This window comes from Micromonospora sp. NPDC005305, assembly GCF_040607315.1.
In the GTDB taxonomy this organism is placed as follows: Bacteria; Actinomycetota; Actinomycetes; order Mycobacteriales; family Micromonosporaceae; genus Micromonospora.
This window is the reverse complement of record NZ_JBEXGL010000010.1, coordinates 109,994-164,092: the sequence shown is the minus strand read 5'-3', so window position 1 is coordinate 164,092 and position 54,099 is coordinate 109,994. Positions and strand designations below refer to the sequence as shown.

Here is a 54,099-nt window from a genome sequence, read left to right as displayed (position 1 = left end):
CGGTTGATCAGGTAAGTGCGCTGCCGTTGACGAGCACTGCCTCAGCCGCGCGCGCGAGCGCCGCATCGCACTCGCGCCTGGTAGCGGCCTCCGCCACCACCAGGGCACACCGACAGCGGACGTGGTCCGTCGGCGGCAGCCGCAGCCGGTCGCCCGGCTTCACGAGCACCCGGACGTCGCGGATCCCGGCCGGCAGCCGGTGGCGGTGCACGTCGACCGACTCGACGGTCAGATCCGCCGGCGGGTAGAGGAAGCGCACGGCGGCCACCCTGCTCCTCGTGCGCATGAGCGAGGCAGTGGTGCCCATGGCCAGGTCGCCGGCGGCCCGTCCGACACTGATGCCGGTCGCCAGGCCGCCGAGGTACGGGATGAGGCCGCCACCGATCCGCGCGTTGAGCTCGACGACTCGGGGCCCGGCGGAGGTGAGCCTGAGCTCCATGTGCGTGATCGAGTCGGTGAGACCGACCGCCTCGTGTGCTTCCTCGACCACCCCGCGCAGGTGTGGATCGTCCAGGAGCGGGTCACCGCCGTCGACACAGTGGCCCACCTCCTCGAAGCTCGGCGGGTAGCCCAGCTGCTTCCGGGCGATGAACAGCATCGTCACCTTGCCGTGCTGACACACTGAGTCGACGCTGATCTCCGGCCCGTCCAGGTACTCCTCGATGAGAACGGGCCGGTCGTAGGTCGGCACCTCGTCGAACCAGATCCGTGTGGCCTCGTCGAAGGCTTCGGGCAACTGGTCCGCGGCGGGAACCAGGGTCACGCCGCAACTCGCGGCCAGTGCCCGCGGCTTGACCACCACCGGATAGCCGATCCGCTCCGCCGCTTCCATCGCTGCCGGCAGGTCGGCCACCGCCTCGGACTCGGCCTGCGGCACGCCGGCGGCGCGCAGCGCCCGGCGGCTGGCGAACTTGTCCCGGCAGGCGTGAACCGCGGCGACGGGGCTCGACGGCAGGCCCAACGCCGTCGCGACCGCCGCGGCGGACTCCACCCTCGTCTCCTCGTACGCGACGACCCCGACCACCGTCTCCGGAGAGGCGGCCACGACCCGCAGCATCGCCTCGGTGTCGAGCGTGTCCACCACGGTGCTGGCGACGAGGTACGGGCGTTGCCAGCTGGCTTCGGTGGGGGAGAGAAGGTGGACGCGGTAGTGCCCGGCCATCTCCCGCAGCAGGTATTCGCGCCAGACCTGGCCGCCGCTGCCGATGAGGAACAGGAGCGGTCTGTCGTCGTCCCCGGCCCGTCCGGCGGGGGCGGGGGTGACGTCGATGACGAACCGACCGACGGCGGCGCGGGCCCGTCGCACGGCGCCACCGGCGTCGTCGGCGACGGCGATCACGTGGCCGTACCGGTCCGCCGAACTCGTCGGCGGGCGGGTCGGGTCGCCGGGGCGGGCGGTCAGCACGGCGGCCTGCACGCCCGGGGCGGCGAGCGCCTGCTCCGAGCCGCGGGCGGACGACACGCGCCCCTCGGGAAGAGTGACGAACCAGATGGCCGCAGCGCCGGCGACCGGGTGCGGCGTCAGGTCCACCGGCTTCCCCGCCAGCCAGGCGTAGGTCAACTCGTGCAGGTCGTAGCCGGCGGCGAGGCGGACGAGTTCCACGATGGCGTCACCGGCCGGCCGGGTGTGCGTCTCGATGACACGCGGCCCGCGGCCGGTCAGCTTCACCTCGGTGTGCGCGGGACCTTCCCGCACGCCCAACGCCGTCAGCAGCTCGGAGACTTCCGCGCTGATGGCGGCGTGCTCCTCGGCGGACACCCGCCCCGGGATTACGTGGCCGACCTCGACGAAGTTGGGGGTGACGAACTTCTCCGTCACGGCGAGGACATGGTGCTGCCCGGCGAAGCTCAGGGTCTCGACGCTCAACTCGCGTCCGGCCAGGTACTCCTCGGCCAGCCACAGCACCGGCTGGTCGGCGGTCGAAGGTTCGGGCAGCGGCAGCTGCCTGAACTCCTCCGCGCTGTGGACGAGGCGGATGTCCCGACTTCCGGTGCCCGCCGGTGGCTTGAGGATCATGGGCAGGCCGACCGTCGCGGGGAGGTCGTGCAGATCTGCGGTGGTACGAACGGCAGCGTGCGCGACGGCACCCGCCCCGCCGGCCGCCGCCGTCGAACGCATCAGCCACTTGTCGGTGGCACCGACGACCGCACTCAATGGGTTTCCCGCGAGCCCCAGTTCCTCGTTGATCCGGGCCGTGGCGAGGAGGAACCGCTCGCTCGCGGTGACGGCCAGCCCGAACCGCTCGGACGCATGCAGGGCGACGGCCGCCTCGACGAGCAGTTCATCGGTCACGTCGTCGAGCAGGACCATGCGGTCCACGCACTCGCGGTGACGGTCCGTCACCTTTGCGGTGGCGCCGAGGTAGAGCACCCTCAGGCCGGCACGCCGTGCCGCCGTCAGTGCCTCGGTGCGTTGCCCGCCGACAAATAGCACAGCCGTAATGGCCGGCTTCCTGATCACGTCGCTCCCCCGTGGATTGACTAATCGATAGAACCATCGGGCGTGATCGCCTCGACAACAACCTGCCGGACCAATCGACTCGGTCAACAAGAATGCTGAGCGGGACTCGCCCACCCGAACGAAGAATGGAGTAGGAGTCGGGATCCGACTGCTGCCCCTTTGATCGGGATCCTCTACTCTAGACTGTCGATAGCGGTTAGATCAACATCATTGGAACCCGGGGGACGTACGCAATGCGCACTGCCGAGCATCCGTCCACAGTGTCTAGCACAGGTGAGCCGTCGGAGACTGCCCCGAAGCAGCGACATCTGTCGATCGATGAGCGGCGTGTCGTCCTGTGCAGCATCGCCTCCGACGCGCACAGCTGGAACCTCGTCTACGTCCAGCTGCTGCTCGAAGAGCTCGGTTACCATGTGAACAACCTCGGCCCGTGCACACCCGAGGCGCTCGTCGTCGACGAATGCGTCCGGACGCGACCGGGGTTGCTGGTGGTCAGCACGGTCAACGGCCACGGCCGGATCGAAGGCCAACGGCTCGCCCGCGCCCTCCGCCGCCACCCGCGGCTGCACCACCTGCCCATGGTCATCGGTGGCAAGCTCGGCGTCGACGGGGTATCCACCCCGATGCTCCAACGACTGATCGACGCCGGCTTCGACGCGGTCTTCGACGACTCCCGTACCGACCTGTCGGAGTTCACCGAACTGGTCGCCCGCCTGACCCGGCCGGTCGCTGACGTCCCGCCGCGCGATAACCGGCTCACCCCCGCTGCCACCGGCCGATAGGCGCCTCGACGGTCACGTCACCGGAAGCGGTCCGTCTCCGCCGGCCCTGAGCCTGCCCCGCCCGGGAGGGACATCGAGCTGGTCATAGCGGCGCGCCGTCCACTCCAACGCCTGGATCAGCCCGCCGGAGCTCAGCGTGCCCACGGCGCGGCCCCCCACCGGCACGCGCATCGCCCCCACGTCCGACCAGCGCAGCCGACCGTCGTCGCCGATGATGCCCCGAGCCCGGTTGGCATTGTCCGGGTGCAGGCAGTAAGGCACGTCCAGCAGCCCGCGCGCGAACGCGAGGCGTAACGCCCGTCCGACCCGCTGGTCGAGGTCGAGCACCGATTCGACGAGCGCACAGGCCTCGACGTAGGTCTCCGATTCGTCCTCCGTGACCGGCTCCGCCGGCGGCGTCCGGGCGGCCTCCTCGGCAGCCAGCTCCAGCGCGGCGACGTTCTGCCACACCTGGGGGATCCGGTGCGCCTCGGCGGCGGTCTTCACCATCAACCGGGCGGAGCCGGTCGCGCGCGCAAGTCGTACCGAGTCGCGCAGCACCGCCGCCGCACCCACCGTGGTACGCGGGAAGAGTCCCATGTACGTGTAGATCACCACGTGCCAGTCGTCGGGCCCGAGCAGCTCACCGGCGAGCCGCCGCAGTGCCCGAACCGCTTCGACGTCCTGCGCACGGTTCGTCTGCTGCGCGTAGCTCAACGACACACTCACGATGCCGTGCTGCCGGAAGAACAGGGCCTCGAGCACGCTGAGCGCGACCAGCAGGCTCGGCGGGCACAGCTGACCGAGCATGCAGCCGCCGAACGTCTCGAGGTGCGCGAGGCGCCCGCCCCCGGACGCCTCCGCGAAACGCTCGGTCGCCGTGGTCCACTCGGCGATCGAGTCAGCCAGGGGCCGGCGGCTGTACGGCAGGCAGTAGGACACCGGCCCGCCCTCGCTCGCCCACAGACCCAACTCGGCCAACACGGCGAAGATGGCGGCCGGCGCCGCGGAGCCGTGGCGGACCTGGATCGGGAAGTCGGCGTCGAGCACACCGTCGAGGAGGAAGCGCCGGGTGGTCTCGAGCGGCTGCGCAACGATCGGGTAGCCGTTCAGGGCCGAGCGGCTCACGATGGCACGCCGGGCCGCCGCGTCGTCACCGACCCTGGTGAAGCTGTCGAGGGTGATCGTGCCAACGGTGCTCGCCGCCGCCTGCTTGACGGCGAGCAGCGCCGCCCGCATCTCGGCCGGATCACTGAACCCGAGCCGGGGCTGAACGACGAGCCGCCCCGCCCGTTCCGCCCGGGCAACGGCCCCACCGAACGAACCGCGAATCACCGGAAACACCGACCTGTACGCACCGCGTACCCACCGCCCTCCCCCGTGGATGGCATTGCCGCCGGCGGACGGGCTCGGCGGCGCCGACGGTCCAAACTACCGGACAACCGGCTCCCGGACCGACCCTGCTGAGCCGGGTGCCCCGCTGGGGCCGGATCGTCGTCGCTTGTCAAGATCGTTACCTGCGACCTGCCCATCGAAGCCGTCACAGCCGAGGCGAACCCCGACTCCGAGGTGCGTTGGAGCGTCCCGTAGACGTCGGTGGTCATGGGCCAAACCGCCCTGACCGCGGCGGGCGGATAGTCGATGCTCCCTCCGCCCGCCGCCGCGTGGCGTCAGGTGCAGCGCGTTGTCACGCCGCCGGTCTGGTCGCCCGTCAGATAGATGCCGGAGACGTAGCCGTACCCACCGGCGACCAGCGGGAGCTTGACCCACTTATCGTTGGTGACGCCCTCCGCGGTGACCTTCTCGCCGACCGTCCAGCAGACGGCGGGATAGGTCTGGTTGGCGTAAACCTGGCTCACGACGGCACATGTGGTCGTGGCGCAACTGCGGACGTTCGCCTGCGCCCAGGCGGTCACCGTGACCGTGCCGCCGGACGAGCCGGGGTTGAAGGTGACGTCGACCCAGTCGTTGTTGGTCATGGCGAGCCCGTCCCAGAAGGTGCCGTCGGCCAGGTCGATGCCGGCGGGGTTCGCCACGGTCCGGCCGAACTCGTCCTTGCCGTTGTTGTAACCGTTCTGATACGCAGCCTGCGCCTCCGGTCGGCCCTGCGGCAGATCGCGGAACGTCTCCCGGACACTCGACGGGTTCCAGTAGTCATCGCGGGTGTTCCAGGGCCCGACGTCCCAGACCGGAGCCGTCTCGCAACGTCCCTTGTAACAGACCTTCACCCGGTACTCATTGCCGCCGTTCGAGGCCAACATGCGACGCGACGGCAGGGCGACGAAGTGATCCCGGCTCTTGATGACGTGGCCGTTCGCCGTGGTGTGACCCACCAGTCCCTCGCGGGTGGCGAACAGCCGGACGGGGCCGTACGCGGTGGCGGCCGCCGTCGCAGACTCAGCCGGTGCGGCGGCGGACTGCAACTCCAGGCCGGACACCACCGGCGCGGCACCGTCGGCCGCGCTGGTCAAGATGACGCGCGCTTGCAGTTTCGACACTGGTTCCGGCAGCGACAGGATGCTGTCTGGTTTGGTCGTACGCCACTCTGTCCAGCCGCCGTCGACTCCGCGGCCACGTACGTCAACCTCGACGCGGGTGCCCGCCGGCACCGAAGCGTCCGGTTTGGCGACCACGGCACTGACCCATTGGCCGGCATTCACCTCGGGTGCGGTGTAACTGCCCCGTGCGGTGTCCGGCTGACCCGGCGCCAGGGTGGCGGCAGTCGGCGGATTGTGGTCACCCCGGGGCTGCGAGTCGGCGAGCGTGAGGCCACGGCTCGTGCGTCGGGTGTTGTGCTGCATCGCTGTCAGCCTGCTCAGATCGACCCGCCAGGAGGCGGTCGCGGACGGCGACGACTTGCCGACCCCCGTGGGCTCGGCGGCCTCGGCGGTGCCGGCTACCGCGGTGATGGATGCGCCGACAGCAAGCACCCCGACGGTCATGGCCCTGCAGGCGCGCGATGTTCGGATAGTCATGCGTGATCCCCCGTGTCCTGTCGATGCGAGCTGCGCGATCGCGCCGGGAGTCCAAACAGGAAGCCCCTCGCATCGAGGATCATAGTTGCCCTGCCGCGATTGGGGGGTCCCTCGATCACCGCGCTGCAGAAACGTAGTCGTATGGACCGTTCCGGGCTGTTCCGAGTATTCGTATTGGCCGGTGGAGATCTCATGCGCTTGCGATGAACGACTAGGCTCGATACGATGCGCGCGCCGTAAATGCCCTGTGGTAGGCCGTTCCGGTTGCATCCGGAGCCGCCGTGCGGGGCGAGTCGAGTCAGAATGGCTGGCTTGCGCATCCGGGCAGTTCCGCAGCCGTGTGGGTGAGCTGGTGCGGCGGATGATGTGGTCGAGGGTTGATCGCCCGGTGCCGCAGCCGTTCGATGCCGGTCGACTCCTCGCGAGAATCGCCAAGGGGGTTGCCGCCACTAGCCACTCAGTGGATACTGCTCTACATGGCCGTGCCGGAGACCCTCCTAGCGCTGATGGAACCACGCCCTCTGCATGGCTATGAGCTGCAGCAATGTTATGGCGCCCTGCTCAGTCTGCGCCGGCCGTTGCGGTCCGGGCAGATCTACAGCACGCTGCAGCGGTTGCAGCGCGACGGTCTGGTGACCGTCGTCGGCGTGGAGCGCTCCGGCGGTCCGGACCGAACGCTGTTCCAGGTGACCGAGGCCGGCACGAGTGGAATCGAGCGTTGGTTCTTCGAGCCGGAGGGAGCTCAGCAATACCTCCAGCACGACCTTTATGCCAAAGTGATTCTTGCTCTGTTGACGCAGCGAGATGCCGCTCGGGTACTGGACGTGCAACGAGCTTCGCACCGTGCGCTCATGCGTCAGATGACCAAGATCAAGTCATCGCCGGACTCGGGCCGGCTGGAAGTGGTTGCTGCGGATCTGGCGATCCTCCACCTGGACGCGGACCTTCGTTGGATCGATTCGACCGAGCGCCGGCTGGCCAATATTCGGCAAGACGTCGAGGCCTATGCCGCGCTGATTCAAGACACCAACAAATCGAGGTGAACGTGCACACGGGGGATCGAAGAATGAATACCGCACTCAAGAGTTTCTTCCTGGTCGGCACGGTGCTTCTGGCTGCCGGCTGCTCCTCCTCGGAAAAGCCGGCGACGCCGGATCCGGCCGCGTCGCCAGTCAGCAAGGCGGCGGGCGGGCAGGCCCCGAGTGGTTCGATGGAGGAGATCGTCAGTCTCACCGAAACGCTGAAAGATCGTCTTTCGGCCGACGTGCGGAAGTGTCTTGCCGACGAGGGGTTCCCGCAACAGCAGCAGGCGTTCGAGATGACGGCGCAGCGCACCCCGCAGGCGCGCAGCGAGCCGCTGCGGATCGACCCGCTGGAGATGGGGCCGTACACGGCCGAGCAGGCGCGTCGTTACGGGATGGTCGGGTCCGTGTTGCTGTTCGCCCGCAGTGAGCCCGGCTTGGTCCTGTCCAAGGACCCTTCGTTCGACGCGGCCCTTGATTCGTGCCGGAAGGAGTTCAGTCGGAAGGCAAGCGGTGACGTGAGTGCTCTGCTGTCGCAGAGCGCCGAAGTGCAGGACGAGATCCGGCGGGGCCTCCTCGACGCCACCGCCGAGCCGATTCTCAAGCTGGTGACCGATCGGCTCGATTGCGTTCGCAAGGCCGGCTATCCGCAGCTCGACCCGGAGAACGCTGAGAAGGCCGATGACTTTGCCGCGTTGCTACGCGACGCCGGCGTGCAGACTGCATCGATCAGTCAGTCAAGTCGACCCGAACCCAAGATCAAGAAGGGTGAGGTCGTCGTCGTCCCGCCATCGGATCCGGGTACCTACACTCCGCCGGCAGCCGAGGTCGACTTCGCCTTGGCCTACGTCACCTGTGGTGAGCAGCAGGGCTTCACCAAGAAGCTGGAGCAGCTGCAGGACGAACCGCGCAAGAAGCTCGCGGACCGCTACGCCGTGAAGCTCGCGGGGATCTCCACAACCTTGCGCGACGCCGCTCGCAACGCGTCCTGATCACCCCAACTGAGTCTTTCAGAGGTCTCTCGTGTCTCATCCGAGTTCCGACCCGCCGGGGGTCGATCCACAGCCGCGAAGTCGCCGGCGCTTTGGACTGCTGCTGGCGCTGACGGTCCTCATCAGCGCCAGCAGCTCCGGCGCCACCATCCTCGTCCTCGGTGACCGGGTCAACTCGCAGGCGGAAGTCGTCGCCAACGCCGAGTTTCGGGCCTCGAGTCCGGTGGTCGTTCCGGTCGAACGGAAGGAGCTGAGTGAGGCGTTCACCTTCCGTGCCACCCTGGACACCTCCACGCAGAAGGACCTCCGCCTCACGCCGGGCATCGAGGGCGTCGTCACGAGCGTCCCGCTCAAGGCCAACGACACGGTCCGGGCGGGCAGTGTCGTGCTGGAGGTGCAGGGCCGGCCAGTCATCGCCTTGCCCGGGCGGTTCCGTGCCTACCGCACGATCAGAGATGCCGACACGGGTCCAGACGTGGAGCAACTCCAGGTCGCACTTCGCTCACTCGGTTACCGGAGCGCTGACCGCAAGGGCACGTACGGACCCGGCACCCAGGCCGCACTAGGTAGGTTGTACCGCTCGGTCGGCTGGGAACCGCCTTACCACGAGGAAACAACGGCCGTCGACGAAACGGAAGCGGTCGATGCCACGAAGGCGCCGGCCCGGCGGCGGACCATCGAGGCGCGTCCGGCTGAGCTGTTCGTCGTTTCAGGTCTGCCGAGGCGGGTCGACACGGTGTCGGTGAAGGTCGGCCAGATGGTCAACGGGAGTGAGGCGGTGCTGTCCCGTTACACCGCATCTACCCGCCTGAAGGGTGACGTGCCAAGCGGTAGAGCGGACGTTGCCGTCGAGGGAACCGCCGTACGCGTCGACGTCGGTGGCAAGGCGGTGACCGGTCGGCTCGTAGCCAATACGACAGCGACAGCCGAGTCTTCGGAGGGCGCCTCCAACGGCGCCGACGCGGGGTCGGAAGATTCCGGCCCGGCCGTCACCGTGCTTCTGGACGATCGCCTTTCGATCGATGCCGGTCGGTCCTACAGGGTGACTGTCGAGGGGAAACACACCGACGGGCCCGTGCTGGCGGTGCCGCTCACCGCAGTCAATGAGCGGCCCGACGGGACCGCGTTCGTCAGCACGCAGGAAAAGCAGGGGAAACTCGTCGACGTCGAGGTCACGCCGGGCATCCAAGCAGACGGCTGGGTGGAGATCACGCCCCGGGACGCTGCTGCGCTGACTGCCGGTACGGCTGTGATCGTGGGCGGCAAGGACGTGGGCCAGTGACACTGCTGCAGCGCCTGGCGGGCATCGAGGACTCCGTCGAGACGACCGGGTACGGCGACGGGGAGCCCGCAGCTTTCGAGCTCACCGGAGTCAGCCGCACATACGTGACGGACGGTCCTGCCGTCCACGCCCTACTGCCGTGTGACCTGTTCATCCCCATGGGCTCATACTCGGCGATTGTCGGACCGTCTGGTTCCGGGAAGTCGACCCTGCTGAACCTGCTCGGTCTGCTCGACCAACCGTCTTCCGGGCTCCTCAAGGTCTGTGGAACCGAGACGACGACACTGCGCCATGCCGACCGGAGCGCCCTGCGGGCACAGGAGATCGGCGTTGTCTTCCAGGCGTTCCATCTGCTGTCCGGCCGATCCGTCGCGGAGAACGTGGAGCTGGGTCTGCTCTACACCGGGACGCCTCGACGGATCCGGCGGCGGCTCGTGGCCGAAGTACTCGAACGTGTCGGTCTCCAGCACCGCAGTAACGCGAACGCGCAGACGCTGTCTGGCGGCGAGAAGCAGCGGGTCGCGATCGCCCGGGCCGTGATCACCAACGCACGCATCCTGCTGTGCGATGAACCGACCGGAAGCCTGGACACCGCCAACGGAGTGGCCATCATGGCGTTGCTCAACGAGTTGAACGCGGCCGGCACCACCGTGATCGTGGTGACACATGACCTGACCGTGGCCGCCGGCGCGGACCGGGCGTTGCGTGTTTCCGACGGAAAGGTCACTAACTCGTGGCCGTTCCCGCAGCCGGAACGGGCATGAGCCGGACAGGGGCCGAGCTCCGGCTGGCGGCCCGGCGACGCGTGTTCGTCGGCGACGTACTGCGCGAGGCGGCCGCGTCGATGCGGGCGCAGGGTCTGAAGGCGGTGCTCGTGATCGCGGGCGTGGTGGTCGCCACCGCCACCCTCGTCACGATGTCCGGGTTGTCTTCGACGCTGTCTCGTCAGGTCACCGACGAGTTCGACAGCTTCCGGGCCACCGAGCTCGTGGTGACTCAGGCGGCCGGTGCCACCTCCATCGACTTCACCGAGCCAGGCGACCTGGAGCGGGTACGCGCCATCAGCGGCGTGGTACACGCCGGTGTGATGGATCCGCCCGGAACGTTCCTCGTCGAGCGGCCACCCTCGTCGGGCATGACCGAGGTGGCGATCCAACCCGTTGACGCGGACGCCCTGCGGGCGATCAGACCGCACCTGACGGTCGGCACGCCCTTCAACAGCCTGCACGTCCGGAGCCGAAGTCCGCTGATCATGTTGTCGGAATCGGCCGCGCGCCGGCTCGGTGTCGCTCGTCCGGGCACGGGGGTCCGGATCGACGGCCTGATGCTCACCGTCTCCGCCATCTACTCGGATGTCGACCGGCGCGACGAGGTGCTGGTGGGTGCGTTGGTCCCTCGGGGGGTGTTCACGACGAGTGACGGATCATCCGACGACCGAGCGCGTGTGCTCATCGAGACCCAGTCCGGTGCGGCTGATGCGGTGCGGCAACGGGCCGCCATCGCGCTGGCTCCCGAGGACGGCCGCGTCGTGAGCGTGAGCCGGCCGCTCGATGCGAGCGGCTTCCGCCAAGGGATCGAAGGCAACGTGCGATCGCTGGCCCTCGGCGTGGTGCTCATCGCCCTCGTCATGGGCACCATCTCGATCGCGTCCTCCGCCGTGTCGTCAGTCCACGCTCGGACGGCGGAGCTGGGGTTGCGCACCGTTGTCGGCGCTCTGCGACGGCACATCTTCTTCCAGATCATGGCTGAGACGCTCGCGCTCGGCCTGGCCGGTGCCGTGATCGGGGCATACACCGGCGTGGCCGTCGTCGTGGGGATCTCGACATGGAACGGATGGAGACCGGTCCTCACCCCCGTGGCAATCGCTTCCGCCTTACTGGCCGGGGCTGCCGCGGGCATCGTCGCCGGGCTCCCGCCCGCATGGCGTGCGGTACGGCTTCAACCCGTGGATGCCTTACGACGTCAGTAACGAGCCCTGCCTTCATCTCCGTCTTGACATCGATAGCTGATCGTCAGCCATCGCCCATTGTGAGGAGTTTTGTCCATGCGTCGTTCCACGCGCTTGCTCACTGCCCGCATCGCTCTTGCCACACTCCCGGTGCTGGCGGTCGTCTCATGCTCTGAGGGGCGTGATCCCGGACAGCGGCCGGGGGCCGAAGGCGTCCGCGAAGTCGTTCCGCTGTATGCCAGCGCTCTCGCCGACGGTAACGGGACACGGGCGTGCGCACTGATGAGCAAGGCAGCGCAGGACGCACTCGCGAAGCGCGCCGCCGGCGACAACTGTCCGCAGAGTGTGAAGACGGTTGCCGGCCGTCTGGATCAGGCATCGGCCGCAGCCCTACGCAAGGTGAAGATGAAGGATCCGCAGGTAGACGGCAGCACTGCCACCGTTGAACTACAGCTCGACGGTAGCCAGCAGGGCGCGATCGACGCGCTGGGCTCCACCAAGCTGACCCTCGTGCAGATCGATGAACGCTGGCACATCGACGCGGTGCCGGCAGGATGAGTCAGGCCGTCCAGCCATCCCCGAATGACAAGCAGACCGGGATACCTCTCCTGCGAGCTGAAGGGCTGCGAGTCGCGTACGGGTTGACCCGTGCTCTGGACGGCGTTGACCTGAGCGTGGAGCGCGGCGACAGTATCGCCATCATCGGCTCCAGCGGATCTGGCAAGTCAACGCTGCTGCACTGTCTTTCCGGGCTGGTGATGCCCGGCGAGGGGCGCGTGTGGTTCAGCGGGCGGGACCTGAAGGCGATGCCGGACGCCGAGCGCAGCGCACTTCGTCGCCAGCGGTTCGGTTTCGTCTTCCAGTTCGGGCATCTGGTGCCGGAACTGACGGCGTTGGAAAACGTCTCACTCAACCTGCGTCTCAGCGGTGTCGGCCGGCGCCCTGCGGAGGAAACCGCACGATCCTGGCTGCGCGACCTCGGTGTCGAGGAGTTGGCTCGCCGTCGGCCCGGTGAGATGTCGGGTGGTCAGCAGCAGCGGGTCGCCGTGGCCAGGGCGCTGGCCCCGGACCCGGACGTCATCTTCGCCGACGAGCCGACCGGTGCGCTGGATACGGCAAACGGTGAGCTGGTGCTTGATCTGCTGATTGAACAGGTCAGAAATCGTCGATGCGCTCTGGTCATGGTGACACACGACGACAAGATCGCTGCATACGCCGAGCGTGAGGTGGTGTTACGTGACGGCCGAGTGATTCCGTCGGTAGCGGGAGCGCCGCGGTGAGGCTGGCGGGCGTCGTCGGGCTCGCCGCGCAACTGGCCGTCGGCAGTCCGCAGTCGCGTAAGCGGTTCCTACTGACGGCGGCCGGCATGGCGGTGGCGGCGGTGTTCCTGCTGGCCGGCTCGGTGGCATTGCCATTGACCGAGGCCAAGCGCGACCGCGCGGCGAATCGGTCGGCGACGCTGGAGCGCGGTGCGGTGCGATCGGACGGCACGTTGTTGGTGCGCCGGTGGACCGACGTCTACCGGGATCGGACGTTGGTCGTCACCGAGGTGGCAGCCCTCCGGTCGGATGCGCCGCCTCCGCCGGGGCTGGACCGCTTGCCGCTTCCCGGGGAGATCGTCGCCTCCCCGGACGTCGAGGCCATGCTGCGAGCTGATCCAACACTGCGCGAGCGGTATCCACAGCGGCTCGTGGGGACTGTGGCCGATGCCGGGCTGACCGGGCCACACGAGTGGACAGTGTGGATGGGAGCGGCCCCAGGAGCCTTTCCCGCCGACTACGTCCCCGCGTCCGGATGGGGCGCCAAGCCCGAGGACGTGCCGCCGCTTCCGGGAGGATTGCGACTGGCCGTGCCGATCGGCCTCGCGGCATTGCTGCTTCCGCTGCTGGCGCTAGTCGTCAACGCGGTCCGCTGGGGATCGCAGGAACGGGACCGCCGGCTTGCCGCGCTCCGGTTGTCTGGTATGTCAGCCAAGCAGGTCCGGCAGCTCACCGCGGTCGAGGTCGGGATGGCCGCAGCCGTCGGCTCAATCGGAGGCGGTCTGGCCTTCCAGGTGCTCGCCGCCGTGAGCGCGGCCCGGCTACCAGGTGGGGGTGCCTTCGTCTCCGACGTCCTGCCGCCGATTCCGGCTGCAGCGGCGATCGTCGTGGGTCTACCGGTGTTCGCTACGGCGACTGCCGTGATCGCACTTCGGCGGGTGGTCGTCAACCCGATGGGTGTCGTGCGCCGCTCCACCGTTGTCCGACCGGGCCGATGGCGGCTGCTGCCGCTGGTCGTTGGTCTACTGACGGCGGGCTGGCTGATCGTTACCGATCAGACCGGCAGCGCAGCCGCCGTACCGCTCTTCCTGGCCACCGTTCTGATCATGATTGGTCTGCTGGTCAGCGCGCCGACGCTGTGCCTTGGGGTCGCCGCTCTCATGTTGCGGGCGGACCGCAGTCCGGCCGTCCTCCTCGCAGCCCGGCGTGCTCAGGCATCGGCGGCCACAGCCGCGCGGGTGGTTGGGGTCGTCACCCTTCTGGTATTCGCCTCGGGCTGGTTCCTCGCGGTGCTGCCGCTCGCCGATGGGAGTACCCCCGCGTCGCTGGCTCAGTTGGAGCAACATCTCAAGCCCCACACCTTCCTCGCGAACGTCGAGCGGGCACCGGAACCGGGCGAGCTGGATCTGCCCGGCGTTACCGGTGTGGCGCTTCTGGTCACCGTCGAGTTGGGTCCTTCGGGTGCGGGCCAGGCCGGTGTCAACGCGGTGGCTGGTGACTGCTCCGCATTCTCAACGGTACTGCGTCAGCCGCTGCCGGAGTGCGGACCAGAAAGCACGTACCTGGCTCCGTCCGACGGAGGGGAGAATCTGTTAGCCACCGGGGAGCCGCTGGCGGCCTACCAGTATGCCACCGAGAGTTCCACAGGCGTCGAATACGTCGAGCTTGGACCCGTGCGTATCGGTAGGACCATCCACCACGCACTCGACGGACTTGGCGAACTCGGGATCGGTTCGGGGATCGTTCCGGTGTCCCAGGTGCCCCGGCAGGCACTCCGCGTCGCGTCCGTGCGGCAGATTCTGGTCACCGTGTCGAGTAGCGATCCGATCGTCGTCGAACGGGTACGGACAGCCGTCGAGCGCTTGCAGGAGGGCCGCAATCGAGAGGTCCGCGATGTCGAGACGATGGTGCGGGACTCGCAGTCAGTGAGTCATACCTACCGGCAGGTGGCCTGGGCCGGGCTTGTGCTCGCATTCGTCGTCTCGACACTGTCCCTCGCGGTGGCCCTGCTCGACCGGCTCATTGAGGAGCGCCGCGGAATCGCTGCGTTGCGAGCCCAGGGGGTTACCGTTCGCACGCTACGACTGGTGTTACTGGGGCAGACGGCCGCGAACCTGCTGCCGGGTGCGCTGGTCGGCATGGTGTGCGCGATTCCCATGGCGGAAGCCTTCTTTGTGGTCAGCGAGCATCCCGAGTTGACCATACCCTGGGCTCCGTTGGCAGCGACGACGGCTGGCTGCGGAGTGGCGGTCATCGGTGTCGTTGTGCTGATGCTTCCGGCGCTACGCGAGGCCATCGATACGCGGTTGCTGGTCGTCGATTGATACGGAATGGAGGGCTGTCGGCAATTTCAGGGCCGACAGCGAAGGGCCCGGCGTGGGAGGCTTGCTCCTACGCCGGGCCCGAACGAACTATCAGCAGCGCTCGTGACGGTCGTTCTGGTTCTTGATGTCGCTGTGGAGCACATACCACGTCGAGTTGTTGCTGTACGTCCGGTGGTCGTCCGGCAGGACGCCGTGGTCGTCGACAACCTTCACACTGCACTCGGTGTCACGGTTACGGATCTGGTCGGCGCCATCGCGGACATTGCCCTGGCCGCCGGTACCGTTGCGGACATCGGTGAAGGTGTAGCTGGTGTGCCAGCCCTCGTCCCAGAAGTGCTTCTGGTAGTTGGTGTTGTCGCTGTCCCGGGCGTAGCAGATCTCGCCGGTGTTGCAGGTGAGCTTTCCGTCGCCGACGTCAGCCGAAGCTGGCGCAGCGAAGGCGCCAACCATAAACAGCGCCCCCGCGCCACCTAAGATGATCTTGCGCATGTCTGAACCTCCCGTTTTCAGGCATGCCGAAAGAACGTCAGAATGACCGCTATTCCGGCGGGCCGCCGCGCGACCCGCATAGAAGAATGCCGAAGTTTCGGAGCGCGGTCAAGATTTCAAGTCCGTCGATGCGTGTTGTTGATCTGACAGTGCCGAATTCGGTAGATGTCTGATCCTGTGCAATTGTCGGGTAGCGCGACCGGGTATAGATGAGGTAGGCGCACGTCAATGCCTCAGGTTCCTTCGACGGTCGGGCCCAGAGGACCGGTCAGTTCGCCGAGCCGGGTGAGGAGATCGGCGCCGGCTCGCCGCGGCGGTCTCCGGCCGCTCCAGCATCCGGTTTCATGGTCTCGGCGAGCGCCGCGGCCTCATCTCGGGCGGCCGGCACGGGCACGCGGGCGTGCAGGTCACGCGTGGCAGCCAACTCGATCGACAGCGCCATCCCATCCGGCCGCTCACAGATCGAGGCGACCTGGGCGCGCAGCGGCGCTGCACGGCCCGACCGAAGGCACGGCCCGACCGAAGGCACGGTGACGCTTCCGCGTCACCTCGACTGGTCCGGGCACGCCGAGTACGACCTGACCCGGGCCGCGCGCCTGGCCAGCATGTACAAGGTGGTGCTCACCGAAGCCAGTACCGTCGAGGATCTGCACACCTGGCTCGACGCCGACCTTCTCCGGCGGCTCTGGGCCACCCTCTGGCTGCCACCCCAGCTCCGCCAGCGCTGGGAGGAAGCCTTCCCCGAACTCGCCGCAACCCGTAGCAACGCGGCATAGCGGTGGACCCCTTCCACGAACGCCTCGCCCGTACCGGGCTCGCGGCGGCCGAACGATACGGCTTCGCGCTGGCCGCCGGTTACGCGGTCCAAGCCGCCGGGCTTGTCGAGCGTGCCCAGCGAGGACGTGGACCTGTTCACCGCCTGGGACCGCCGCGACGAGTTCACCGCCGCGGTCACCGCCGTCGTGCACGCCTACCGGGGACGACGGCCTGACCGTCGAGACCGAGCGGCAGTACGACACGTTCGCCCGCCTGGCCGTCACCGACGGTGCGCGGGTTTCCAAGGTCGAACTCGGCGTGGACTGGCGTGCCAACGAACCGATCCTCATGGCGATCGGACCGGTACTGCACCCCGACGACGCGGTCGCGAACAAGATGAGCGCCCTCTACGGGCGAGCGTCGCCCGGACTTCATCGACATCGACGCCACCCTCCGATCCGGCCGCTACACCCGCGACGCCCTTCTCGCCTTCGCGCAGCGCGCCGACCGTGGCTTCGACCCGCGCATCTTCGCCGACGCGCTCGGACAAGCCACCCAGCTCGATCCCGACGACTTCGCCCAGTACGGCGTCACCGGCCGAGCGCTGGACAATCTTCGTAACCGATTCGCCGAATGGCGCCGCGAACTGCTCGACGCGAGGAACGATGACTCGGCTCCCGACTCGCGGCAAGCCTTGTACACGCAGGACCCACAACGTTCCAGCTGATCTTCGGCAAGCGATCGCACCAAGGCCGCGAAGCGGTCGGCACGCAGCGGCGGAACGCAGGAGGTCCCAGGTCATCGGCCTGTGGATAACCGGCGGAGCGTCGGGTTGGGAAACCGATGCTCTATCCCCTGAGCTACGAGGGCGCGAGTTGCCAGTCTCGCGACCGACGGGGTGCCCGCGTCGGCCGGGCGTGACCGCGTTGACCTTCCGACCGACGGCCCCGGATGCACGCTCCTGTCTCTCTGGTCAGCGTCGCCCCGGTGTGTTGGCGGTGCCCGACCGGTCACTCCGGGCACAATCACAGGCATCGACGTGAGCAAGAGTGCTGCGGAGGTGCCCGTTGACGCGGTGTCCAGGCCGACTGGCTCGGTGGGCGCTGCGGGGCGTACTCCTGTGCGGCGGCTTCGTCGGCGCGTGGTCCCTGCACGACGCCGTCGCACCTGACGCGGCTCACGCGGCGGAGCCGGCTCGGCCCGGCGTCCTGGGGGACCTGCTGCACGATGCCCGGGCGCTCGTCGAGGAGTCCGTGATCGCCCCGCTGCGCCTGCCGACGTCGCCGCCGGCCAGGAGCGGTGGAGTTGACAGCGAGGGCGGTCCGGCAGCTGCGGACCCGGGCCGGTCGACGAGGGACGACCGACCGGAGCGTCCGGCAACCGACACGGCGCCCCCGGTGAAGCGGACGACTGTCGCCGAGATGATCACCCCGGTGACCAGACCGGTCGTGGACCTGGCGTCTCCCGTCGTGGAGAAGGTGGCGTCGGCACGGCTGCTGGAGCCGGTCGCCGACATCGCCAGGCCCGTGACCGAGCCGGTCGCCGGCATCGTCCGGCCCGTGACCGACCCGATCGCCGACATCGTCCAGCCCGTTACCGAGCCGATCGGCGACCTGTTGCCGCCCGTCCTGGCCCCGATCCTCGACCTGACCGCGCCGATCCTCGGGCCACCCGCTGCGCCGTCCACTCCTCCCGATGGTCCGATCGCCCGCCCTCCCGCGCCGGGCGGTGACACGCCGACGGCGGGCACGCCCGCAGTGGTCACCCGCCCCGCCACGCCGGCCGTCGTGCGCCCGGCGAAGGCCGCGTCGTCTCGACCGGCGTCCTGGTCCGCAGGTCGAGACACGGTGTCGTCCCTGCCCGCCGAGGTGCGGGTGACGCCGCCCGCCGAGCATGCTCCCGCTCCCGGCGAGACACCCCCCAGCCCCGCCGCGCCCGGCACGCCGGCCACCACGGCCGGCGCCGGCGCCGGCGCCGGGGGACCCGGCGTCCCCGCCGAGGGCTCCGCTCGTGCCTGGGAACCGGAGCTGCGGGTGCTGGGGTACGGCGGTGGTCACCGCGCCGCACTCGCGAACCGGTCGAGTCGGCCCGACCCCCGACCCGCCTGAGGCGCCCGCCGGTCAACGACCCGGGCCACCGCCGGGAACGGCGGGGGTCCTTGCCGGTGCCATCGGGCGGATGAGCCCGGCGGCCCGGCCGGCTCACCGCTCCTCGCCACCGTCCTTCTGACTTCGCGACCCGCCCCGTGACGACGCCCGCCCCCGGGCCGGCGTCGCCTCCCACCGCCACGCCCACCAGGGACTCTCGAAAGGGCCGGGGGCTGGCGAACCACCGCGACCAACCGCATCCGTCACCGGGAGAACTCCGTGAACCACACCCTGCCTGTCTGCCGCGCGAGATGGCGCGACGTCCACGACATCGTCGATCTCGTCGCCGGCCCCTTCGCCGACAGTGCCACCGGCGCCTGGTTGGTCCCCGACGACCGCCGCCGGCGGGCCGTGCTCACCTCCGTCGTCCGCGTCTGGACCGAACACGCTCTCCTCTCCGGCGAGGCGTACCTCCTGCAGGATCATTCCGCTGCCGCCGTCTGGCTCCACCGGTACGGCCCCACCCCCGCGCCCACCGGCTACGGCGAGCGCCTCGCCGTGGCCTGCGCCGACCACCTGGACCGTTTCCTTCAGCTCGACGACGTCCTGGGCGCGCACCGGCCCGCCGACCCCCACAACCACCTGGCGTTCTTCGCGGTCACCGCACAGCCGCACCGGATCCGACGCGCCGGCGCACTGCTGGCCGCCAGCAACGCCCGCATGGGCCAGGCCCGGCTCCCCACCTACACGGAGGCGAACACCCCGGCGGAGCGGGACCTGTACGCCCGCCACGGCTACGTCGCCCACGAGCCCTTCACGCTCCCCGACGGCACCACCACCTGGCCGATGTGGCGGAGCCCGGGGCTGCGCCAGCCCGGGCGCAACCCCGCCCGGCCGGCGATCTGCCCGTACGCGGCGATGTCGGCATAGGTGGCCGGGGACGCGAGGTGCATCGCCCCGGGCGGCGGGTAGCTCGGCTCGCACGCTGAAGCGTGCGGTGTGGCAGGGGCTGGGGCAGCGCCACGCCGGGCTGCGCCGGGGGCGGCGCTCGGACGTGGGCCCGTTGCCCCGGGGCGCGGGCGTCCTCGGACGGTCCTGAGCGCCGAGGCGCCGAGGGCCGGGTGACCCGCGCAACGATCATGTTTTCGCCGTGGGCTGGCGGGTAGCAGGGGGACCCACACGGTCGAGGGTCAAGAAGCGGCCCCGGACGACTCCCCGCAACCCCGCCGCTCCCGCGCCCGACGACGACCGTTCCCCGCTGCACCGCAACGCAGCAGGTCGATGCCGCGCGCGCGGAGCCGAAAGGCCTCGCCGTGACCTCAGCACACCTGGCACCCCGACCCAGCTCCGACCTGCCGGCCGACCGGAACGTCCGGCCGCTGACCGGCCGGACGATGCCGCTGTTCACCGACCGCCTCGACGTTCCCACGTACGACCGTTCCGCCCTCTGTCCACGGTGACCCGGCTCGCCGAGCCGGGGATCGGCGCGCTGCGGCGCGTGCGGGAACTGGTCCGCGCCACCGGTGGGCGGCTGACCGTCCGGCACGCGCCCGACTGCTCGACAAAAAGACCCGTCTGGACGGTTCCGGGCGAAGAGCCCGGGTAGGAGCTGACAAGCGCACCCCGAGGCGAATGGGAGAAACATGTTCAATCCACTGGACCACAAGGGAATCCCCCTGGAGAGCCAGATCCGCAACTGGCGCGAACTGAACGTCGAGCCCATCGACCCCGAGGCGGTCGACCCCTACACCCGCTGCCGCATCATCACGATGAACGGCATCGAGGTCGAGGCCATCAACTTCCAGCACCAGTTCGCCCGCGTCTGCCCGGACCAGGACGTCCGCCGGCAGCTGGCGTACGTGCGGTACGTGGAGAACCAGCAGCAGCGGGTCGTGAACTGGCTGCTGCCCGGTGTGGCGAGCGTGCTGGAGACGACCCTCGGCTACGAGCAGGTGGCCGTCGACCTGACCGCCTGGGTGGCCCGGCACGAGCCCGACCCCTACCTGAAGCAGGCGTACGAGTTCGGTGTGCTGGAGGACTTCGACCACCTGTACCGCTACGCCAACCTCTACGAGATGGTCGAGCGCCGCAAGGCCGAGAAGGTGGTGGACGGCCTCACGGAGGTCATGCCGGGCCGGCCGACCGTGCAGGAGCACCGGCACCCGTTCGACGAGGTGCGCACCCCCTACGACCGCAACTCGGTGGACCCGCGTTCAAAACTGAACGCGTTGACGATCCTCTCCGCCGAGCAGCAGGTGATGTTCTACTACATGAACGTCGGCCCGCAGTACATGGAGCCGATCGCGCGCCAGCTCTACCAGGAGATCAGCCTGATCGAGCAGGAGCACGTCACCCACTACGAGTCGCTGCTGGACCCGGGCGAGAGCTGGTGGGAGCGGCTGCTGACCCACGAATACAACGAGTGCTGGCTCTACTACTCCTTCCTCCAGCAGGAGAGCGACCCGCGCATCAAGGCGGTGTGGGAACTGCACCTGCAGATGGAGCTGGCCCACCTCCAGCAGGCGGCCGACCTGTTGCGCCGGCACGACGGCCGCGAGCCGGAGGAGATCGTCGGCAGCGCCGGCCTGCCCGAGCCGCTGACCTTCGAACCGAACAAGGAGTACCTGCGCCACCTGCTGGCCACCCAGATCGACGTCACCAAGCTCGGCGAGGGCTACGTCCAGGACGCGCACGAGCGCTTCGAGTGGATGCAGCAGCAGTTGCACGACGGCCAGAAGCCGCCCAGCGAGCAGGTCATCGACATGCACCGGGAGCGCCTCGGCGACGAGTACCGCATCGAGACCGAGGGGCCGCACCCGGTGGAGCGGCTGCGCGCCGAGGGAGGCAGCCATGCCTGAGACGGGCGCCCCGGCCACGCCCGGGCCCGAGGAGGACGTGGTCGACCTGCTGCTCGCCCAGCACGCGCGCGTCGAGCAGCTCTTCCTGCTGGTCATCGGCAGCACCGGCGACACCCGCCGGGAGGCCTTCGACGAGCTGGTGCACCTCCTCGCCGTGCACGAGACCGCCGAGGAGGAGCTCATCCATCCGCTGGCCCGGAACCTGCCGGGTGGCGGCGGCGACGCGATGGTCGACGACCGGCTCGCCGAGGAGCGCCAGGCCAAGGAGACGCTGAAGACGTTGATCGCCGGCGGCGTCGACGCGGAGGGCTTCGACACGGGCATCATCCTGCTCCGCGACGCGGTGCTCACCCACGCCCGCTACGAGGAGCGCTACGAGTTCCCCCAGCTACGCCAGCACGTGCCCGGCGACCGGCTGCGCACCCTCGCCGGCGCCGTCCGCGCCGCGGAGGCCGCCGCCCCGACCCGGCCGCACCCGAGTGCCCAGTCGGCCAAGGGCAACCTGGCGGCCGGTCCCGCGCTGGCCGTCGTGGACCGGGTCCGCGACGCGCTCCGTAAGCCGTCCGCCGGCTGACCCCACCACACGCGCTCAGGAGAACAAGGAAGGACAGGACGTTGAGCGGCGACCAGTACCAGCAGCAGGACCCCCAGGAGCAGTACCGGGGACCGGAGGAGCAGACCGGCGGCCAGCAGTCGGCGCCCGGCACGACGCGGGAGATGCCCGACGAGCCCGACCACGGCGAGGAGAGTTACCAGGGCAGCGGCCGGCTCACCGGGAAGCGGGCGGTGATCACCGGCGGCGACTCCGGCATCGGCCGGGCGGTCGCCATCGCCTTCGCCCGCGAGGGCGCCGACGTGCTGATCGCGTACCTGCCGGAGGAGGAGGACGACGCGCGCCGGACCGCGGAACTGGTCGAGAAGGCCGGCCGCAAGGCGGTGACCGTCCCGGGCGACATCCGCGACGAGGCGCACTGCGGCGAGATCATCTCGCGCGCCGTCAGCGAGCTGGGCGGCCTCGACATCCTCGTGAACAACGCGGCGTACCAGATGTCGCAGCCGGGCGGCATCACCGACATCACCACTGAGCAGTTCGACCGGGTCCTCAAGACCAACCTGTACGCGATGTTCTGGCTCTCCAAGGCCGCCGTCCCGCACCTGCGGCCCGGGTCCACGATCATCAACACGGCGTCGATCCAGGGTTACCAGCCCTCGCCCGACCTGCTCGACTACGCCACCACCAAGGCCGGCATCATCGCCTTCACGAAGGGTCTCGGCGAGGGCCTGGCCGACAAGGGGATCCGGGTCAACGCCGTCGCGCCCGGACCGGTCTGGACCCCGCTGATCCCGGCCACCATGCCGGCGGAGAAGGTCGAGTCGTTCGGCAAGGACGTCCCGCTGGGCCGCGCCGGCCAGCCGGCCGAACTCGCCCCGGCGTACGTCTTCTTCGCCTCGCAGGAGTCCAGCTACATCACGGGTGAGGTGCTCGGCGTCACCGGCGGCAAGCCGCTGGCCTGACGTTCGACCGGAGCCTCGATCGGGCCGCCCACGCCTCGCGCGCGGGCGGCCCGGCCGGTTGTGCCGGTCAGGATCGACCGCCGTTCCTGCTCCGCCCCCACAGCCGCGACGCCAGGCGGCGAGCGAGGGCCCCGGAGCCGGACACCGTCCGGGCGAGCTGGCTCCGGTTCTGCCGGACGTACGCGGAGATCAGCGCGACGAGGAAGCTCAGCCCTCCGAGCCAGGCCAACCACTCCGCGACCGAGGCCAGGAGCGGAAGGGTCACGAACAGGCAGACGAGCCCGGACAGCGGGAAGACCAGTTGCAACCCGAACTCGTAGAGCAGGGACCGGGAGCCCCTCTGCTGCGCGTAGAAGTCGTCCCACCGGAAGACCCGGTCGTCGCCGGAGCACTCGAGGGCGACCGGCCGGAGGACCTCCCGGATGTACCTGTTCGCCGCCTCACGATCCTGCCGGCGCCGGAGGATGGTGATCCCGGAGCTCGCCGCGAGCACCGGGACGGCGAGCAGCAGGCGGGGGTCGGCCCGGTTGGCGACCACGAACCCGAGGATCACCGCCACCACGGTCAGGTAGGCGCCGACGAGGGCGTGCGACGCGGCGGACTTCTGCGCCATGACGGCCCGGATGGCGGTGTATTCCGCGACGAGCAGGTTGGTGCGGTTGTCGGCGCGGGCAGCCGCCGTTTCGTCGGCCGGTGGAGCACTTCTGGGAGGGGCCAGGTAGTTCCGTGTCACGCATCGATGATGGCAACCCTCCACAAGGACCCGACCGACCGACCGCGGGTTGCGCTCCGCTTGCCGGTCCTCACCACGTGTGCTCCGTCCCTACCCCGCACGGGAGCCGACGTCGTCCAGGTGGCGCAGCGCCTCCGCCCAGGAGCGACCCAGGCTGGTCTCGTGGTAGTCGAGACCGTGCTCGGCGCAGAACCGGCGGATCAACGGCTGGGCATGACGCAGGTTGGGGCACGGCATGCTCGGAAACAGGTGGTGTTCGATCTGGTAGTTCAGGCCGCCGAGCGCGGTGTCGACGAACCTTCCGCCGCGCACGTTGCGGGAGGTGAGCACCTGCCGCCGCAGGTAGTCGAGGTCGTCCTCGGCGTCGAGGATGGGCATGCCCTTGTGGTTGGGAGCGAACGAGCTGCCGAGGTAGAGGCCGAGCACACCCTGGTTGACCAGGATGAACGCGACGGCCTGCGCCGGGGTCAGGACCAGGAAAACGGTGGTGAGGTAGCCGCCCAGGTGCAGGGCCAGCAGCGCGGCTTCGGCGGGCCGGCGCGGAAGGGGGCGCGGCCGGACGACGGCCCGCACGCTGTTGGCGTGCAGGTGCAGGCCTTCCAGCAGGAGCAGCGGGAAGAAAAGGTACGCCTGGTGCCGCGCGATCAGCGCGGCGACGCCGCGCCGTCGCCGGGCCTGGTCGGCACTGAAGGACAGGGGTGCCACCCCGATGTCAGGGTCTTTGCCCTCGGTGTTCGGATGGGCGTGGTGCCGGTTGTGCTTGTCCACCCACCAGCCATAGCTGATCCCGGTCAGCAGGTTGCCGTGCAGGATGCCGATGAGGTCGTTGGCCCGTCGCGAGCGGGCGATCTGCCGGTGACCGGCGTCGTGGCCGATGAAACCGGCCTGCGCGAAGACCACGGCGAGGGCCACCGCGAGCACGAGCTGCCACCACGACTCGCCCCACCGGACGAACACGGCCCACAGTCCGGCGTAGCAGCCGACGACGAGACCGATCCGTACCGCGTAGTGGCCTCGCCGCCGTTCGAGCAGGCCCGCTGCGCGGATCTGCCGGGACAGGTCGGCGTAGTCGCTGCCCCGCCGTGGCTCGGCACCGATGCTGGTGTCGCTCACGACGGCCTCCCTGCCGGTCCCTGCCCCGATGGTTGAATCAGCGGCGCCGGCCCGATCGGCCGTGCCGGGTGCCGAGGTTGGCCGCCCCGGTCACCTTCAGTTTCAGCAATGGCGAGCCTGCCCGGGGCGGATTGCCGCATTGCGTCGGAGAATGATCGGAACTCATGGCGATGCCGGGAGCGGGTGGTCGTGCACGCCCGGCGGCATGCTCACCGTACGCCGCAGAGGGGGCCACCGCACCCAGCCGATCGAGGTCATCGAGTCATCCGTGGGCGGTTACTGTCCGATTGTTGATCGTCACCCTCGGTGCTCCGCCCCTACCCTGACGCCGGAAGCCGCCGCTTCCCGACCACGGCCAGGAGGCGCGACGGCATGATCCCGACCAGGTCCGCTCCGGACACGAGCACCGAGGACGATCTCGTCCGCGTGGCGATCCGCGCGGTCGCGCCCGAGGAGGAGCACCTGCTGCCCCTCCTCGCCCCCGCCCACCGGCGCCGGCCGGGCCGCTGGCGGCGGGATCCCCGGGCGCTGGTCCGGGTGGGCGGCGGGGAGGCCGGCGGCGGCGGGTTCACCGAGGTCGTCGAACCGGTGCTGCCGTACGTGATGGTGCTGTGCGGCGTCGGCCTCGCGGCGCTGCGGGACGCCGTGCAGGCCGAGGCCACGGACGCCGCCCGGGGTGGCCTTCGGGCGCTCCGCCGGCGGTGGCCGTCCCGCCGCTCGCCGGAGTTGCCGGTGCGGCTGCGGCCGGGCCAGTTGCTGCGGATCGAGGAGGCGGTCACGGCGGCGGCCCGCGACCCGCGCTGGGAGCTCACCGAGGACCAGGTCGCCGTCCTGCGCGACGCCGTACGCGAGGCGTTCGTGGCCCGGTTCGGCACGGATGCCGCCGGTGGCTGAGTCCCGGCCGGGAGCCCGCACCCGCCACTCCCCTCGGCCACCCTGGGCCGGTTCGTCGCCGTGGTGACGGCGGTGGTCGGGACCAGCATGTTCGGCTGGCAGGTCGTCCTCATCGATCCGGCGGTCACCCGGGAGCGCGCCGTCTGCCTCGCCGGGTTGGCCGGCCTGCCGCCGCCGATCGACGTCCGGGCCGGCACGGTCGACGCCGGGTCGGCGGCCGCCGTGCAGCGGTGCCTCGGCACCCTCGGCGCGGACGTGCTGCGGCAGATGCTCATCGGCCTGGCGGTGCTCGTGGCGGTGACCGCGCTGGTCTACCTGGCCGCTCCGTGGGTCGAGCGACGGCTGCGCGGCCTGCGCCGGCTGGACCGGGTGCCGGGCACCGAGGCGCTGCGGGCCGACCTGGCGGCGCTGGTGCGGGAGGCCGGCCTGCGGCGGGCCCCCACCTTCGTGGTGTCCCGCTCGGCCCGGGTCAGCGGGAACACCTTCGGCACCGTCGCCACCCGGTACGTCCGGCTCGACCTGGGCCTGGTGCACGCGCACCGGACGGCCCCGGCGCGGTTCCGGGCCGTCGTGCTGCACGAGCTCGCGCACCTGCGCAACGCGGACGTGGACCTGACCCGGCTGACCGTCGCGCTGGCGTGGGCGTTCCCGCTGGGCGTGGTCGCCCCGGCCGCCGTCACCTTCCTGGGCGCGCTCCGGGCGCCGGACCTGGCCCGGAACCTGTGGCGGCTGGCGCTGTTCGCCGTGGTGGTGCAGGTGTCCGCCTGGTCGGTGCTGCGCGCCCGCGAGTTCGCCGCGGACGCCCGGCTGGGCGGCGAGGACGCGGCGACCGCGCGGGCGCTGCTCGACGTCGGGCTGCGGCCCACCGGGTGGCGAGACCGGCTGGCCGCCCTGTTCCGGTTCCACCCGCTGGCCCGGGCCCGCGCCGACGAGCTGGACCAGCCCCGGCGGCTGGTGTCCGCCCGGCCGGTCGAGGCGCTCGGCGCCGGGCTGGCGGCCGGCATCGCCGCGCCGCCGCTGGTGGACCTGCTGTCCCACCTGCCGCGCCCGCTGGCCGGGCTCGACCCGGTCACCGGCGGCTCGCAGGCGGCGGGGCTGCTGCTCGGGGCCCCGCTGGCGCTGGTGCTGACCGGGGCGCTCTGGCGGTCGGCGTGGTGGGCCCGTCGGCACTGTGGCCGGCCCGTCCGGGGTGCGGTGTTCGGGGCCGCGCTGGTGGTCGGGCTGCTGGTCGGCCGGCGGCTGGCCTGGTCGGCCGGGTACGCCGACGACCGGCCGGTCTGGTGGGTGGAGCTGGTGCTGTCGCTGTGCACGGTGGCCGGCGGCGCCCTGCTGGGTCGATGGGTGGCGCTGGGCGCCGACGCCTGGATGCGCCGGCTCCCCCGGCACGCCGAGGGCCGCGCGGTGCGGCGCGTCTGGGCCGCCGCCGCGCTGGCGACGACCGTGCTGACCGCCGGCTTCCTCGGCGCGCTGCTGGTGCTGGACGCCTGGTTCGCCGACGGCGACCTGAGCATGCTGCGGCTGCTCGCCGCCCGGGAGGGGCACCCGGACCGGGTCACCGTCGTCACGCTGGCCGACACCGTCGCCCTGCACGTGCGGGTCCTCGCCGACCAGGCGCCCTACCTGCTGGCCGCCCCGCTCGCCGCCGCCCTCTTTCCGCTCGTCGCGACCGGCGCCACCGCACGGCGGGCGCTCCGGGTCGGCGCGGTCGCCGGGATCGTGGCCGCCGTCGCGCTGCCGGTGGTGGTGGCCGGCGCGGCGGTGGCCGCCCGCGATCCGGGCCTCGGGCCGGCGGCGCTGCGCGGCCTGGTCGAGGGGCACACCCTGCTGCCCGTGACGCTGGTCGAGGCCACCGCCGCGGTGGCGGTCGTGGCCGGCCGGCGCCTGTCGATCTGGCACGGCACGCTCGCGGCGCTCACCGCCGGGGTGCTGCTGGCGCCGGCGGTGCTGGCCGCGGGCGTGCTGCTCTCCTGCGACCCGGGCGCGGGGTGCGCGGGACCCGACCGGGCCGCGGTGGCCCGGGCGCTGGGCCACGCCCTGCTCGTCGCCCCGGTGTTCGCCACGCTCGCCGCGGCGCTCGGCGCCGCCGCGACGGCCGCGCTGGCCCGGCTGGGCTCCGGGCGCTGGCCGGCCTCGGCGACGGCCGCGGCCGTGCTGCTCGGCCTGGCCGCCGCCGTCGTCACGGCCGACGGACCGGGTAGCCCCACGGTGCCGGTGGACCGGGACAGCTGCCTGGTCGGGGTGTGGCGGCTCGCCGCGGGCCGCTACCACCTGCACGTCGCGACGGACTCGGCGCTGGGACGCCTGGCCGGGCTGACCGCGGCCACGACCGTCGACCTCACCAACGAGGCGTCGACCGGGTTCGCCACCGCCTACCGGGCGGACGGCACGGCGACGGACCTGTACGACCTGACGGTGGCCGAGGGGACGTTGAACGGGCACACCGTCCGGCAGGTACGCCGGGGCACCCAGACCTACCGGTGGACGGCCCGGGCCGGGCGGTACACCCAGCGGAACGTGGTGACCACCGGTGACCTCGCGCTGCTGCGGGTGGACGGGCGGGAGGCCGACGTGACCACGGTGGTGGACGACTCGGCGAGCACGTACCGGTGCGGGCCGGGCGAGCTGGTGATCCGGTTCGACGGCGACGACGGCTCGTGGGGCGAGGAGACCTTCGTCCGCAGCCCGGCGTGACGGGACCACCGGAGCCGGTGGTCCCGTCCGCCCCGCTATGCGGGCAGCATGTCGAGGCGCGGGCCGGCGCCGGCCAGGGCCAGCAGCGTCTGCCCGGTGGCGTCGTCGACCACGGCGACCCGAACCGCGTCGGGCCCGCCGTCGACCAGCGGGACGGCGAAGACCGCCGTGGCGGGCCGGCCCTGGTAGTGCGCGGCGTGGCCGACGAAGCGCCACTCGCCGTCGTCCCAGTGCTCGCGGACGTCGGAGCGGAGCAACGGCGCGACCCGCCGGTAGGGGTCGCTGAGCTGGACCTGCTGCACGGTGGCGAGCAGCGGCAGCCCGGTGCCGCCGCGCAGCGGATTGGTCAGCCGGGCGCGCAGCCGGCGCAGTGGCAGCAGCCAGGCGGCGTCCAGTTCGGGGGACAGCGCCACCACGGCCGCCGCCTCGGCCAGCAGCGCGGCCCCGCCGGCCAGGGGACGGTCGGTCAGCGCGGCCGGCCAGTCGCCGGGGGCCAGGGTGGCCAGACCGGCCGCCGCCACGAGCAGCGCGGCTCGGCCCAGGCTGCGACCGGAGACCGGGGTCGGGCGGCTGCTCAGGCAGCCGCACGACGAGGTGGGTGCGGCCCGGCGGGCGTACGCCAGGTAGCCGAGGAAGCCGACGGCCACGGCGGTCGCGGCGGCGGTCTCCAGCCGCAGGGCGGGCGGCAGCAGGAGGAGCGCGCCGAGGATCAGCTCGACGGCACCGAGCAGCCGGTACGCGGGCAGCGTGCGGTGTTCCCCGACCAGCCGGACGAGCGCGGACCGCCGGGCGACCGTGGCGGCGTGCCGGTTGAGAAGCTTCACGCGGGCGGACCAGATCAGCACCGCGCCGACGACCAGCGGTTGCAGCGCCGCGATCATCTCGATCATGGGTTCTCCCCTCGGGTGGGGCCGACGGGTGACGCCCGGGCGGTCCGGATGTGCGGCCCGCCCTGCGACGGCTCCAGCGCGGCGCGCCGCGACCTGGAGCCGTCGGGCGTACCGGTCAGGCGGCGGCGTAGACGGTGGCGATGTCGATCTCGTTGGTGTCCGGGTGCCAGGCGCCGAGCACCTGGACGTGCCGGCCCACCCGGAGCAGGGACAGGTCGCTGATGGCCGGGGTGCCGTTGTAGACGGCGGCGGAGCGGCCGGGCACGACGTGGGCGACGATGCGCTGGCCCTTGTGGTCGAGGTGGAGCAGGTTGCGACCCACCGCGGCGATGTGCGCGTGCAGGTTGACGATGTTCACCCAGACCGAGTCGGCGGCGAGCGTGCCGTCGGGCAGGCGGACGCCGCGGGCGTAGAGCCCGTCGCCGATGGCCACCTGGTCGAACGTGGTCGGGTGCAGTTTCCAGATGCTCGTGCCGTCGGTGATCCGGATGGAGTGCAGCACGGTGTCGGATCCGGTGACCAGCAGCAGGTGGCCGGAGATCTTGCTGATCCGGCCCTCGACGAAGTTCGGGTCTGGTGCGCCGGGTTCGACGGTCGCCGGCCCGGCGGCGAAGGCCGCGTCGGGGGCCAGCGAGCCGAGTCCGGTGGCGCCCACCACGCCGCCGAGCGCGGCGGTGGCGAGGAGGCGGCGGCGGTCCAGGGTGTGCGGCATGACGGAACCCTCCCGTTCAGACGGTGTCGACCGAGCAGGGCCGCAGCCCCACGGAGAGACTGCCGATCGCGCTGAACGCCGCCGGCGTCAGGTCGATGATCCGGTTGCTGCCGCAGGCCGAGCCGCAGCAGGTGCGCTCGCCGCAGAACAGGTCCGTCTGCGGGCCGCAGTCGGCGATGGTGGTGCCGACCCGGGCGCCGTTGCAGATGTTGGTGGTGTAGTGGCGGAAGCCGCAGGTCCGCCGGCTCATGCTGAGCCCGCAGGTGTCCGGGTGGGTGATGGCCCAGCACGCGTCCGAGGTGTTCGGCCAGGCGTGCTGGTAGTTGCCCGACCTGCAGGTGCCACAGGCGCCGCCCCCGGCGGTGCCGCACGGTCCCCAGGCGGTGCCGCAGCAGAACCAGGACACCTCGCCTCGTATGGCCGCCATGGATACCTCCTTCCCGATCGTTGATCGACAACGATGGATGTCGATATAGATGGCGATTGTTATGACAGGAACCATCCACGTCAACAGGCGGGGCGAAGATTTCCTACAGGCGGAAACCGCTCAGCGGGTCACTTCCCGGCGGGCACCACGTACGGGAAGGAGGCGGCACGGGCGTCCGTGGTGACGCCGGGGGTGAGGCCGGAGGTCATGCCGGTGTTGAGCACCAGGGAGAACATGACCTCGGGCACGTTGTCGGCCATGGTCCGCCCGTTGCGGGCGGCGAACCCGTAGTTCGCCGGGGTGCCGACCTGGTAGGACAGCACATCCGGGTAGAGCTCGCGGGCGACGCTCCAGCCGTACGCGTCCGGGTCCGGCGCGGTGCCGTTGGCCGCCACCACCCGGGCGACCGTCGACGCGATCTCCGCACCGTCGGCCCGCAGGTCCTCGCAGGGGTGGCGGGTGTTGGCGGGGTTCGAGAAGTCGGTGTCGGTGGGCCAGAAGACCGGCCACATCATCGGGTGGCCGGCGCGGTTGATCTGGCGCCAGCCGCCGGCGTCGGTGGCGAGCTTCGTAGCCGCCCAGACGCCGATGCGGGTGCCGACGGACAGCATCGGCTCGTCCCGGGACACCTCCAGCACGATCGAGTCGACGGTGGTGCCGGCGAAGGTGTTCTTCGCGTTCTCCGGGCGCCAGGCGGAGCGGTCCAGCCGGGCGCCGTTCTTGAAGGCGTCGTTGACCGTGGCGAGCTGGTCCAGGTCGATGTAGAAGGGGTCGGTGATCCGCCCGGCCCAGACCCGCACGTTGCCACCGGTCACCTCCTCCCCGGTGCGACCCTGGGCGACGACCGTGCCGGTGGCGCCGTCGTCGTACGCCTCGACGCCGGTGAGGGCGTGCACCGTGAGCTCCTGCCGGCCCTGGCCGTCGAGCTCGCCGAAGGCCACCCGGTAGGTCAGCTCCTCCATCTCGCTGCCGTCGACGTGCACCTTGAACTCGTACCGCGCCTCGTGGTGGAAGCCGGGCTTGATGTCGGCCCGGGTCACCGAGCTGTTGACGTCCATCACCAGGACGGTTCCGCGCTCGCCGTCGAAGACGTAGAGGTCGTCGAGGTAGAGCTGGCCGCTCTGGGCGGCGAGCGGGGTGTCGAGGTGGTGCGACATGGCTGTCTCCCGGGTCGGCTGGCACGACTGACGCGAGCCTATCCGGGCATAACGCCGCAAAAGTTCCGATCGACGACTTTCCGCCGGGGACCCGGGTGGGTTACCGTCGGCGGGTGATCCCGGTGGAGGCCGCGGCGGCCGCGTACGCCCAGTGGCTCACCCCTGCCCTGCCGCTCTACGGCAACGACCACGAGCGGGCCGACTTCGCTCCCTGAGGCGTCCCGGCACCGGACGCCCCCTCTTCCCTCTCACATCGCACCGGGAGCGATGCCCCATGTCCGTCGACAGTTCCGGGATCCGGGCGGTGCTGCGCGCACCCCAGGTCCTCCGGGTCCTCCTCAGCAGCCAGGTCGGCCGGCTGCCCACCGCCAGCGGGCCGCTGGCCCTGCTCCTCTTCGCCCGCCAGTCGCTGAGCCTGGCCGCCGCCGGCCTGCTGGTGGCCGCGTACACCGCCGGGATGGCCGTGGGCACGCCCCTGCTCGCCCGGGCGGTGGACCGCTGGCGGCAGCCGCCGGTGCTGTGGGCCGCCGCGGTCCTCTCCGGCCTCGGGTTCGGCGCGGTGGCGCTGACCGGCGGGCACCTCACCGGCGCCGTGCTCGGCGCGGCGGTGGCCGGGCTCGGCACGCCGCCGCTGGAGGCGTGCCTGCGTACCCTCTGGCCCGCCCTGCTGCCGCCCGCCACGGTGTCCACGGCGTACACACTGGACATCGCCGTGCAGGAGGTGATCTTCGTGGTCGGCCCGCTGGTCACCCTCCTCGCGGTGACCCTGGCCGGGCCGCCCGCCGGGCTGGTCGCCGCCGGGGTGTTGCAGCTGGTCGGCACCGCCGCGTACGCGCTCAGCCCCGCCGTCCGCGCCTGGCGCGGCGTGCCGGCGGTGCGGCACTGGGCCGGCCCGCTGCGCGTACCCCGGTTCACCGTGCTGATGACCGGCGTGGTCGGCGTCGGCGCGGCGGTCGGGAGCATCGCGGTGGCGGTGACCGGCTACGCCGAGGCGGCCGGGGACCGGCGGCTCAGCGGCTGGCTGCTCGCGGCGCAGGCGGCCGGCGCCCTGGCCGGTGGCCTGCTCTACACCCGGGCCCGGCCGGGCGGCCCCGGGCGGCTGCCGCTGCTCGCCGCCGCGCTCACGGTCGGCTTCCTGCCGTTGCTGCTCGCCCCCGGCCCGGTCCCGATGGCCGGCCTGCTCGTGGTCAGCGGGCTCGCGCTGCCGCCGCTGCTGACCGCCATCTTCCTCACCGCCGAGCGGCTCGCCGAGCCGGGCACGGTGGCCGAGGCGTTCGCCTGGGTGAGCACGGCGTTCGTGGTGGGCAGCGCCGCCGGCTCCGCGCTCGCCGGCCCGCTGGTGTCGACCGACCTCCGGTACGGCCTGGCGGTGGCCCCGGCCGCCGCACTGCTCGGCACGGTGGTGCTCTGGGCCGTCTCGCGCGGGGACGGCCGGCAACCCGACGTCGGCCGGGCCCCCGTCACAGCCAGCCGCGGCGCTTGAACAGCAGGTAGAGGGCACCGCAGACGGCGGCCATCAGAGCGATGGCGAACAGGTAGCCGTAGCGCCAGCCGAGTTCCGGCATGTGCACGAAGTTCATCCCGTAGACCGTGCCGATCAGGGTGGGTGCGAACAGGATCGCCGCCCAGGCCGACACCCGCTTGATCTCCTCGTTCTGCTCGAAGCTGGCGGCGGTCAGGCTGCGCATCTCCTCGTTCTGCGCCTGCGAGACGAGGGTCGCGTTGACGGTGAGGATGTTCTGCAGCAGGTGCCGGAAGCCGTCCACCCGCTCGACGACCTGGGTGAGGTGGTCCGCCACGTCGCGCAGCCGGCGGCGCAGCTCCTCGTCGGTGCCGTACCGGTCGAAACCGCCGGTGAGCGCGTCGACGACCTTCAGCAGCGGGCGGGCCGCCCGCTGGAACTGGATGACCTCCCGGCTCAGCTCGTAGATGCGGCGGCTGGCGTTCGGGTCGCCGCCGAACACCTCGGTCTCGATCTCGTCGATGTCGTTCTCCAGCCCGGCGACCACCGGGGCGTAGCCGTCGACCACCCGGTCGAGCACCGCGTACAGGACGGCCTCCGGGCCGAGCGCGAGCACGGCCGGCTCCGCCTCCATCCGCCGCCGGACGCCGGCCAGGTCGGGGACGCCGCCGTGCCGGACGGTGATCACGAACCCGGGCCCCACGAACAGGTGCACCTCGGCGAAATCGACCTCCTCGCGGGCGTCGAGGTAGCGGGCGGCGCGCAGCACCACGAACAGGGTGTCGCCGTACCGCTCCAGCTTCGGCCGCTGGTGGGCATTGATGGCGTCCTCGACGGCCAGCTCCGGGAGCTGGAACTCGGCGGCCAACGAGACGATCTGTTCCGTACTCGGCCGGCACAACCCGATCCAGGCCATGGCGCGGTCGAGTTCCTGGAGGCAGGAGTACGTGTCGGCGAGACTGACCGGCGAGGCGCGGCGCACCCCGTCGACGTAGACCCCGCTGTCGACCAGCCCGGCGGGCCGCTCCGGCTCGGCGGCGCCCCCGTCGGCGGCGTGCTCGTCCAGGCGGCGGCCGAACCCCTCCGACGGCGCCGGGAACCGGTTGTCCGCCATGCCCTCCCCCGCTCCTCGGCCGGCTCGCCGAGTCCCCCGCGGCGACCGGGGCAAACCCGGCCGGCCTACGGGCGGTAGCGGTAGCCCATGCCCGGTTCGGTGATCAGGTGCCGGGGCCGGGCCGCGTCGTCCTCAAGCTTGCGGCGCAGCTGGGCCATGTACTGGCGCAGGTAGTTGGTCTCGTTGTGGTATTCCGGGCCCCACACCTCGTGCAGGAGCTGGCGCTGGCTGACAGCTTCTCCACACCCCTCACCACGAGGGCGAGAGCCGCGAACAGCCCCACCGTCACCAGCACGAACACCACGTCAGACACGGCTGACTCCTCTTACCGGACGTTGTCGGGCGACCGCCTTCCGGTCGCGCCGAGCCATCACAACGCCGGATCGCACGCGCGGACAGGGGCTATAACGCGACCGTGACGGCCGCGGCCGGTTTCTTGACGCGGCTTTCACGCGGGCCGGGCCGGGGGTGACCCCGGTCACCCGGCCCGCGGCTCAGCGGTCCGTGTCGACGGCGGCGACCATGGCCTCGGCCACGTCGCGCACCTTGCGGTTGGAGTCCTGGGAGAGCTTCGCCAGCACGGCGAACGCCTCGACCGGCGAGCACCGCCGCTGGCCCATGATGATGCCCTTGGCCTGCTCGATCACCGCGCGGCTCCGCATCGCGTCCCGCATCTGCCGGGCCAGCGTCGCGGTGCTGTCGTAGAGGTGGGCGTTGGCCAGGGCCACGGCGGCGTACGCCGCGAAGTCCTCCGCCACGGTGATCGCCTCGGCGTCGAAGGCGTGGGCGGCGACGCCGTACAGGTTGAGCGCGCCGGTGACCGCCTCCTGGATCGGCAGTCCGATCGACAGCGAACTGCCGACGCCCGCCGCCCTGGCCCGGGCCACCCAGGCCGCCCAGCGCTGCTCGCCGGCCATGTCGGGCACCAGCAGGCTCTCCGCGCTGACCGAGGCGTCCAGGCACGGGCCCTGGTCGTACCGGTACTGCCATTCGTCGAGTTCGCGCGCCAGCTCGGCGGTGGCCGCGGCGGTGTGCGCGGTGCCGGCGTGGGTCAGGGTGACGGACACGTACGCGCACCCGGGGATGGACTGGTTGGCCAGCTCGGCGACCCGGTGCAGGACCTTGTCGAGTTCCACCTCGGCGAGCCGGATCCGTCCCAGCTCGGCGAGAGCGTCGGCGGGCCGCATCCGCGACGGATCCATGATCAGGTCCTTGTCGACCGGCGCGTCCCACCGGCGGGTCAGGATGACGCTGACCGGAGGCCCGGCTGGCCGGCCGGCTCGCTCGACGGCCGGCGCCGTCGCTGCACGGCTGACCGCCGGGTCCAACCTATCCCGCGGTTCCGCCGGTGGAAATGCCACGGGTGCGATGCGCACCGGGTGCGCGTAGTCTTGCTGACGGGTCAAGACATGCGCCCTCCCGCGACTCACCGCGACCTGCCGCCGTGAGCGTTCCCGATCGTCATCATCGGAGGGGCCATGTCGGAGCACCTCCCACCGCTCGATAACCACCGCGGTTCCAGCCGGGGCGGATCGGCGCGCCCGGACGACGCCATCCTGTGGCTCGCCTGCGACGCGCCCGGAGCCACCACACGGATCCGCGTCGCCGGCGAGATCGACATGAGCAACGCCCATCTGCTCGTCGAGCTCGTGGCGTCCCTCGCCCGCCGGCCGCCGGTCACCGTGGAGGTGGACCTCTCGGAGGTCACCTTCTTCTGTGCGCACGGCATCAGCGCGCTGCTGCGGGCCCGGCGGCTGCTGGCCGACCGGGGTGGGCGGCTGACCCTCCGCGATCCGTCGTCGATCGTCCGTCGCATCCTCGGCATCACCGACGCGCTGTCCGAGCTGGAGGTCGTTCCGGCGTTGTCCTGGGCCGGCGGCAGCATGCCCGCAGCGCGGCACGCCGTCGGCAGCAGCGGCTCGGTGACCGGCACCTCGCACCACACCACCGAGCGAGCGTCAACAAGCGGCGCCGGTTTCCGATCCGTCCCGGATCGGTACAGCGGTCCGTGACCCGCGGGCCGCACCGCCACCTGCCGTCGAACTCGTTCCCGGGTCGACGGCGTCGCTTCGCACAAGGACGTCAGAGCACATGTCGCAGGCCCACCTCGACCTCGCCGCAGCCTTGATCAGACTCGGGAGGGCATCATCATGGGCCAGCGCCGGTGCTCGGCGGAGGAGGCGTTCGCGATCCTGGCGCGGGTGTCGCAGGACTCCAACCGGAAGCTACGGGAGGTCGCCGAGTCGCTGGTCGAGCGCGCGGTGAACGGGCCGCGGGACTGACCGGCCCGCCAGGGTCAGCGCCGCACCTCGCGCCAGCCGGCACCGCTGCCGCGCCACGCCCCGGCCAGGATGCTCGCCGAGCCCCGGCTCGGGCACTCCTGGATCTTCGATCGGCCGGCGGCGCCGCCGATCTGGGCCTGCACCTCCCAGCGCTGCCCGTCCGTGCGGATGTAGACGTCACGGCGCCCACGAGGGGCAGTGACCCCGTTCCACCAGTGCTCCTCGACCATCACGTGGTGACGGTATCGCAGCAGCCCACCAGCCCGCACCTGCCGGTAGGGGCTGATTCCCGGCTCAACCCCCACGGTCCGTTTCCGCCCTGGTCGGCGGGGTACGCGCCGAATATGCCCGAGGGCCACCTCATCCACCGGTACGCGCGGGAGCAGCACGACGCGCTCGCCGGGCGTGACGTCACGCTCTCCAGCCCGCAGGGCCGCTTCGACCCGGCCCCGTACGCGGGCCGGCCGCTGCGGGCCGTCGAGGCGGACGGCAAGCACCTGCTCTACCACTTCCCCGACGCGCCCGCCCTGCACGTCCACCTCGGCATGCGCGGGCTGTTCCTGCGCTACGACGACCCGGCCGTGCCGCCCCGCCCCGGCACCCGGCTGCGGCTGGCCGGCCCGGCGGTGGCGTACGACCTGATCGCGCCCATCCGCTGCGAGCCGCTGCCGGCGGACGCGGAGCGCGCCCTGCGGGCCTCGCTCGGGCCGGACCCGCTGCGCGCCGACGCCGAGCCGGCCGAGGCGGTTCGCCGGCTCACCGCGACCGGCGCGGCCGTGGGAGCGGCACTGCTCGACCAGGCCGTCTGGGCCGGCATCGGCAACGCGTGGCGGGCCGAACTGCTCTTCCTGGCCCGGCTGGATCCGGACGCCCGGTCGGTCGGCGCCCCGGCGGCGGAGCGGCTGTGGCGCCTCGCCGTCGCCCACCTGGCGCTCGGCCGGGACCTGGGCCAGGTGGTCAGTGACCCGGCGGCGCCGGACGAGCGGTGGGTCTACAAGCGGGAGCACTGCCGCCGCTGCGGCAGCCGGGTGCGGACCTGGCAGGTGGGCGGCCGGACCGCGTACGCCTGCCCGGTGGACCAGCCGGCGGGCTAATTCGGTTGGCGGCCGGCGTGCCGGTGGCTAGCCTCCCGCCAACGTCACTCCGACTGCCTGAAGAGGGTGTTCTGGTGCCCGTGCCGAGCTTTTCCCGTCTCGTTCCGACCCCCGCACCCTTCCCTTGGAGTGACCGCTTTGGATCTGCCACGTAGCTTCACCATCCGCGAGGGCGACCTCCGGATCCTCAACCCGTTCGACGACGCCAAGCTCGCCACCCTGGGCCGGGCGATCAAGCTCCGGCCCGGCGCGTCGGTCCTCGACCTGTGCAGCGGCAAGGGCGAGCTGCTCTGCACCTGGGCCCGGGACCACGGAGTCACGGGCACCGGGGTGGACATCAGCACCGTCTTCACCGACGCCGCGCGGGCGCGCGCCGCCGAACTGGGCGTCGCCGACCGGGTCCGGTTCGTGCACGGCGACGCCGCGGCCCACGTGCCGCAGCAGCGGGTCGACCTGGCCGCCTGCGTCGGCGCGACCTGGATCGGCGGCGGTGTGCCCGGCACCCTGGAGATCCTGGAGCGCGGCCTGCGCCCCGGCGGGATGGTCCTGGTGGGCGAGCCGTACTGGCGGCGCGACCCGCCCGACGAGGAGACCGTGGCCGGTTGCCACGCCCGCTCCCGGGACGAGTTCCGCGACCTGCCCGGGCTGGTCGGGCTCTTCGGTGAGTGCGGCTGGGACCTGGTCGAGATGGTCCTCGCCGACCAGGACAGCTGGGACCGGTACGCCGCCGCGCACTGGCTCAACCTGCGCCGCTGGCTGGACGCGAACCCCGACGACGAGCTGGCCGGGGAGCTGCGCCGGGAGCTGACCGAGGAGCCGGTGCGCCACGTCCGCTACCAGCGCGAGTACCTGGGCTGGGGCGTGTTCGCCCTGCTCCGCCGCTGAGCGGCCAGCCCGGCTCCCGGTGTCGATCCGGGAGCCGGGCCGGGCCGGCTTAGCGGGCGGCTACGCAGGGTAAAGCCCTGTTCATGGGACAGCTGCGCACGTCACCGCCACCGCCGCGGGCCACCGAGCTGGAGCAGTGGGTGCTCGACACGGCCGAGGAGCTGCGCGGGCTGCGGGCCTCGCTGCGCGAGGCGTTGACCCGGCACGGCCTGGTCCAGGGCGAGGACCTCGACGAGGTGCCACACCTCGTGGTGCTGGTCGCCACCGAGCTGGCGACCAACGCGCTGCGGCACGGCCGGCCGCCGACGATCGTCACCCTGCTCGCGGCCGACGACTGCTTCCTGCTCAACGTGGCGGACCACGAGCTCGACACCGTCCCGGGCCTGGGCGACATCCACCCGCTCGACTCGGGCGGGCGGGGTCTGATGCTGGCCGAGTCGGTCTCGCTGGCGGTCGGGTGGTACGCCACCGACGACACCAAGAACATCTGGGCCTCGTTCCCTCGCTGACTGCGTCAAGAATTGCTTAACAAATTGTTCTTCGCTTAATGTGAGCTGCTTTACACCGTCCGCAGTGGACGGGCCGTAGGGTCCTTTTCGAACCGCCCGGGAGATGACCCTCCCGCCGGTTGTCCCGAGAGACCGCGGGAGATCCCCGCGACTATTCGCAAAGGACCTGGACAGATGCGCAAGCTCACCCGCGGCCTCATGCTGGCCGGCATCGCCGGGGCCGTCCTGGCCCCGTCCGCCGCCCACGCCGTGACCCCGGAGCCGACCACCACGCTGCTCGGCACGTACGCCTTCGGCCGCGCCTCGGTGATCGGCGAAGCCGGCCGGACCGCCGGCGCCTGGGAGGGGTTCTCGGTGCGCTCGGGCTTCGCCGGCGACGACCTGATCGTCACCTACCGGCCCCGCACCGAGGCCCTCCCGGCGGAGAAGCAGGTCTACACCGCCGCCTTCAACGAGGTGTCCGACGCCCAGGCCGAGTGCCGGCAGGTCGGCGCCGAAGGTGTCGCGCGCCGGGTCTGGCTGTCGTTCCGCTGCCGGACCGGCTTCGCCCCCAGCTACACCCTGTTCGTGCGCTGACGCCCCCGGCGTCAATTTCCTTCCGGCATTCCGCCGACCCCGGCACAGTGCGCCGGGAAATCGTTCCGAAAGCGGCCGGCACACCCGCCGGTGACGCTTTTCCGCACCGCCACCACACATCCGGTGGCGCAATCAGGAGTAGCCGATGAACCGCCTCGTCTCCCGTTCCCTCTGCGCCCTGGCGGGCGCCGGCCTCGCCGTTGTCGCGGCGGCGCCGCCCGCCGCAGCTGCCGACAACACCTTCGACCTGGCCGCCGGCGGCGCCAGCGCCTACGGCACGTACCAGCTCATGATGAGCATCCCCGAGCAGCCCGTCCCGCCGGTCGCGGTCGACGGGACTCTCGCGGTCAACCAGCGCCACCGCTGCGCCGTGGTCCAGATCGCCACCAACGGTCCGGCGGACGGCCTCGAATGGCGCACGCTGAACAGCCTGTGCGGGCGGGGCAGGACCAACGTCCAGGCGCGCGCCAGTTACCTGCGGGGTGGGTTCCTGCCGAGCCTGCGGCTCTGCACGGGACGCACGGTCGCGCAGGCCGAGCGGGGCGACCGCTGCGACGTCCACGTTCCGCCGTCGCAGAGCTGAGTCACCGCCGGGGGGCCGTTCCGCACGACGGCAGGTGCGGAACGGCCGCCGGAGGTCCTCAGGCTCGCGCCGACGGGCAGTCGAGCCGGGTGCGCAGCTCGCGCAACTGTTCGGCGATCTGGCGGCCCGTGGGAGTCTGCGGCGGCGTGGCGCGGTAGGTGTCGTCGAGCGTCACCACCAGGGCGCACAGGTCCTGCACGGAGTGCCGGGCGACGGAATTGGCGTACACCATGGACGAGATGGTCGCCACCAGGGCGAACACGAACGACGTGATCATGAGGCGCGTGGTGCGGGAGCCCAGGTGCCATTGCGAACAGGTCATGTCACTCACCCGGCCCGGTCAGCGGCGGAGATGGCGATGGTGGCGGCCGTGAGTCCGGCAACGGATACGGCGATGGCGAACTGGTCGTATCGCTGACGCCATTGCGCCGCAGCGACAGGAGCCCGACCCCCGCAGGAATCCCCAGGATGGTCACGTACGTCCCCAGGAGAATGGCGTTGGCCTGACCGGGCGGCACGATTGCCGTCTGATGGACGATCCCGCCGAGACCCACGAAGATGCAGCCGCCATCGAGGAAGATCCTCATGGCTCGCTCTGTTTTCATCGTCCACAGCCCTGACCCTTCCCACCGTCCCCAGGCGACGCACTGCGTCGGGCGCACCCCAACCGTAGGCACGTGCGGGAGCAAAACCCCAGCTCAGAGGCACTATCTGCAATTTGCGGCCCGGGCGTACCACCCGCCATCCGGCAGTTGTCCCGGACCGGTCAGTCCTCCGCCGGAATCGGGTCGTCGTACTGGCCGGAGGGGCCGCTGTGCACTGCGCCGCCGACGCGGGGCCAGGCGTTCGGCAGGCACCCGTGCAGACCGAGCGTCTGCTGTTCCATCACCGGTGCCGGGCCGCCCGCCCGGGGGCACAGTTCGTGGCCCCGGCCGAGCCGGTGCCCCACCTCGTGGTTGAGCAGGTACTGCCGGTAGAGGCTGAGGTCGGGGAACTGCGGCACGCCGTGCACCCAGCGAGCCACGTTGATCACCACCTGGTCGCCGTTGCGGCAGGAGGTGTAGTGGTCGGTGGTGTCGGCGCAGAGCCGGCCCCGGGTCACCGGCGTGGTGAGCAGCACCGTGAAGTCGGCCGGATCGTCGCGCCCCACCCGTTGCAGCCGCCACCGGCCGCCACCGGTCCAGCCACGCGGATCGGCGAGCGTCACCGCCACCTCCCGGGCGAACCGCTCCACGTCGACGTTGCCGATGCCGCCCTCCACGGCGACCCGGTAGCGGAGCAGTTCACCACCGCGGCCCGCCACCGCGCCGACGCCCGTGGCGGTGCGGAAGGCGCCCGTACCCCGGTCCGGATAGCTGATGCCCGGCGGCACCCGGCCCGCGGCCGGTACCGGCGGCGCGGCGGGTGTGGTCACCGCCGGGCGGGCGGGCCCGGCGGCCGGCGCGCCGGGCCGCACGCCGGCCGCGACCAGCAGCTCCGGGTGACGCCGGGCCGCGTACCCGGCGAGGCCGGCCGCGACCAGCAGCACCACCAGGGTCAGGGTGCCCGCGCGGGACGCCCGCCGCCGGTGCAGACCCCGGTCCCGCCTGCCCCGCCCGCCCACGTCGATCTCCTCCGCCACGCCCGCCCCGATCCGCTCAGGAGTACGGACGGCGGGCCCGGACGGATGAACGGTGAGCGCGGTCACCGGCCGGGGCGGCGCCCGCGCCGGTACCGTTCGTTCCCGGGTGCGCGACCCGCCACCTGCCGCCAGAGAGGGAGCCACCCGTGCCGGATGCCGAGCAGGTGCTCGCCGACGCCCTCGCGGCGGCCCGCGGCACCGACGTGCGCGCGGCCGAGCGGGCCCTGGACCGGCTGGTCGTCGGCGACCCACCGGCCGTGGACGCGGCGCTCCTCACCCGCCTGACCCGCGGCGTGGCGCGGCTCTGGCCCCGCGGCTGGCAGCCCATGGACCTGGAGCGGATCGCCACCCGCCGGCTGACCCCGCGGGGCGCCCGGCTGCTCCGGGACGTGCTGGCAGCCCAGCGGCGCGCGATGCCCGACCCGGCCCCCGCCTGGTTCGACGCCCAGCTCACCGAGCTGGGCGCGCGGTGGGACGGCGACCCGGGCTGGCTGGACCGGCGCGCCGAGGGCGACCGGATCAGCGCGCTGCGCGACGCCGTCGACGCGCTCGCCCTGGTGGCGGGGCTGCCGCCGATCGCGGTGCTCCGCCCGCCGCCCGGCGGCCCGGCCGTCGCCGCGCGCGCCACCGTCCCGGCCACCGGCTCACGGATGCTGGACCGGGTACGCGCGCTGCTGGCCAAGGCCGAGTCGACCACCTTCCCCGCCGAGGCGGAGGCGCTCACCGGCAAGGCGCAGGAGCTGATGGCCCGGCACAGCATCGACGCCGCCCTGCTCGACGCCGCCGCCGAGCGACCCGACCGGCCCGGCGGCGTGCGGCTCGGCACCGACGCCCCGTACGCCGCGGCGAAGGCGCTGCTCATCCAGGAGGTGGCGGCCGCCAACCGCTGCGAGTCGATCTGGTCCGACGACCTCGGCTTCGCCACCGTCCTCGGCTTCCCGGCCGACCTGGCCGCCGTCGAACTGCTGCACACCTCGCTGCTGGTGCAGGCCACCGCCGCGATGCTGCGCGGCCGGGGTGAGCGCCGCACGGGCAGCGGCCGGCGCACCAAGGGCTACGACGAGTCCTTCCTCAACGCGTTCGCGCTGCGGATCGGGGAGCGCCTGCGGGCGGCCACCGCGGCGGCGGCCGAGGAACGGGCCGACGACCGGCTGCTCCCGGTGCTCGCCGCCCGCTCGGACGCGGTCAAGGAGCGGGTCGACCAGCTCTTCCCCGGCGTCACGCGGCACCGGCTCCAGGTCCGCGACGCGGAGGGCTGGACCTCGGGCACCACGGCCGCCGACCGCGCCTCCCTCGACCCCGGCGCACCGGCGCGCCGCTCGCTGCGCGGGGGCCGCTGAGTTTTTCCTCGGGGAAGATGTCGGATCAGACCAACCGGCTCCGACCCGTCTGCGAGAGACGCCACCGCCGGTGGCCCGTACCCGAGGAGTGACCGTGAAGTACATGCTGCTGATCTGGAACCGGCCGGGCTTCGTCGAGGAGCTGTCCGAGGAGGAGCGGAACGCGATCTTCGGCGAGGTCGACGTGATCATGAAGGAGCTGACCGAGTCCGGTGAGCTGGTCGGCGGGGAGGCCCTGGCCCACCCGGCGCAGACCCGCACCGTCCGGTCCGGCGCCGGGGGCCCCGAGATCACCGACGGGCCGTTCCTGGAGAGCAAGGAGCAGTTCGCCGGCTACCTGACGGTCGACTGCGAGACCCCGGAACGGGCCGCCGAGATCGCCGCGCGCTGGCCGGACGTGCGGCACGGCGTCGGCGTGCTGGAGGTGCGGCCGGTGATGGAGCAGGCCGGGACGGAGATGTGACCGACCGGGCGGTCGAGGACCTGCTGCGCGCCCTCGCGCCGCAGGTCCTCGGCGTGCTCGTCCGCCGGCACGGCCAGTTCTACGCCTGCGAGGACGCCGTCCAGGAGGCCCTGCTCGCCGCCGCGACCCAGTGGCCGGCGCGGGGCGTGCCGGACCATCCCCGCTCGTGGCTGGTCACCGTGGCGACCCGCCGGCTCACCGACGAGTGGCGCAGCGAACGGGCCCGCCGGGACCGCGAGGTCGCCGTGGCGGTCCGGGAACCGGCGTACGCGGCGGTCGCCCCGCCCGCCGACGAGGAGCCGTCCAGCGGGGACGACACGTTGAAACTGCTCTTCCTCTGCTGCCATCCGGCGCTCACGGTCAGCGCCCAGGTGGCGCTCACCCTGCGGGCGGTCGGCGGGTTGAGCACCGCCGAGATCGCGCGGGCGTACCTGGTGCCGGAGGCCACGATGAGCCAGCGGATCCGCCGGGCCAAGCAGCGGATCGAGGCGGCCGGGGCGCGGTTCGCCATGCCCTCGACGGCCGACCGTGCCGCGCGGCTGCGTGCCGTGCTGCACGTCCTCTACCTGGTCTTCAACGAGGGATACACCGCCTCCAGCGGGGCCGAGCTGCACCGGGCCGAGCTGACCGCCGAGGCGATCCGGCTGGCCCGGGAACTGCGCCGGCTGCTCCCCGACGACGGCGAGGTGGCCGGGCTGCTCGCCCTCATGCTGCTCACCGACGCGCACCGGGCGGCGCGTACCGGCCCGGGCGGTGAGCTGGTGCCGCTGGCCGAGCAGGACCGCACCCGCTGGGACCGGGCCGGGATCTCCGAGGGCGTCGCCCTGGTGACCGAGGCGCTGACCTGGTCGGCCCCCGGCCCGTACCAGGTGCAGGCCGCCATCGCGGCGGTGCACGCCGAGGCGCCCACGGCGGCCGACACCGACTGGCCGCAGATCGTCGCGCTCTACCGGGTGCTGGCCCGGCTCGCGCCGAACCCGATGGTCACCCTCAACAAGGCCGCCGCGGTGGCCATGGTGGACGGCCCCCGGGCCGGGCTCGCCCTGCTGGCGCCGCTGGACGCCGACGAGCGGACCGCCGGCCACCACCGGCTCGCCGCCGTCCGCGCCCACCTGCTCGAACTGGCCGGCGACCGGAACGCCGCCCGGGACGCCTACCGGGACGCCGCCCGCGCCACCGTCAGCCTGCCCGAGCGGCACTACCTGGAGGTACGCGCCGCCCGGCTGGCGGACGACCGATGACTTCCGCCGAGCCGGAGAGTCGACCGCGCATGGGAGAGGTCACCAGTCAACTGTCGGTGTCGCTGGACGGGTACGTCGCGGCGCCGGGGCAGAGCCGGCAGGATCCGCTCGGTCGGGGCGGCCTGCGGCTGCACGAGTGGTTGTTCGCCAGCGAGAGCTGGCGCGGCCGGCACGGGCTGGCCGGCGGGGAGCGGAACGTCGACGCCGAGCTGGTCGACGAGATGACCGCGGGCGTCGGCGCGTACGTGATGGGTCGCCGCATGTTCGGCGGCGGCGAGGGCCGCTGGGACCTGGACTGGACCGGCTGGTGGGGCGACGACCCGCCGTGGCGGGTCCCGGTCTTCGTGCTGACGCACCACCCGCGCGAATCGCTGCTGATGCGGGGCGGGACGGAGTTCCACATCCGCTACCGGGTGCGCCGCTGACCCGCCGGAGTCAGAACAGCCGTCCCCGGTACGGGTGCGGCCGGCCCCACCGCTCCTCCCACTGCACCAGCTCGGCCTGCCAGACGGGAAGGTCGGGCCGGTACTCGCGGATGAGGTCGGGGTTCTCCGGGCGGCTCGCCAGGAACCGCCAGTATGCCTCGACCGCCTCCCGCACCTCGTCCAGCGAGTATCGGCCGCCCTCGCCCGGGACCCACTCGTTCTCAAACTCGACGCCACCGGCGGTGAAGCTCACCTCGTACTTGTCGCTGTCCCACCCGTCCTCGAGCGGCCGGCCGTGCGACACGTCGTCGACCATGGCGAGGGCGTCGAGACAGACCGAGTGGTAGACCGAGATGTCGGTGATCAGCCAGGCGCCGAGCGCCCGGTAGCGCTGATCCGTCACCTCGAACAGCGGCAGGCGAAACTCGTCGAGCGAGAAGGTGATGAACGCCAACAGAGGTCCTTCGGATCAGGGGACGACCGGCCATCCGTGTGTGAAGCCGCCCGAGCCATTGTAGAAACCTTCGATCACGAGGTCCTTGTACTTACCACGCCACATCTGCGTGCCGGGCACCGGCCGTGCGCCCTGGAAGGCGCCGCTGATGGCGTTGTCCACCTGGGCGGGCGTCCAGTCGTCCGGGAAGAAGGAACTCTCCCCGCCGTTGCCCTTCTTCGGCTTCCAGGCGCCGTGCGGCGGGTTCATGGTCGAGTCGAAGAACTCGGGCTTGGCCCGGTACGCCCCGGTCTTCGGATCCCGGACGACGGTGCCCGGTTGCAGCCTGCGGCCCGGGAAGTCCTGGCCGCCGGGCCGGTAGTGGTAGCCGGACCCCTTGGGCATGCCCGGCTTCACATGGCCGCCGAAGACGTGTTCGGTGAAGTGCGGGTTCATCCGGTCGGGCCGGTTGCGCGTCTTGGCGCGCTTGAGAAAACGCAGTGCGGCCCGCATCAACCGGCCGCCGGCCTTGCCTCCACTCATGCCATGTCACCCGTCGAGGAGTTTCCAGAGGACCTCTTGGACGAGGTTGCCGACGATGGTCCGGGCCAGCTGCTGGAAGATCGGGATCTCCAGGAGGGAGGCGCCGAAGGTGACCGCCGCCGTGGCGATCGCCTGGGCGATCTGGATGGCGAGGATGACCAGTTGCACGATCACGGCGATCTTCAGGGCGAGCACGATGGCCCCGCAGATGATCAGCCCGGTGCCGGTGAGCACGGCCGCCGTCACCCCGTCGCGGAGGCTGTCGGCGGGGCTGTCCTCCCGGTTCCACCAGGACTGGAAGGCCGTGATGTCCTGGCCGGTGTGGCTGGACCAGACGCCGGCGGCCCCGGTGTTCGCCTCGGCCACGACCCCGGACAGGGTGCCGGAGAAGCGGATCCAGGCGTTGCCCATCTCGAAGAGCTTGACCTCGTCGGCCTCGGGCCAGGTGTAGCCGAGGATGCCGAGCAGCGAGCGCAGCTCGCCGGGAAGTTCCAGACCCACCGTCAGCCTCCCAGCGCCTGCCGCAGCCCGTCGAAGCCCTGCGTGATGGCGGCCTCGATCTCGGCGTAGCGGGTGGCCATGTCGGTGAGGTCGGTGCCGGCGGCGGAGATCTCGGAGAGCGCGGTGTCGAAGCACTCGAAGGCGAACGCGGAGACCTCGTCGTGGGCGGCGCCGATCAGCGCACCGATGTCGTCGGAGCCCCAGGGCTGGCCGAAGGCGGCCAGTTCGGCCTGGAACGCCGTCATGGCCTGGCCGAACCGGGTGGCCACGTCGCCCAGCGCGCGACCGGAGCCGCCCAGCCCGTCCGGGTCGACCTCGATCGCCATCACCGGCCGCCCTGGCCGGACAGCCGGTCCTGGGCCTGGACCAGCGCGTCGGTGAAGGTGGTGAGCTGCCGGCCGGCGTCCTGCTGGATCCGGCGCAGTTGCTCGCCGAGGGAGGACAGGTCGACCTGGCCGGGGACGGCGGCGGTCGCCTTCTCCTGGAGGTCGGCGAGCGCGGCGTTGACGGCCGTGCCGATCTCCTCGGCCAGGGACTCACTCGGCAGCCGCATCACCCGGGGGTCGAGGGTCAACGCGGTGATCCGCCCGGGCGGGCCGGCGGTCGCCCGGACCAGGCCGTCGGCCGCCTCGCCGACTCCCTCCGGCGGCGGGGGCGCCTCGCCGTCACCGTCGGCGCCGGCGGTGAACCGCCCCAGCGCGGACATGGTCTCGGACAGCACGCGGTCGAGGCCGGATGGATCGACGGGCTGGGCCATGGGCGTAGCTCCTCCGGGGTCGAGGTCCTCCCGCATGCTACGCAGTTCGCGCCAGTCGGCGTGACCCCGGGTGAGCGACTGTGGACGATCCGATGTGGAGCGCACCTGCGCCGCGGGCCGGACCGGCAGGGTTGCCGGACCGGCCCGCGCCGACGGATGGTCAGCTCTTGAAGGCGTCCTTGATCTTCTCGCCGGCCTGCTTGAGGTTGGCGGCCGCCTGGTCGTTGCGGCCCTCGGCCTCGAGGCGCTCGTCGTCCGTGGCCCGGCCGACGCCCTCCTTCACCTTGCCGGCGGTGTTCTCGGTCGCGTTGCCGATCTTGTCGTCGATGCCCATGGGAACCTCCACTCAGCAGTTTTCCGTGACGTCAGGCAAGTACCCCGGGTTCCGCCGTGCGAATCCCCGGCCGTCAGCCGACCGGGCGGAAGCGCCGAAGCCGGAGGCTGTTCGCGACCACGAAGACCGACGAGAAGGCCATCGCCGCGCCGGCGATCATCGGGTTGAGCAGGCCCGCGGCGGCCAGCGGCAGGGCGGCCACGTTGTAGGCGAAGGCCCAGAACAGGTTGCCCTTGATGATCGCGAGGGTCCGCCGGGAGAGCCGGATGGCGTCGACGGCGGCCGTCAGGTCGCCCCGCACCAGTGTCAGGTCGGACGCCTCGATGGCCACGTCGGTGCCGGTGCCCATGGCCAGCCCCAGGTCGGCCTGGGCCAGCGCGGCGGCGTCGTTGATCCCGTCGCCGACCATGGCGACGGTCCGCCCCTCACCCTGGAGGCGCTCGACCACGGCCACCTTGTCGGCCGGCAGCACCTCGGCGATCACCTCGTCGATGCCGACCTCGGCGGCCACCGCCTTGGCCACGGTGGCGTTGTCGCCGGTGAGCAGCACCGGGGTGAGCCCCAGTTCGCGGAGCCGGGCGACGGCCGCCGCGCTGGTCGGCTTCACGGCGTCGGCCACCGCGAGGACGCCGCGGGCCCGGCCGTCCCAGCCGGCCAGGACCGCCGTCCGGCCGGCGGCCTCCGCGCCGGCGACCGCCCGCACGACCTCCTCGGGTACGTCGAGACCGCGCTCGCGCAGCAGCCGGAGCCGCCCGACCACCACCTCCCGGCCGTCGACCGTGCCGGTCACGCCGAGGCCCTCGGCGTTGGCGAAGCCGGTCACCGCGGGCAGCGGGCCCGCCTCGGCAGCCCCGTCGGCGACGGCGCGGGCGATCGGGTGCTCGGAGGCCCCCTCCAGCGCGCCGGCGAGCCGGAGCAGGTCGGCCGCGTCCTCGCCCCCGGCGGGCAGCACGTCGACAAGCGTCATCTTCCCGGTGGTGACGGTGCCGGTCTTGTCCAGCACGACGGTGTCGACCTGGCGGGTGGACTCCAGCACCTCCGGCCCCTTGATCAGGATGCCGAGCTGGGCGCCCCGCCCGGTGCCGACCAGCAACGCGGTCGGTGTGGCGAGCCCCAGCGCGCAGGGGCAGGCGATGATCAGCACCGCCACGGCGGCGGTGAAGGCGGCGGTCGTGCCGCCCCCGGTGCCGAGCCACCAGCCCAGCGTGCCGGCGGCCAGGGCGATCACGATCGGCACGAAGACACCGGAGATCCGGTCGGCGAGCCGCTGCACGGCCGCCTTGCCGGTCTGCGCCTGCTCCACGAGCCTCGCCATCTGCGCGAGCTGGGTGTCGCCGCCGACCCGGGTGGCCCGGACGACCAGCCGGCCGCCGGCGTTGACGGTGGCGCCCACCACGGCGTCGCCCGGCGCGACCTCGACCGGCACGGACTCGCCGGTGAGCATGCTGGCGTCGACCGCCGACGTCCCCTCGGCGACCACGCCGTCCGTGGCGACCTTCTCACCCGGGCGGACCACGAACCGGTCGCCGACCGCGAGCTGGTCCACCGGGATCCGGGTCTCCTGCCCGCCGCGCAGCACCGCGACGTCCTTGGCGCCCAGCTCCAGCAGGGCGCGCAGGGCGGCGCCCGCGGTGCGCTTGGACCGGGCCTCGAAGTAGCGGCCGGCGAGGATGAACACGGTCACCCCGGCCGCCGCCTCCAGGTAGATGTTGCCGGCCCCGTCGGTGCGGGTGATGTCGAAGCGGAACGGGTGGGTCATCCCGGGCATGCCGGCGTCGCCGAGGAAGAGCGCCCAGAGCGACCAGCCGAACGCGGCGAGGGTGCCGAGCGAGACCAGCGTGTCCATGGTCGCCGCGCCGTGCCGCAGGTTGATCCACGCGGCCCGGTGGAACGGCAGGCCGCCGTAGACCACGACGGGGGCGGCCAGGGTCAGCGACAGCCACTGCCAGTAGTCGAACTGCCAGGCCGGCACCATGGCCAGCACGATCACCGGCACGGTCAGCACGACCGACACCCACAACCGGGTACGCAGCCCGCGCAGCTCGTCCACCGGCCCGGCGGTCGCCTCGGCGGCCTGCGCGGGCGGTGGCGGGACGACGGCCGTGTAGCCGGTCTTCTCCACGGTGGCGATCAGGTCGGCCGGGGTGACCTCGTCGGCGTACCGGACGGTGGCCTTCTCGGTGGCGTAGTTGACCGTGGCCTCGACGCCGTCCATCCGGTTGAGCTTCTTCTCGATCCGGGCGGCGCAGGAGGCGCAGGTCATGCCGCCGATCGCCAGCTCGATCAGGTTCGGCGCGACCGGCAGGGACCGGGCGGATGTCATCTCGTCACCTCCGGTCAGCTGTGCCCGTGCCCCGGGGCGCCGTGGTCGGCGTCCGGGGTCGGTGCGGTCGTGGGGGCCGGCGCGGCGGGCGCCGGCGTGGCCTGGTCCCCGGCCAGCACGGTGAACTCCGCGGTGTGCACCGCGTCGCCGTGCCGGAAGTCCAGGTAGAGACGGTACGCGCCGGAGGAGGGCACCTCGGCGGCGAAGGTGACCGCCGGCCCGGCCGGGGTCCGCCCGTCGCCGGGCGCGCCCTCCGGGTGCACGTGCAGGTACGCCAGGTCGCCCTGGCGCAGTGCCACCAGGTGCCCGTAGGCCCCGAGGTAGGGCTGGAGGTCGGTGACGGGCCGGCCGTCCCGGCTGACGGTCAGGGTGAGCCGGCTGGTCCGGCCGGGCTGCGGGGCCCCGGTGAGGGTGACGGTGTAGCCGTCGACCGTGGTGCTGGTCACCGGCGCCGGCAGCGGCCGGTGCTCCAGCGCGCCCGGGACGGTGACGTCGACCCCGAGGGTGAGCGGCTCGCCGCCGGTCGGGGTGAAGTCGGCGAACGCCCGCCAGACGCCGGGCCCGGCGAGCGGCGAGGCGACCCGCCAGGTGCCGTCGGCGGCCAGTTCCGGGTGGACGTGCCGGAAGCCGGAGAGGTCGCGGCGGGCGACGATCAGGTGCATGCGCTTGTCGTGCGCCACGTCGTAGCGGGTGACCGGCCGGCCGTCCGGGCCGGTGATCCGGAAGGCGAACTCGCCCGCGGGGGCGGTCACCGGCTGAAGCGTGTAGCCGCGGTCGGAGACGAGCAGCCCGCCGGGCAGGTGGGCGGTGGCGGTGGCCGCGTGGCCCCCGTCACCGTGGTCGGTTCCGCCGGGGTCGTGGCCGGCGTCGGTGGCGTCGTGGCGGGTCTCGGCGGCGGGGGTGACGGGGCCGGCCAGGTGGCCGACCCCGTACGCCGTGCCGAACACCGCCGCGAGCCCGAGGGCGAAGCCGCTCAGCTTCGTCGCCGTGTTCATCGGGGCACCTCGGTTCCTTCGGGTCGGCGGACCCGTCACGCCCCGGCGAGGTCGTAACCGGCCTCGTCGACGGCGGCGCGGACGGTGTCCGTGTCCAACGGGCTCTGACTGGTGACGGTGACCCGGCCGGAGGCCAGGTCGACCTGGACGTCGGTGACGCCCGGCAGCGCGCTCACCTCGGTGCTGACCGAGTTGACGCAGTGCCCGCAGGTCATGCCCTGCACCTGGTACGTGGTGGTGACCATCGCGCTTCTTCCCTTCCGCCGCTGTCGTTACCGTTACCCGGTGTGGGTATCGGCCACGGGAGGACCGTACCATACCCCCGAGGGGTACGCTATCCTCGACGTCATGACCGCACCGACGACCCCGACCCGGGGCTACACCGCCAGCAAGGACCAGCTCCTCGCGCGGCTCCGCCGTATCGAGGGCCAGGTCCGCGGCATCGAGAAGATGGTCGAGGACGACCGCTACTGCATCGACGTGCTGACCCAGATCTCCGCCATCCAGGCCGCGCTGGACAAGGTCGGCCTCGGCCTGCTCGACGGGCACGCCCGGCACTGCATGCACGACGGCGCCGCCGAGGGCCGCGCCGACGAGATGGCCACCGAGATGATGGCCGCCGTGGGCCGCCTCATGAAGCGGGGCTGACCGGGCCGGGTGAACCCGCCGGCCGCGTGCCACGTGTCCCGTTGCGAACCGTTGGGAGAAACGCCATGGGCGCCGACCACACCCGTCCCGCTCCGCCCGCCCCGCCGCGGGTCCGGCGGATCCTGGTCGCGACGGTGGTGCCGCTCTTCCTGATCACCGTCGTCGCGGCGCTGGTGCTCTGGCCCCGGCAGGACCGGGAACCGACGGACGCGCCCGCGCTGCCCCGCTACCACGGCACGGTGACCCGGGTGGTGACCGAGCCCTGCCCGCCGACCCCGGAGGCACCGGAGGGTGGCCCCGGCGGGTCCGCCGGCCCGTGCGGGACGGTGACCGTCGCCGCCGAGCAGGGCCCGAACGCCGGCCGGCAGGTCGAGACGCCGGTGCCCGCCGGCCCCGGGGCGCCCCGGGTCGAGGTCGGCGACAAGGTGATCCTGGTCGAGCTGACCGACCCGGCCGATCCGGCCGTGAAGACCTACGACATCGCCGAGCACCGGCGCGGCACCCCGCTGGCGTGGTTGGCGGTGCTGTTCGCCGTGGCGATCGTGGCGTTCGGCCGCTGGCGCGGGCTGGCCGCGCTCGGCGGGCTGGTCGCGAGCTTCGCCATCCTGCTCGGGTTCGTGCTGCCCGGGATCGGCGCGGGCCAGCCGCCGCTGCTGGTGGCGATCGTCGGCGCCGCGCTGATCATGTTCGTGGTGCTCTACCTGACCCACGGGATCACCGCGCAGACCTCGGTGGCCGTGCTCGGCACGCTCGGCAGCCTGGTGCTGACCGGCGTGCTCGGCACCCTGGCCACCGCCGCCACCCACCTGACCGGCTTCGGCAGCGAGGACGCGACCACCCTGTCGATGTTCCAGCGCGACGTGGACCTGCACGGCCTGCTGCTGGCCGGCATCGTCATCGGCTCGCTCGGCGTGCTGGACGACGTCACCGTCACCCAGGCCGCCACGGTCACCGAGCTGGCCCACGCCAACCCGGCGCTCTCCCGACGCCAGCTCTACCGGGCCGCCACCCGGGTGGGCCGGGCGCACATCGCCTCCACGGTCAACACCATCGTGCTGGCGTACGCGGGCGCCTCGCTGCCGCTGCTGCTCCTGCTCGTCGCCGACTCCCGGCCGGTGAGCCAGATCCTCACCAGCGAGTTCCTGGCCCAGGAGATCGTCCGCAGCGCGGTGGCCACGCTCGGCCTGATCGCCGCCGTACCGCTGACCACCGGACTGGCCGCGGTGGTCACCACCGCCGGGCGGCGCGGGACCACCGCGGGCCCGGCCGACCCGCCCGCGCCACGGCCGCCGGTCGCGCGGGACGAGGCGCTGGAGGCCCTCGGTGGGGCGCCGGACCGGCGCTCCGGTGGGTGGTCCGGCGGTGACAGGAGCACGGAGGCCGCATGGTGACACTCCGCAGCGTGATGACAGATGTCAAACGCGATCCTGGTCACGCTGGGCGAGGACGAATTCTCGCTATTGGTCGGCTTCCGGACGTAGAACCCGGGGAGGACTCTCGGGTAACCTCGCTGCCGGTCACCGCCGAAGGCGCGCACCGGCGCCAGCGGTGCCGCCGCCCAATCGCCCGCGGGCGAGCCGGGGAACCAGGTACATGGGGTGAATCCGCGCGAGCGGTAGGGGCCACTTCCGTCCCGAACCCGTCAGCTAACCCGGTCGGCGGCCGACGGAAGGGAACACTGTGACGGCACCCCTGCGCCGCTGGCTGACCCCCGTGGTGGCTGCGCTGGCCGCGCTCACCGTGCTGGTGGGGCCGACCCCGGCGACGGCCGCTCCGAGCACCCCCACCCCCTCGGGGCACTCCGACGAAGACGACGACCCCCTCATCACCGAGGCCATCGACACCGCCAACCGGGCCTACCTCCAGGCCAAGTCGAAGCTGGACACGTCGCGCAAGCGCCAACTCCAGCTCGCCCTCGAGGTGAAGGCGGCACAGAGCGAGCTCGACGCGCTGAGCCCGCAGGTGGCCCAGATCGCGGCCCAGTCCTACCGGACCGGCCGGATGGGCGCCATGGCCATGCTGATGGAGAGCAACACGCCCGACTCGTTCGTCCGGCGGGCGGCCGCCCTCGACGAGCTGAACCTGCTGAACGCGCAGAAGCTCGGCGCCATCAACGCCGCGAAGACCCGCGCCGAGCAGGCCAAGATCGCGCTCGACGTCGAGGTGCGCGAGCAGGAGAAGCAGAAGAACGCGATGGCCCGCGAGAAGGCCGAGACGGAGAAGGCGCTGAAGCTGGTCGGTGGGATCGGCTTCACCGGTGGCCTGGTCTCGGCCACCTCGCCGGTCGCCCGCGTCGGCCCGGGCCGGACCTCCGACGGCGACTGGAAGCCGGAGTCGTGCAGCGAGAACGACCCCACCACCTCGGGCTGCGTCACCCCGCGCACGCTGCACGCGTACAAGGAGGTCAAGCGGGCCGGCTTCAACCGCTTCGTGGGCTGCCACCGGAACGGCGGGCCGTTCGAGCACCCGAAGGGCCGGGCCTGCGACTGGTCGTTGCAGAAGAGCGGCTTCTCCTCCTGGCGCACCAAGGACCAGCGGATGTACGGCAACAACGTCGCCGCCTTCCTCATCCGCAACGCGGACCGGCTGGGCATCTACTACGTGATCTGGAACCGGCAGATCTG

57 protein-coding genes, 4 pseudogenes and 1 riboswitch (1 of these 62 running past the window's edge) are annotated in these 54,099 nt (G+C 72.1%); of the genes and pseudogenes, 34 read left to right on the top strand and 27 right to left on the bottom strand.

Going from position 1 to position 54,099, the window contains the following annotated elements; genetic code table 11:
* Positions 1-7: 7 nt before the first annotated feature.
* Entirely contained in the window at positions 8-2,461 is a 2,454-nt protein-coding gene (locus tag ABZS80_RS19090; RefSeq protein ID WP_355057491.1) for an ATP-grasp domain-containing protein, read from the bottom strand.
* Between the two features lie 233 nt (positions 2,462-2,694).
* Between ABZS80_RS19090 and ABZS80_RS19085 the strand changes: the two genes are divergently transcribed.
* The gene (locus ABZS80_RS19085) at positions 2,695-3,243 is read left to right on the top strand and encodes a hypothetical protein (protein WP_355057489.1); all 549 of its coding nucleotides are present in this window, start codon (positions 2,695-2,697) and stop codon (positions 3,241-3,243) included.
* Positions 3,244-3,255: 12 nt separating this feature from the next.
* Here the strand turns inward: ABZS80_RS19085 and ABZS80_RS19080 are convergent, their stop codons facing one another.
* Entirely contained in the window at positions 3,256-4,557 is a 1,302-nt protein-coding gene (locus ABZS80_RS19080; protein WP_355057487.1) for a methylaspartate mutase, read from the bottom strand.
* A 335-nt stretch (positions 4,558-4,892) separates the two neighbouring features.
* On the bottom strand, positions 4,893-6,164 hold the full coding sequence (locus ABZS80_RS19075; RefSeq protein ID WP_355057485.1) for an SH3 domain-containing protein: 1,272 nt from the start codon (positions 6,162-6,164) through the stop codon (positions 4,893-4,895).
* A gap of 509 nt (positions 6,165-6,673) precedes the next feature.
* On the opposite strand from ABZS80_RS19075, the gene ABZS80_RS19070 reads away from it, so the two are divergent.
* The 8 genes from ABZS80_RS19070 to ABZS80_RS19035 all read left to right on the top strand — a co-directional run bounded on the left by ABZS80_RS19070 (position 6,674) and on the right by ABZS80_RS19035 (position 15,024).
* The gene (locus tag ABZS80_RS19070; protein ID WP_355057484.1) at positions 6,674-7,240 is read left to right on the top strand and encodes a PadR family transcriptional regulator; all 567 of its coding nucleotides are present in this window, start codon (positions 6,674-6,676) and stop codon (positions 7,238-7,240) included.
* Between the two features lie 23 nt (positions 7,241-7,263).
* Positions 7,264-8,211 carry a hypothetical protein gene (locus ABZS80_RS19065; protein WP_355057482.1) on the top strand — a complete coding sequence of 316 codons (948 nt, stop codon included), beginning with the start codon at positions 7,264-7,266 and terminating at the stop codon, positions 8,209-8,211.
* 31 nt (positions 8,212-8,242) lie between these two features.
* A complete protein-coding gene (locus ABZS80_RS19060; RefSeq protein WP_355057481.1) occupies positions 8,243-9,493 on the top strand; it encodes a peptidoglycan-binding domain-containing protein in 1,251 nt (416 codons plus the stop codon).
* On the top strand, positions 9,490-10,257 hold the full coding sequence (locus tag ABZS80_RS19055) for an ABC transporter ATP-binding protein (protein WP_355057479.1): 768 nt from the start codon (positions 9,490-9,492) through the stop codon (positions 10,255-10,257). The genes ABZS80_RS19060 and ABZS80_RS19055 overlap by 4 nt, the downstream gene beginning before the upstream one ends.
* A complete protein-coding gene (locus ABZS80_RS19050; protein ID WP_355057477.1) occupies positions 10,227-11,462 on the top strand; it encodes an ABC transporter permease in 1,236 nt (411 codons plus the stop codon). Before ABZS80_RS19055 ends, ABZS80_RS19050 begins: the two co-directional genes overlap by 31 nt.
* A gap of 75 nt (positions 11,463-11,537) precedes the next feature.
* Entirely contained in the window at positions 11,538-11,999 is a 462-nt protein-coding gene (locus ABZS80_RS19045) for a hypothetical protein (RefSeq protein WP_355057475.1), read from the top strand.
* A complete protein-coding gene (locus tag ABZS80_RS19040) occupies positions 11,996-12,721 on the top strand; it encodes an ABC transporter ATP-binding protein (protein WP_355057473.1) in 726 nt (241 codons plus the stop codon). Before ABZS80_RS19045 ends, ABZS80_RS19040 begins: the two co-directional genes overlap by 4 nt.
* On the top strand, positions 12,718-15,024 hold the full coding sequence (locus ABZS80_RS19035) for an ABC transporter permease (protein WP_355057472.1): 2,307 nt from the start codon (positions 12,718-12,720) through the stop codon (positions 15,022-15,024). Before ABZS80_RS19040 ends, ABZS80_RS19035 begins: the two co-directional genes overlap by 4 nt.
* A 90-nt stretch (positions 15,025-15,114) precedes the next feature.
* On the opposite strand, the gene ABZS80_RS19030 is transcribed toward ABZS80_RS19035, so the two are convergent.
* On the bottom strand, positions 15,115-15,513 hold the full coding sequence (locus ABZS80_RS19030) for a hypothetical protein (RefSeq protein ID WP_355057470.1): 399 nt from the start codon (positions 15,511-15,513) through the stop codon (positions 15,115-15,117).
* A 268-nt stretch (positions 15,514-15,781) separates the two neighbouring features.
* On the bottom strand, positions 15,782-15,955 hold the full coding sequence (locus ABZS80_RS19025; protein WP_355057635.1) for a hypothetical protein: 174 nt from the start codon (positions 15,953-15,955) through the stop codon (positions 15,782-15,784).
* Between ABZS80_RS19025 and ABZS80_RS19020 the strand changes: the two are divergent.
* The 8 genes and pseudogenes from ABZS80_RS19020 to ABZS80_RS18985 form a co-directional block, all read left to right on the top strand.
* A pseudogene (locus tag ABZS80_RS19020) lies at positions 15,926-16,289 on the top strand (hypothetical protein); the annotation flags it as partial. The gene ABZS80_RS19025 and the pseudogene ABZS80_RS19020 sit on opposite strands and share 30 nt — an antisense overlap.
* Positions 16,290-16,291: 2 nt before the next feature.
* Positions 16,292-16,924, top strand: a pseudogene (locus tag ABZS80_RS19015) (nucleotidyl transferase AbiEii/AbiGii toxin family protein); the annotation flags it as partial.
* Positions 16,925-17,702: 778 nt separating this feature from the next.
* Positions 17,703-18,377, top strand: a complete 675-nt coding sequence (locus ABZS80_RS19010; protein WP_355057468.1) for a hypothetical protein — start codon at positions 17,703-17,705, stop codon at positions 18,375-18,377.
* Between the two features lie 258 nt (positions 18,378-18,635).
* Complete coding sequence (locus tag ABZS80_RS19005; RefSeq protein ID WP_355057466.1) at positions 18,636-19,286, top strand: hypothetical protein; 651 nt, start codon at positions 18,636-18,638, stop codon at positions 19,284-19,286.
* Between the two features lie 383 nt (positions 19,287-19,669).
* A complete protein-coding gene (locus ABZS80_RS19000; RefSeq protein ID WP_355057464.1) occupies positions 19,670-19,816 on the top strand; it encodes a hypothetical protein in 147 nt (48 codons plus the stop codon).
* A gap of 183 nt (positions 19,817-19,999) precedes the next feature.
* A complete protein-coding gene (locus ABZS80_RS18995; protein ID WP_355057462.1) occupies positions 20,000-21,214 on the top strand; it encodes a hypothetical protein in 1,215 nt (404 codons plus the stop codon).
* Positions 21,207-21,788: a hemerythrin domain-containing protein gene (locus ABZS80_RS18990; protein WP_355057460.1), complete on the top strand. Its 582-nt coding sequence runs from the start codon at positions 21,207-21,209 to the stop codon at positions 21,786-21,788. Before ABZS80_RS18995 ends, ABZS80_RS18990 begins: the two co-directional genes overlap by 8 nt.
* A 41-nt stretch (positions 21,789-21,829) precedes the next feature.
* Positions 21,830-22,729 carry an SDR family oxidoreductase gene (locus tag ABZS80_RS18985; RefSeq protein WP_355057458.1) on the top strand — a complete coding sequence of 300 codons (900 nt, stop codon included), beginning with the start codon at positions 21,830-21,832 and terminating at the stop codon, positions 22,727-22,729.
* A 67-nt stretch (positions 22,730-22,796) separates the two neighbouring features.
* Here the strand turns inward: ABZS80_RS18985 and ABZS80_RS18980 are convergent, their stop codons facing one another.
* Together ABZS80_RS18980 and ABZS80_RS18975 are read right to left on the bottom strand one after the other, a co-directional pair.
* Positions 22,797-23,462, bottom strand: coding sequence for a hypothetical protein (locus ABZS80_RS18980; RefSeq protein ID WP_355057456.1), 666 nt, complete (start codon positions 23,460-23,462; stop codon positions 22,797-22,799).
* Between the two features lie 90 nt (positions 23,463-23,552).
* Positions 23,553-24,575, bottom strand: a complete 1,023-nt coding sequence (locus tag ABZS80_RS18975; protein WP_355057455.1) for an acyl-CoA desaturase — start codon at positions 24,573-24,575, stop codon at positions 23,553-23,555.
* A gap of 372 nt (positions 24,576-24,947) precedes the next feature.
* Between ABZS80_RS18975 and ABZS80_RS18970 the strand changes: the two genes are divergently transcribed.
* Positions 24,948-25,469, top strand: a complete 522-nt coding sequence (locus ABZS80_RS18970; protein ID WP_355057453.1) for a hypothetical protein — start codon at positions 24,948-24,950, stop codon at positions 25,467-25,469.
* A gap of 72 nt (positions 25,470-25,541) precedes the next feature.
* On the top strand, positions 25,542-28,160 hold the full coding sequence (locus ABZS80_RS18965; RefSeq protein WP_355057451.1) for a M48 family metalloprotease: 2,619 nt from the start codon (positions 25,542-25,544) through the stop codon (positions 28,158-28,160).
* Between the two features lie 35 nt (positions 28,161-28,195).
* Here ABZS80_RS18965 and ABZS80_RS18960 read toward each other — a convergent pair whose 3' ends face one another.
* The 4 genes from ABZS80_RS18960 to ABZS80_RS18945 all read right to left on the bottom strand — a co-directional run bounded on the left by ABZS80_RS18960 (position 28,196) and on the right by ABZS80_RS18945 (position 31,346).
* Positions 28,196-29,050, bottom strand: coding sequence for a MauE/DoxX family redox-associated membrane protein (locus ABZS80_RS18960; protein WP_355057449.1), 855 nt, complete (start codon positions 29,048-29,050; stop codon positions 28,196-28,198).
* A 115-nt stretch (positions 29,051-29,165) separates the two neighbouring features.
* Complete coding sequence (locus ABZS80_RS18955) at positions 29,166-29,762, bottom strand: cell wall protein (RefSeq protein ID WP_151463011.1); 597 nt, start codon at positions 29,760-29,762, stop codon at positions 29,166-29,168.
* 16 nt (positions 29,763-29,778) lie between these two features.
* Entirely contained in the window at positions 29,779-30,189 is a 411-nt protein-coding gene (locus ABZS80_RS18950) for a hypothetical protein (RefSeq protein ID WP_355057447.1), read from the bottom strand.
* Positions 30,190-30,317: 128 nt separating this feature from the next.
* Positions 30,318-31,346 (bottom strand): DUF4331 family protein, encoded by a 1,029-nt coding sequence (locus ABZS80_RS18945; protein ID WP_355057445.1) that lies wholly within the window; start codon positions 31,344-31,346, stop codon positions 30,318-30,320.
* A gap of 274 nt (positions 31,347-31,620) precedes the next feature.
* On the opposite strand from ABZS80_RS18945, the gene ABZS80_RS18940 reads away from it, so the two are divergent.
* Entirely contained in the window at positions 31,621-32,829 is a 1,209-nt protein-coding gene (locus ABZS80_RS18940) for an MFS transporter (RefSeq protein WP_355057443.1), read from the top strand.
* Here ABZS80_RS18940 and ABZS80_RS18935 read toward each other — a convergent pair.
* From ABZS80_RS18935 to ABZS80_RS18925, 3 genes and pseudogenes are all read right to left on the bottom strand, one after another.
* Complete coding sequence (locus ABZS80_RS18935; RefSeq protein ID WP_355057441.1) at positions 32,807-33,922, bottom strand: magnesium and cobalt transport protein CorA; 1,116 nt, start codon at positions 33,920-33,922, stop codon at positions 32,807-32,809. The two genes, ABZS80_RS18940 and ABZS80_RS18935, sit on opposite strands and share 23 nt — an antisense overlap.
* 65 nt (positions 33,923-33,987) lie before the next feature.
* Positions 33,988-34,178, bottom strand: a pseudogene (locus ABZS80_RS18930) (winged helix-turn-helix domain-containing protein); the annotation flags it as partial.
* A gap of 238 nt (positions 34,179-34,416) precedes the next feature.
* Entirely contained in the window at positions 34,417-35,124 is a 708-nt protein-coding gene (locus tag ABZS80_RS18925) for an ANTAR domain-containing protein (RefSeq protein ID WP_355057439.1), read from the bottom strand.
* A 276-nt stretch (positions 35,125-35,400) separates the two neighbouring features.
* On the opposite strand from ABZS80_RS18925, the gene ABZS80_RS18920 reads away from it, so the two are divergent.
* Positions 35,401-35,934 carry an STAS domain-containing protein gene (locus ABZS80_RS18920; RefSeq protein WP_355057437.1) on the top strand — a complete coding sequence of 178 codons (534 nt, stop codon included), beginning with the start codon at positions 35,401-35,403 and terminating at the stop codon, positions 35,932-35,934.
* A gap of 111 nt (positions 35,935-36,045) precedes the next feature.
* Positions 36,046-36,204: pseudogene (locus ABZS80_RS18915) on the top strand (ANTAR domain-containing protein); the annotation flags it as partial.
* 14 nt (positions 36,205-36,218) lie between these two features.
* On the opposite strand, the gene ABZS80_RS18910 reads toward ABZS80_RS18915, so the two are convergent.
* On the bottom strand, positions 36,219-36,434 hold the full coding sequence (locus ABZS80_RS18910; RefSeq protein ID WP_225853804.1) for a hypothetical protein: 216 nt from the start codon (positions 36,432-36,434) through the stop codon (positions 36,219-36,221).
* Positions 36,435-36,548: 114 nt separating this feature from the next.
* Here ABZS80_RS18910 and ABZS80_RS18905 point away from each other — a divergent pair, with 114 nt between their 5' ends.
* The 5 genes from ABZS80_RS18905 (at position 36,549) to ABZS80_RS18885 (ending at position 39,851) form a co-directional block, all read left to right on the top strand.
* The gene (locus ABZS80_RS18905; RefSeq protein ID WP_355057435.1) at positions 36,549-37,298 is read left to right on the top strand and encodes a DNA-formamidopyrimidine glycosylase family protein; all 750 of its coding nucleotides are present in this window, start codon (positions 36,549-36,551) and stop codon (positions 37,296-37,298) included.
* 129 nt (positions 37,299-37,427) lie between these two features.
* Positions 37,428-38,183: a methyltransferase domain-containing protein gene (locus ABZS80_RS18900; protein ID WP_355057433.1), complete on the top strand. Its 756-nt coding sequence runs from the start codon at positions 37,428-37,430 to the stop codon at positions 38,181-38,183.
* 83 nt (positions 38,184-38,266) lie between these two features.
* On the top strand, positions 38,267-38,692 hold the full coding sequence (locus ABZS80_RS18895; protein ID WP_151462997.1) for an ATP-binding protein: 426 nt from the start codon (positions 38,267-38,269) through the stop codon (positions 38,690-38,692).
* A 174-nt stretch (positions 38,693-38,866) separates the two neighbouring features.
* Positions 38,867-39,268, top strand: coding sequence for a hypothetical protein (locus tag ABZS80_RS18890; RefSeq protein ID WP_355057431.1), 402 nt, complete (start codon positions 38,867-38,869; stop codon positions 39,266-39,268).
* Positions 39,269-39,413: 145 nt separating this feature from the next.
* Positions 39,414-39,851 (top strand): hypothetical protein, encoded by a 438-nt coding sequence (locus ABZS80_RS18885; protein WP_355057429.1) that lies wholly within the window; start codon positions 39,414-39,416, stop codon positions 39,849-39,851.
* Positions 39,852-39,909: 58 nt separating this feature from the next.
* On the opposite strand, the gene ABZS80_RS18880 is transcribed toward ABZS80_RS18885, so the two are convergent.
* The 3 genes from ABZS80_RS18880 to ABZS80_RS18870 form a co-directional block, all read right to left on the bottom strand.
* Positions 39,910-40,173 (bottom strand): hypothetical protein, encoded by a 264-nt coding sequence (locus ABZS80_RS18880; protein WP_355057427.1) that lies wholly within the window; start codon positions 40,171-40,173, stop codon positions 39,910-39,912.
* Between the two features lies 1 nt (position 40,174).
* Positions 40,175-40,438, bottom strand: a complete 264-nt coding sequence (locus tag ABZS80_RS18875; protein ID WP_355057426.1) for a hypothetical protein — start codon at positions 40,436-40,438, stop codon at positions 40,175-40,177.
* A 179-nt stretch (positions 40,439-40,617) separates the two neighbouring features.
* Positions 40,618-41,472: a DUF3152 domain-containing protein gene (locus ABZS80_RS18870; RefSeq protein WP_355057424.1), complete on the bottom strand. Its 855-nt coding sequence runs from the start codon at positions 41,470-41,472 to the stop codon at positions 40,618-40,620.
* 146 nt (positions 41,473-41,618) lie between these two features.
* On the opposite strand from ABZS80_RS18870, the gene ABZS80_RS18865 reads away from it, so the two are divergent.
* The 4 genes from ABZS80_RS18865 (at position 41,619) to ABZS80_RS18850 (ending at position 44,941) form a co-directional block, all read left to right on the top strand.
* On the top strand, positions 41,619-42,812 hold the full coding sequence (locus ABZS80_RS18865; protein WP_355057422.1) for a DUF2786 domain-containing protein: 1,194 nt from the start codon (positions 41,619-41,621) through the stop codon (positions 42,810-42,812).
* 103 nt (positions 42,813-42,915) lie between these two features.
* On the top strand, positions 42,916-43,275 hold the full coding sequence (locus tag ABZS80_RS18860; protein WP_355057627.1) for a YciI family protein: 360 nt from the start codon (positions 42,916-42,918) through the stop codon (positions 43,273-43,275).
* The gene (locus ABZS80_RS18855) at positions 43,272-44,516 is read left to right on the top strand and encodes a sigma-70 family RNA polymerase sigma factor (RefSeq protein WP_355057420.1); all 1,245 of its coding nucleotides are present in this window, start codon (positions 43,272-43,274) and stop codon (positions 44,514-44,516) included. The genes ABZS80_RS18860 and ABZS80_RS18855 overlap by 4 nt, the downstream gene beginning before the upstream one ends.
* Before the next feature lie 29 nt (positions 44,517-44,545).
* Positions 44,546-44,941 carry a dihydrofolate reductase family protein gene (locus ABZS80_RS18850; RefSeq protein WP_355057418.1) on the top strand — a complete coding sequence of 132 codons (396 nt, stop codon included), beginning with the start codon at positions 44,546-44,548 and terminating at the stop codon, positions 44,939-44,941.
* Positions 44,942-44,951: 10 nt separating this feature from the next.
* Here the strand turns inward: ABZS80_RS18850 and ABZS80_RS18845 are convergent, their stop codons facing one another.
* The 9 genes from ABZS80_RS18845 to ABZS80_RS18805 form a co-directional block, all read right to left on the bottom strand.
* On the bottom strand, positions 44,952-45,395 hold the full coding sequence (locus tag ABZS80_RS18845; RefSeq protein ID WP_355057416.1) for a hypothetical protein: 444 nt from the start codon (positions 45,393-45,395) through the stop codon (positions 44,952-44,954).
* 15 nt (positions 45,396-45,410) lie between these two features.
* A complete protein-coding gene (locus tag ABZS80_RS18840) occupies positions 45,411-45,917 on the bottom strand; it encodes an EndoU domain-containing protein (protein ID WP_355057414.1) in 507 nt (168 codons plus the stop codon).
* Positions 45,918-45,923: 6 nt separating this feature from the next.
* Positions 45,924-46,418, bottom strand: coding sequence for a hypothetical protein (locus ABZS80_RS18835; protein WP_151462510.1), 495 nt, complete (start codon positions 46,416-46,418; stop codon positions 45,924-45,926).
* Positions 46,419-46,420: 2 nt separating this feature from the next.
* On the bottom strand, positions 46,421-46,744 hold the full coding sequence (locus ABZS80_RS18830) for a hypothetical protein (RefSeq protein ID WP_151462509.1): 324 nt from the start codon (positions 46,742-46,744) through the stop codon (positions 46,421-46,423).
* Entirely contained in the window at positions 46,744-47,175 is a 432-nt protein-coding gene (locus ABZS80_RS18825) for a YbaB/EbfC family nucleoid-associated protein (protein ID WP_355057412.1), read from the bottom strand. Before ABZS80_RS18825 ends, ABZS80_RS18830 begins: the two co-directional genes overlap by 1 nt.
* Before the next feature lie 160 nt (positions 47,176-47,335).
* A complete protein-coding gene (locus ABZS80_RS18820) occupies positions 47,336-47,509 on the bottom strand; it encodes a CsbD family protein (protein WP_355057411.1) in 174 nt (57 codons plus the stop codon).
* Between the two features lie 73 nt (positions 47,510-47,582).
* Positions 47,583-49,832, bottom strand: coding sequence for a heavy metal translocating P-type ATPase (locus ABZS80_RS18815; protein WP_355057409.1), 2,250 nt, complete (start codon positions 49,830-49,832; stop codon positions 47,583-47,585).
* A 14-nt stretch (positions 49,833-49,846) separates the two neighbouring features.
* Positions 49,847-50,827, bottom strand: coding sequence for a hypothetical protein (locus ABZS80_RS18810; RefSeq protein WP_355057407.1), 981 nt, complete (start codon positions 50,825-50,827; stop codon positions 49,847-49,849).
* Positions 50,828-50,862: 35 nt separating this feature from the next.
* On the bottom strand, positions 50,863-51,072 hold the full coding sequence (locus ABZS80_RS18805; RefSeq protein WP_355057405.1) for a heavy-metal-associated domain-containing protein: 210 nt from the start codon (positions 51,070-51,072) through the stop codon (positions 50,863-50,865).
* A 103-nt stretch (positions 51,073-51,175) separates the two neighbouring features.
* Between ABZS80_RS18805 and ABZS80_RS18800 the strand changes: the two genes are divergently transcribed.
* From ABZS80_RS18800 to ABZS80_RS18790, 3 genes are all read left to right on the top strand, one after another.
* Positions 51,176-51,475 (top strand): metal-sensitive transcriptional regulator, encoded by a 300-nt coding sequence (locus tag ABZS80_RS18800; protein WP_355057403.1) that lies wholly within the window; start codon positions 51,176-51,178, stop codon positions 51,473-51,475.
* 65 nt (positions 51,476-51,540) lie between these two features.
* Positions 51,541-52,866 carry a YibE/F family protein gene (locus ABZS80_RS18795; protein ID WP_355057401.1) on the top strand — a complete coding sequence of 442 codons (1,326 nt, stop codon included), beginning with the start codon at positions 51,541-51,543 and terminating at the stop codon, positions 52,864-52,866.
* A 154-nt stretch (positions 52,867-53,020) separates the two neighbouring features.
* Positions 53,021-53,152, top strand: a riboswitch (cyclic di-AMP (ydaO/yuaA leader).
* A gap of 3 nt (positions 53,153-53,155) precedes the next feature.
* Positions 53,156-54,099: the 5' portion of a hypothetical protein gene (locus ABZS80_RS18790; protein WP_355057399.1), read on the top strand. Its footprint extends 76 nt past the window's final position; only the first 944 of its 1,020 coding nucleotides appear in the window; the start codon lies at positions 53,156-53,158; its stop codon lies off the right edge, out of view.

What these genes read in the sequence shown, in the direction of transcription:
- ABZS80_RS18860 (WP_355057627.1), top strand. Translation starts at nt 42,916, where the DNA reads ATGCTGCTGATCTGGAACCGGCCGGGCTTCGTCGAGGAGCTGTCCGAG.
- ABZS80_RS19040 (WP_355057473.1), top strand. Translation starts at nt 11,996, where the DNA reads ATGAGTCAGGCCGTCCAGCCATCCCCGAATGACAAGCAGACCGGGATA.
- ABZS80_RS18950 (WP_355057447.1), bottom strand. Translation starts at nt 30,189, where the DNA reads ATGGCGGCCATACGAGGCGAGGTGTCCTGGTTCTGCTGCGGCACCGCC.
- ABZS80_RS18955 (WP_151463011.1), bottom strand. Translation starts at nt 29,762, where the DNA reads ATGCCGCACACCCTGGACCGCCGCCGCCTCCTCGCCACCGCCGCGCTC.
- ABZS80_RS18910 (WP_225853804.1), bottom strand. Translation starts at nt 36,434, where the DNA reads ATGGTCGAGGAGCACTGGTGGAACGGGGTCACTGCCCCTCGTGGGCGC.
- ABZS80_RS18885 (WP_355057429.1), top strand. Translation starts at nt 39,414, where the DNA reads ATGAACCGCCTCGTCTCCCGTTCCCTCTGCGCCCTGGCGGGCGCCGGC.
- ABZS80_RS18825 (WP_355057412.1), bottom strand. Translation starts at nt 47,175, where the DNA reads ATGGCCCAGCCCGTCGATCCATCCGGCCTCGACCGCGTGCTGTCCGAG.
- ABZS80_RS18830 (WP_151462509.1), bottom strand. Translation starts at nt 46,744, where the DNA reads ATGGCGATCGAGGTCGACCCGGACGGGCTGGGCGGCTCCGGTCGCGCG.
- ABZS80_RS18960 (WP_355057449.1), bottom strand. Translation starts at nt 29,050, where the DNA reads ATGATCGAGATGATCGCGGCGCTGCAACCGCTGGTCGTCGGCGCGGTG.
- ABZS80_RS19030 (WP_355057470.1), bottom strand. Translation starts at nt 15,513, where the DNA reads ATGCGCAAGATCATCTTAGGTGGCGCGGGGGCGCTGTTTATGGTTGGC.
- ABZS80_RS18820 (WP_355057411.1), bottom strand. Translation starts at nt 47,509, where the DNA reads ATGGGCATCGACGACAAGATCGGCAACGCGACCGAGAACACCGCCGGC.
- ABZS80_RS18800 (WP_355057403.1), top strand. Translation starts at nt 51,176, where the DNA reads ATGACCGCACCGACGACCCCGACCCGGGGCTACACCGCCAGCAAGGAC.
- ABZS80_RS18970 (WP_355057453.1), top strand. Translation starts at nt 24,948, where the DNA reads ATGATCCCGACCAGGTCCGCTCCGGACACGAGCACCGAGGACGATCTC.
- ABZS80_RS18920 (WP_355057437.1), top strand. Translation starts at nt 35,401, where the DNA reads ATGTCGGAGCACCTCCCACCGCTCGATAACCACCGCGGTTCCAGCCGG.
- ABZS80_RS18990 (WP_355057460.1), top strand. Translation starts at nt 21,207, where the DNA reads ATGCCTGAGACGGGCGCCCCGGCCACGCCCGGGCCCGAGGAGGACGTG.
- ABZS80_RS19045 (WP_355057475.1), top strand. Translation starts at nt 11,538, where the DNA reads ATGCGTCGTTCCACGCGCTTGCTCACTGCCCGCATCGCTCTTGCCACA.
- ABZS80_RS19085 (WP_355057489.1), top strand. Translation starts at nt 2,695, where the DNA reads ATGCGCACTGCCGAGCATCCGTCCACAGTGTCTAGCACAGGTGAGCCG.
- ABZS80_RS18840 (WP_355057414.1), bottom strand. Translation starts at nt 45,917, where the DNA reads ATGAGTGGAGGCAAGGCCGGCGGCCGGTTGATGCGGGCCGCACTGCGT.
- ABZS80_RS18795 (WP_355057401.1), top strand. Translation starts at nt 51,541, where the DNA reads ATGGGCGCCGACCACACCCGTCCCGCTCCGCCCGCCCCGCCGCGGGTC.
- ABZS80_RS18850 (WP_355057418.1), top strand. Translation starts at nt 44,546, where the DNA reads ATGGGAGAGGTCACCAGTCAACTGTCGGTGTCGCTGGACGGGTACGTC.
- ABZS80_RS19070 (WP_355057484.1), top strand. Translation starts at nt 6,674, where the DNA reads ATGGCCGTGCCGGAGACCCTCCTAGCGCTGATGGAACCACGCCCTCTG.
- ABZS80_RS18935 (WP_355057441.1), bottom strand. Translation starts at nt 33,922, where the DNA reads ATGGCGGACAACCGGTTCCCGGCGCCGTCGGAGGGGTTCGGCCGCCGC.
- ABZS80_RS18895 (WP_151462997.1), top strand. Translation starts at nt 38,267, where the DNA reads ATGGGACAGCTGCGCACGTCACCGCCACCGCCGCGGGCCACCGAGCTG.
- ABZS80_RS18925 (WP_355057439.1), bottom strand. Translation starts at nt 35,124, where the DNA reads ATGGATCCGTCGCGGATGCGGCCCGCCGACGCTCTCGCCGAGCTGGGA.
- ABZS80_RS18880 (WP_355057427.1), bottom strand. Translation starts at nt 40,173, where the DNA reads ATGACCTGTTCGCAATGGCACCTGGGCTCCCGCACCACGCGCCTCATG.
- ABZS80_RS18940 (WP_355057443.1), top strand. Translation starts at nt 31,621, where the DNA reads ATGTCCGTCGACAGTTCCGGGATCCGGGCGGTGCTGCGCGCACCCCAG.
- ABZS80_RS18890 (WP_355057431.1), top strand. Translation starts at nt 38,867, where the DNA reads ATGCGCAAGCTCACCCGCGGCCTCATGCTGGCCGGCATCGCCGGGGCC.
- ABZS80_RS18805 (WP_355057405.1), bottom strand. Translation starts at nt 51,072, where the DNA reads ATGGTCACCACCACGTACCAGGTGCAGGGCATGACCTGCGGGCACTGC.
- ABZS80_RS18810 (WP_355057407.1), bottom strand. Translation starts at nt 50,827, where the DNA reads ATGAACACGGCGACGAAGCTGAGCGGCTTCGCCCTCGGGCTCGCGGCG.
- ABZS80_RS18875 (WP_355057426.1), bottom strand. Translation starts at nt 40,438, where the DNA reads ATGAGGATCTTCCTCGATGGCGGCTGCATCTTCGTGGGTCTCGGCGGG.
- ABZS80_RS19075 (WP_355057485.1), bottom strand. Translation starts at nt 6,164, where the DNA reads ATGACCGTCGGGGTGCTTGCTGTCGGCGCATCCATCACCGCGGTAGCC.
- ABZS80_RS19025 (WP_355057635.1), bottom strand. Translation starts at nt 15,955, where the DNA reads ATGGCGCTGTCGATCGAGTTGGCTGCCACGCGTGACCTGCACGCCCGC.
- ABZS80_RS19065 (WP_355057482.1), top strand. Translation starts at nt 7,264, where the DNA reads ATGAATACCGCACTCAAGAGTTTCTTCCTGGTCGGCACGGTGCTTCTG.
- ABZS80_RS18995 (WP_355057462.1), top strand. Translation starts at nt 20,000, where the DNA reads ATGTTCAATCCACTGGACCACAAGGGAATCCCCCTGGAGAGCCAGATC.
- ABZS80_RS18905 (WP_355057435.1), top strand. Translation starts at nt 36,549, where the DNA reads ATGCCCGAGGGCCACCTCATCCACCGGTACGCGCGGGAGCAGCACGAC.
- ABZS80_RS18945 (WP_355057445.1), bottom strand. Translation starts at nt 31,346, where the DNA reads ATGTCGCACCACCTCGACACCCCGCTCGCCGCCCAGAGCGGCCAGCTC.
- ABZS80_RS18815 (WP_355057409.1), bottom strand. Translation starts at nt 49,832, where the DNA reads ATGACATCCGCCCGGTCCCTGCCGGTCGCGCCGAACCTGATCGAGCTG.